The organism is Sphingomonas dokdonensis, from assembly GCF_002197685.1.
In the GTDB taxonomy this organism is placed as follows: Bacteria; Pseudomonadota; Alphaproteobacteria; order Sphingomonadales; family Sphingomonadaceae; genus Sphingomonas; species Sphingomonas dokdonensis.
The window spans coordinates 342,209-396,686 of sequence record NZ_NBBI01000004.1 but is presented as its reverse complement, the minus strand read 5'-3'; the positions used below and the strand labels follow the sequence as shown (position 1 = coordinate 396,686).

At 66.9% G+C, this 54,478-nt stretch carries 50 protein-coding genes and 3 tRNA genes (1 of these 53 only partly in view); 27 read left to right on the top strand and 26 right to left on the bottom strand.

Features of this window, described 5'->3' with window-relative positions:
- Positions 1-288: 288 nt before the first annotated feature.
- The 6 genes from SPDO_RS12680 to moaA all read right to left on the bottom strand — a co-directional run bounded on the left by SPDO_RS12680 (position 289) and on the right by moaA (position 4,370).
- Positions 289-1,038, bottom strand: a complete 750-nt coding sequence (locus tag SPDO_RS12680) for a hypothetical protein (RefSeq protein ID WP_143559654.1) — start codon at positions 1,036-1,038, stop codon at positions 289-291.
- Positions 1,004-1,495 carry a site-specific integrase gene (locus tag SPDO_RS17190; protein ID WP_245829465.1) on the bottom strand — a complete coding sequence of 164 codons (492 nt, stop codon included), beginning with the start codon at positions 1,493-1,495 and terminating at the stop codon, positions 1,004-1,006. Before SPDO_RS17190 ends, SPDO_RS12680 begins: the two co-directional genes overlap by 35 nt.
- 18 nt (positions 1,496-1,513) lie before the next feature.
- Positions 1,514-2,404 (bottom strand): tyrosine-type recombinase/integrase, encoded by an 891-nt coding sequence (locus SPDO_RS17185; RefSeq protein ID WP_245829464.1) that lies wholly within the window; start codon positions 2,402-2,404, stop codon positions 1,514-1,516.
- 40 nt (positions 2,405-2,444) lie between these two features.
- A tRNA-Asn gene (locus tag SPDO_RS12670) sits at positions 2,445-2,519 on the bottom strand.
- 67 nt (positions 2,520-2,586) lie between these two features.
- The gene (locus SPDO_RS12665) at positions 2,587-3,366 is read right to left on the bottom strand and encodes an NAD kinase (RefSeq protein ID WP_088367829.1); all 780 of its coding nucleotides are present in this window, start codon (positions 3,364-3,366) and stop codon (positions 2,587-2,589) included.
- Complete coding sequence (gene moaA, locus SPDO_RS12660) at positions 3,363-4,370, bottom strand: GTP 3',8-cyclase MoaA (protein WP_088367828.1); 1,008 nt, start codon at positions 4,368-4,370, stop codon at positions 3,363-3,365. Before moaA ends, SPDO_RS12665 begins: the two co-directional genes overlap by 4 nt.
- An 86-nt stretch (positions 4,371-4,456) precedes the next feature.
- Between moaA and SPDO_RS12655 the strand changes: the two genes are divergently transcribed.
- The 4 genes from SPDO_RS12655 to SPDO_RS12640 are packed head-to-tail and all read left to right on the top strand — an operon-like array spanning position 4,457 to position 7,298.
- Positions 4,457-6,040, top strand: coding sequence for a bifunctional diguanylate cyclase/phosphodiesterase (locus SPDO_RS12655; protein ID WP_088367827.1), 1,584 nt, complete (start codon positions 4,457-4,459; stop codon positions 6,038-6,040).
- Positions 6,037-6,462 (top strand): YybH family protein, encoded by a 426-nt coding sequence (locus tag SPDO_RS12650; protein ID WP_245829462.1) that lies wholly within the window; start codon positions 6,037-6,039, stop codon positions 6,460-6,462. The genes SPDO_RS12655 and SPDO_RS12650 overlap by 4 nt, the downstream gene beginning before the upstream one ends.
- A gap of 11 nt (positions 6,463-6,473) precedes the next feature.
- Positions 6,474-6,905 carry a DUF488 domain-containing protein gene (locus tag SPDO_RS12645; RefSeq protein ID WP_088367826.1) on the top strand — a complete coding sequence of 144 codons (432 nt, stop codon included), beginning with the start codon at positions 6,474-6,476 and terminating at the stop codon, positions 6,903-6,905.
- 45 nt (positions 6,906-6,950) lie between these two features.
- The gene (locus SPDO_RS12640; RefSeq protein WP_088367884.1) at positions 6,951-7,298 is read left to right on the top strand and encodes a hypothetical protein; all 348 of its coding nucleotides are present in this window, start codon (positions 6,951-6,953) and stop codon (positions 7,296-7,298) included.
- A gap of 42 nt (positions 7,299-7,340) precedes the next feature.
- Here the strand turns inward: SPDO_RS12640 and SPDO_RS12635 are convergent, their stop codons facing one another.
- The 4 genes from SPDO_RS12635 to SPDO_RS12620 all read right to left on the bottom strand — a co-directional run bounded on the left by SPDO_RS12635 (position 7,341) and on the right by SPDO_RS12620 (position 11,770).
- Positions 7,341-7,691 (bottom strand): DUF952 domain-containing protein, encoded by a 351-nt coding sequence (locus SPDO_RS12635; protein WP_088367825.1) that lies wholly within the window; start codon positions 7,689-7,691, stop codon positions 7,341-7,343.
- Positions 7,688-10,474, bottom strand: coding sequence for a DNA gyrase subunit A (gene gyrA / locus SPDO_RS12630; RefSeq protein ID WP_088367824.1), 2,787 nt, complete (start codon positions 10,472-10,474; stop codon positions 7,688-7,690). Before gyrA ends, SPDO_RS12635 begins: the two co-directional genes overlap by 4 nt.
- Positions 10,475-10,565: 91 nt before the next feature.
- The gene (locus tag SPDO_RS12625; protein WP_088367823.1) at positions 10,566-11,111 is read right to left on the bottom strand and encodes a GNAT family N-acetyltransferase; all 546 of its coding nucleotides are present in this window, start codon (positions 11,109-11,111) and stop codon (positions 10,566-10,568) included.
- Between the two features lie 2 nt (positions 11,112-11,113).
- Positions 11,114-11,770 carry an SDR family oxidoreductase gene (locus tag SPDO_RS12620; RefSeq protein ID WP_088367822.1) on the bottom strand — a complete coding sequence of 219 codons (657 nt, stop codon included), beginning with the start codon at positions 11,768-11,770 and terminating at the stop codon, positions 11,114-11,116.
- 125 nt (positions 11,771-11,895) lie between these two features.
- Between SPDO_RS12620 and SPDO_RS12615 the strand changes: the two genes are divergently transcribed.
- Complete coding sequence (locus SPDO_RS12615) at positions 11,896-13,179, top strand: hypothetical protein (RefSeq protein WP_088367821.1); 1,284 nt, start codon at positions 11,896-11,898, stop codon at positions 13,177-13,179.
- Positions 13,180-13,243: 64 nt separating this feature from the next.
- Here the strand turns inward: SPDO_RS12615 and SPDO_RS12610 are convergent, their stop codons facing one another.
- A complete protein-coding gene (locus SPDO_RS12610) occupies positions 13,244-13,726 on the bottom strand; it encodes an Lrp/AsnC family transcriptional regulator (RefSeq protein ID WP_088367820.1) in 483 nt (160 codons plus the stop codon).
- Between the two features lie 172 nt (positions 13,727-13,898).
- Here SPDO_RS12610 and SPDO_RS12605 point away from each other — a divergent pair, with 172 nt between their 5' ends.
- The 6 genes from SPDO_RS12605 (at position 13,899) to SPDO_RS12580 (ending at position 24,118) form a co-directional block, all read left to right on the top strand.
- On the top strand, positions 13,899-15,596 hold the full coding sequence (locus SPDO_RS12605) for a sensor histidine kinase (RefSeq protein WP_245829460.1): 1,698 nt from the start codon (positions 13,899-13,901) through the stop codon (positions 15,594-15,596).
- 32 nt (positions 15,597-15,628) lie between these two features.
- Positions 15,629-16,636 carry a polysaccharide deacetylase family protein gene (locus tag SPDO_RS12600; protein ID WP_088367818.1) on the top strand — a complete coding sequence of 336 codons (1,008 nt, stop codon included), beginning with the start codon at positions 15,629-15,631 and terminating at the stop codon, positions 16,634-16,636.
- A gap of 269 nt (positions 16,637-16,905) precedes the next feature.
- A complete protein-coding gene (locus SPDO_RS12595) occupies positions 16,906-17,391 on the top strand; it encodes a DUF11 domain-containing protein (RefSeq protein WP_088367817.1) in 486 nt (161 codons plus the stop codon).
- Between the two features lie 53 nt (positions 17,392-17,444).
- Positions 17,445-18,566, top strand: a complete 1,122-nt coding sequence (locus SPDO_RS12590; protein WP_245829458.1) for a hypothetical protein — start codon at positions 17,445-17,447, stop codon at positions 18,564-18,566.
- 66 nt (positions 18,567-18,632) lie between these two features.
- Positions 18,633-23,609, top strand: coding sequence for a DUF11 domain-containing protein (locus SPDO_RS12585; RefSeq protein ID WP_245829456.1), 4,977 nt, complete (start codon positions 18,633-18,635; stop codon positions 23,607-23,609).
- Positions 23,606-24,118, top strand: a complete 513-nt coding sequence (locus SPDO_RS12580) for a hypothetical protein (protein ID WP_088367816.1) — start codon at positions 23,606-23,608, stop codon at positions 24,116-24,118. Before SPDO_RS12585 ends, SPDO_RS12580 begins: the two co-directional genes overlap by 4 nt.
- Here the strand turns inward: SPDO_RS12580 and SPDO_RS12575 are convergent.
- Complete coding sequence (locus SPDO_RS12575; protein WP_143559653.1) at positions 24,087-24,740, bottom strand: hypothetical protein; 654 nt, start codon at positions 24,738-24,740, stop codon at positions 24,087-24,089. The genes SPDO_RS12580 and SPDO_RS12575 overlap by 32 nt on opposite strands.
- 78 nt (positions 24,741-24,818) lie before the next feature.
- Between SPDO_RS12575 and SPDO_RS12570 the strand changes: the two genes are divergently transcribed.
- Genes SPDO_RS12570 through SPDO_RS12560 form a run of 3 tightly spaced genes read left to right on the top strand, consistent with a single transcriptional unit; the run spans position 24,819 to position 28,344 of the window.
- A complete protein-coding gene (locus SPDO_RS12570; RefSeq protein WP_088367814.1) occupies positions 24,819-25,478 on the top strand; it encodes a response regulator in 660 nt (219 codons plus the stop codon).
- On the top strand, positions 25,475-27,958 hold the full coding sequence (locus SPDO_RS12565) for an ATP-binding protein (protein ID WP_088367813.1): 2,484 nt from the start codon (positions 25,475-25,477) through the stop codon (positions 27,956-27,958). Before SPDO_RS12570 ends, SPDO_RS12565 begins: the two co-directional genes overlap by 4 nt.
- The gene (locus SPDO_RS12560) at positions 27,955-28,344 is read left to right on the top strand and encodes a response regulator (protein ID WP_245829454.1); all 390 of its coding nucleotides are present in this window, start codon (positions 27,955-27,957) and stop codon (positions 28,342-28,344) included. The genes SPDO_RS12565 and SPDO_RS12560 overlap by 4 nt, the downstream gene beginning before the upstream one ends.
- Before the next feature lie 56 nt (positions 28,345-28,400).
- Here the strand turns inward: SPDO_RS12560 and SPDO_RS12555 are convergent.
- The 4 genes from SPDO_RS12555 to SPDO_RS12540 all read right to left on the bottom strand — a co-directional run bounded on the left by SPDO_RS12555 (position 28,401) and on the right by SPDO_RS12540 (position 30,558).
- A tRNA-Pro gene (locus SPDO_RS12555) sits at positions 28,401-28,477 on the bottom strand.
- Between the two features lie 50 nt (positions 28,478-28,527).
- Positions 28,528-28,600: transfer RNA gene (locus SPDO_RS12550), tRNA-Ile, on the bottom strand.
- A 159-nt stretch (positions 28,601-28,759) separates the two neighbouring features.
- A complete protein-coding gene (locus SPDO_RS12545) occupies positions 28,760-29,026 on the bottom strand; it encodes a hypothetical protein (RefSeq protein WP_088367812.1) in 267 nt (88 codons plus the stop codon).
- A gap of 131 nt (positions 29,027-29,157) precedes the next feature.
- Positions 29,158-30,558, bottom strand: coding sequence for a M20/M25/M40 family metallo-hydrolase (locus SPDO_RS12540; RefSeq protein ID WP_088367811.1), 1,401 nt, complete (start codon positions 30,556-30,558; stop codon positions 29,158-29,160).
- 107 nt (positions 30,559-30,665) lie between these two features.
- On the opposite strand from SPDO_RS12540, the gene ettA reads away from it, so the two are divergent.
- Entirely contained in the window at positions 30,666-32,345 is a 1,680-nt protein-coding gene (gene ettA / locus SPDO_RS12535) for an energy-dependent translational throttle protein EttA (protein WP_088367810.1), read from the top strand.
- An 86-nt stretch (positions 32,346-32,431) separates the two neighbouring features.
- On the opposite strand, the gene SPDO_RS12530 is transcribed toward ettA, so the two are convergent.
- Genes SPDO_RS12530 through SPDO_RS12510 form a run of 5 tightly spaced genes read right to left on the bottom strand, consistent with a single transcriptional unit; the run spans position 32,432 to position 37,754 of the window.
- A complete protein-coding gene (locus SPDO_RS12530; RefSeq protein WP_088367809.1) occupies positions 32,432-34,057 on the bottom strand; it encodes a M28 family metallopeptidase in 1,626 nt (541 codons plus the stop codon).
- Positions 34,057-34,875 (bottom strand): NYN domain-containing protein, encoded by an 819-nt coding sequence (locus SPDO_RS12525; RefSeq protein ID WP_088367880.1) that lies wholly within the window; start codon positions 34,873-34,875, stop codon positions 34,057-34,059. Before SPDO_RS12525 ends, SPDO_RS12530 begins: the two co-directional genes overlap by 1 nt.
- Before the next feature lie 36 nt (positions 34,876-34,911).
- Positions 34,912-35,154 carry a hypothetical protein gene (locus tag SPDO_RS12520; RefSeq protein WP_088367808.1) on the bottom strand — a complete coding sequence of 81 codons (243 nt, stop codon included), beginning with the start codon at positions 35,152-35,154 and terminating at the stop codon, positions 34,912-34,914.
- Between the two features lie 49 nt (positions 35,155-35,203).
- A complete protein-coding gene (greB, locus tag SPDO_RS12515) occupies positions 35,204-35,686 on the bottom strand; it encodes a transcription elongation factor GreB (RefSeq protein WP_088367807.1) in 483 nt (160 codons plus the stop codon).
- Between the two features lie 49 nt (positions 35,687-35,735).
- A complete protein-coding gene (locus tag SPDO_RS12510; RefSeq protein ID WP_088367806.1) occupies positions 35,736-37,754 on the bottom strand; it encodes a lytic transglycosylase domain-containing protein in 2,019 nt (672 codons plus the stop codon).
- Between the two features lie 76 nt (positions 37,755-37,830).
- Here SPDO_RS12510 and dapA point away from each other — a divergent pair, with 76 nt between their 5' ends.
- From dapA to SPDO_RS12460, 10 genes are all read left to right on the top strand, one after another.
- Positions 37,831-38,706 (top strand): 4-hydroxy-tetrahydrodipicolinate synthase, encoded by an 876-nt coding sequence (gene dapA, locus SPDO_RS12505; RefSeq protein WP_088367805.1) that lies wholly within the window; start codon positions 37,831-37,833, stop codon positions 38,704-38,706.
- A gap of 170 nt (positions 38,707-38,876) precedes the next feature.
- Complete coding sequence (locus SPDO_RS12500) at positions 38,877-39,110, top strand: hypothetical protein (protein ID WP_143559652.1); 234 nt, start codon at positions 38,877-38,879, stop codon at positions 39,108-39,110.
- Between the two features lie 48 nt (positions 39,111-39,158).
- Positions 39,159-39,641, top strand: a complete 483-nt coding sequence (gene smpB / locus SPDO_RS12495; RefSeq protein WP_088367803.1) for an SsrA-binding protein SmpB — start codon at positions 39,159-39,161, stop codon at positions 39,639-39,641.
- Entirely contained in the window at positions 39,641-40,225 is a 585-nt protein-coding gene (locus SPDO_RS12490; RefSeq protein WP_088367802.1) for a DUF2062 domain-containing protein, read from the top strand. Before smpB ends, SPDO_RS12490 begins: the two co-directional genes overlap by 1 nt.
- 43 nt (positions 40,226-40,268) lie before the next feature.
- Entirely contained in the window at positions 40,269-42,347 is a 2,079-nt protein-coding gene (locus SPDO_RS12485) for a M13 family metallopeptidase (protein WP_088367801.1), read from the top strand.
- Between the two features lie 57 nt (positions 42,348-42,404).
- Positions 42,405-44,798, top strand: coding sequence for a response regulator (locus tag SPDO_RS12480; protein ID WP_088367879.1), 2,394 nt, complete (start codon positions 42,405-42,407; stop codon positions 44,796-44,798).
- 63 nt (positions 44,799-44,861) lie between these two features.
- Complete coding sequence (locus SPDO_RS12475) at positions 44,862-45,209, top strand: response regulator (protein WP_088367800.1); 348 nt, start codon at positions 44,862-44,864, stop codon at positions 45,207-45,209.
- Between the two features lie 5 nt (positions 45,210-45,214).
- Positions 45,215-45,694 (top strand): hypothetical protein, encoded by a 480-nt coding sequence (locus tag SPDO_RS12470; RefSeq protein WP_245829452.1) that lies wholly within the window; start codon positions 45,215-45,217, stop codon positions 45,692-45,694.
- Complete coding sequence (locus tag SPDO_RS12465; protein WP_088367799.1) at positions 45,691-47,064, top strand: NAD(P)H-hydrate dehydratase; 1,374 nt, start codon at positions 45,691-45,693, stop codon at positions 47,062-47,064. The genes SPDO_RS12470 and SPDO_RS12465 overlap by 4 nt, the downstream gene beginning before the upstream one ends.
- Positions 47,061-48,245, top strand: a complete 1,185-nt coding sequence (locus tag SPDO_RS12460; protein WP_088367798.1) for a class I SAM-dependent RNA methyltransferase — start codon at positions 47,061-47,063, stop codon at positions 48,243-48,245. Before SPDO_RS12465 ends, SPDO_RS12460 begins: the two co-directional genes overlap by 4 nt.
- Before the next feature lie 9 nt (positions 48,246-48,254).
- Here SPDO_RS12460 and aguB read toward each other — a convergent pair whose 3' ends face one another.
- The 3 genes from aguB to SPDO_RS12445 form a co-directional block, all read right to left on the bottom strand.
- Positions 48,255-49,115: an N-carbamoylputrescine amidase gene (gene aguB / locus SPDO_RS12455; RefSeq protein ID WP_088367797.1), complete on the bottom strand. Its 861-nt coding sequence runs from the start codon at positions 49,113-49,115 to the stop codon at positions 48,255-48,257.
- A gap of 146 nt (positions 49,116-49,261) precedes the next feature.
- Positions 49,262-50,044: an SDR family NAD(P)-dependent oxidoreductase gene (locus SPDO_RS12450; protein ID WP_088367796.1), complete on the bottom strand. Its 783-nt coding sequence runs from the start codon at positions 50,042-50,044 to the stop codon at positions 49,262-49,264.
- A 146-nt stretch (positions 50,045-50,190) separates the two neighbouring features.
- The gene (locus SPDO_RS12445; protein ID WP_088367877.1) at positions 50,191-51,597 is read right to left on the bottom strand and encodes an amino acid permease; all 1,407 of its coding nucleotides are present in this window, start codon (positions 51,595-51,597) and stop codon (positions 50,191-50,193) included.
- 245 nt (positions 51,598-51,842) lie between these two features.
- Between SPDO_RS12445 and SPDO_RS12440 the strand changes: the two genes are divergently transcribed.
- A complete protein-coding gene (locus tag SPDO_RS12440) occupies positions 51,843-52,655 on the top strand; it encodes an acyl-CoA thioesterase (protein ID WP_088367795.1) in 813 nt (270 codons plus the stop codon).
- A gap of 51 nt (positions 52,656-52,706) precedes the next feature.
- Here SPDO_RS12440 and SPDO_RS12435 read toward each other — a convergent pair whose 3' ends face one another.
- Positions 52,707-52,889 (bottom strand): hypothetical protein, encoded by a 183-nt coding sequence (locus SPDO_RS12435; RefSeq protein WP_088367794.1) that lies wholly within the window; start codon positions 52,887-52,889, stop codon positions 52,707-52,709.
- Between the two features lie 162 nt (positions 52,890-53,051).
- Between SPDO_RS12435 and SPDO_RS12430 the strand changes: the two genes are divergently transcribed.
- The gene (locus SPDO_RS12430) at positions 53,052-54,035 is read left to right on the top strand and encodes a bile acid:sodium symporter family protein (protein WP_088367793.1); all 984 of its coding nucleotides are present in this window, start codon (positions 53,052-53,054) and stop codon (positions 54,033-54,035) included.
- A gap of 24 nt (positions 54,036-54,059) precedes the next feature.
- Here SPDO_RS12430 and SPDO_RS12425 read toward each other — a convergent pair whose 3' ends face one another.
- A protein-coding gene (locus SPDO_RS12425; protein WP_088367792.1) for a hypothetical protein crosses the window boundary here: on the bottom strand, positions 54,060-54,478 show its 3' portion. 394 nt of this gene lie beyond the right edge of the window; the window shows 419 of its 813 coding nt (coding positions 395-813); its start codon lies off the right edge, out of view; its stop codon occupies positions 54,060-54,062.

Sequence of the window (54,478 nt, the reverse complement as noted above, 5' to 3'; positions counted from 1 at the left end):
GGGCTTAGATAGGGGGGCGGGGGTCGAGAGTCAGGACCGATGGGGGCCGGACACCGCCTAGTGGGTCCGTGCGCAATGCGACGAATTTTAGAGCAAAAAGATCACCGCGAACGCGGCGCTTGCGAGGGCGCGGCACGGTTCGTGCTCCTCCCCCTCGCATACCCCGGGGCGGCGCAAGCCGCCACGCTCCGACAGCCGGGTCTTGGCTATCGGATGGGTAGGGTGGGCCAGATCGGCCTTGGGGGAGCAACCTACTGGAGCATTGCCTCGCCAATGCGAGGCAATTCCTTATCCCTTGATCTCTGAGCGGGGATACTGGCCGCTTAGTGGACTCGCGCCCTGTTCCTTTGCGGCGATGCCAGCCTCGATAGATCCGAGGATAGCGGCAAGCTCAGGAGACGGGCCGGTTGTCTCGGGTGTGTTAGGTGGGAGGGTGCCCTCACGGCGGACCCGCTTTCTATTCCACAGGTCGCGGAAGCGCTGGCGGACACGCGCCGGGAGACCGCTGAGATCGAACCAGTAGGCGTTGGTGACCTGCTCGCGCTGAGGCCCGGGTTGGCCGGCGTTCTGCGTGCGCTGGGTGCGCCGGACCCATTGCAGGATCTTGAGCGCGTTCAGGCGGGCGAGGGCGCGCACCACCGTGGTCCGGCACAGGCCTGCTACCCGGGCGATCGTGTCGATCGCAGGCTCCAGTCTGCCGGTGCGGAAATCTACCTGGATCACGCCGCGGCGGCCGAGCAACGTCTCAAGGACGCGAATGCCGTGGAGGCCGATCGGCCTCACCCCGCCTTTCCTGCGTTCGAGGTCATCCCATTCAGTGACGGTCTTCAGCAGGCAGTCGATCCAGCCGAGCGCGCCCGCGGTGGTGCCGTCGCCGATCGGGCGGAATACCTGCGCCTGGCGGCTGTCGACGTCATAGCTGTTGCGGCGGACCTTGCGGTCGGGACCGCGTTCCGTTCGGCCGGTCAGGTGTGCGGACGCGCCCTTGAGAAGGCGGCGGATGTCACGGGCGTTTGGGGCGCCGCTCACGAGGTGCACCCCCGAACGATCGCCGCGCAGGCTCGCGCACCAGGTCGTCCACCGGCGCCGCGCCCTCCATCAGCATCTCGCTCCACTCGAGAGCCAGCTCGCGCCGGCGCGGGAGATAGGCGTAGCGATTGTAGACCGATTCGACGTCGCCAGGCAGGTGGGCGAGCATCAGATCGATAATGTCGCGATCGCCGACACGGTTCTCGATCGCGGCGATCTCGTTCATGATGGTCGAGAACGTCGAGCGCCAGCCGTGCGGCACATGAACACCGGTGAACCCGGCCGTTCTGTACAGCTTGCTGATCGTGCTGTCGCTGAACGGCGTCTTGGGCGTCCGCATGCCGGGGAACAACACGCCATTTCCCGAGATCCGCGTTGCCGTTCGCACCACTGCCACGGCTGCCGGGCTCAGCGGCACAACGAACTCGAACGTGACGTCCCGCTTGCGTTCGGACGTCAGCTTCATCTTCGCGGCCGGTATGCGTCAGATCGGGCTGGCGCCATCCAGATCCTCGAATTCCTTCTCCTCGGCGAGCCGCACAACGCCCGGCCGCGCTGCCGTGAGCGCGAGGAGGCGCGAGGCGAGGAGCGTCGACCAGTGCGCCTCTTGCTGTTCGATAGTCTGCAGCACGTGCCGCGCCTCTGCGATCGACCGGGCTGCCGGGCGCCGGTTGTGCGTGAAGCGTTGCAGCGCGCGCTTCACGCCCGTTGCCGGGTCCGTCTGCGCCACACCCGCCGCGATTGCCGACAGGAAGATGTCCGACATATGTTGGCGCAGGCGATGCGCACCCTCGATCGCGCCGCGCGCTTCCACCCGCTGCAGCAGCTCCAGCACCATCGGCACCGTCACATCGGCAATCGGCACCTGGCCGATGGAGGGGTAGGCGTCTCGCTCGAGGCGACCGAGCACCTGGTCCGCGTATCGCGGCGTCCAGTGCTTCTTGGCGCTCGCATGCCAGCGGCCGGCCCACTCCTCGAATGTGTTGCTGGTCCGGGTGGCGCGCTCCGCCTTGCGCTGCTTCTTCTCGATTGACGGATCGCGCCCGTCGCGAAGCATCGCCTGCGCTTCGTCGCGAAGCCGTCGTGCCTCGGTAAGGGGTATTTGGGGGTATTTGCCGAAGGTAAGCAGCTTCTCCTTGCCGCCGTATCGATATTTCATGCGCCAGGACTTGAGCCCCGCCGGCGTCACGTAGAGGAAGAGCCCGTGTGAATCGGCGATCTTGGCCGGTTTCTCGGCCGCTTTCGCCTTGCGACAGGCAACATCCGTCAGCAGCGGAACGTACCCCCTGCAATACCCCCACGTACCAGGGCCTTGGATGAAATGCGGTGGAGCGCCATGAACAGGTGAAATGCCCGAAATATGGGGGTAAATCAACGTCTGCTGGGGCGTGGTGAACGGGCCTGAATAGGCCCGCTGGCTCCCTGAGTAGGATTCGAACCTACGGCCGCTCGATTAACAGTCGAGAGCTCTACCGCTGAGCTATCAGGGAACGCCTGCGGGAGGCGCGTCTTTAGCTGGAATTTCAGCGCTTGCAACCCCCTTGCGGGCGTAAAAACTCACGCGACGAACTGTTCCATCGTTATCCGGTCGTCGAGGGCGTGCTCGGGATCGAACAACAAGGTGAGCTCGCGTGCGCGGTCGATCGCGATGTCGACCTGCGCGACCTCGCGGATCTCGCGCTGGTCGGCCACGGCGGACACGGGGCGCTTGCCGGGATCGAGCGCGCGCAGGCTGATGCGTGCCTTGTCGGGAAGGATCGCGCCGCGCCAACGCCGCGGGCGGAACGCGCTGATCGGCGTCAGCGCCACCATTGCGGAGCCGAGCGGCAGGATCGGCCCGTGCGCCGACAGGTTGTACGCGGTCGAGCCGGCCGGCGTGGCGACGAGGATGCCGTCGCAGGCCAGTTCCTCCATCACGACGCGATCGTTCACCCGCACCTCCAGCTTGGCGGTCTGGCGCGTCTCGCGTAGCAGCGACACCTCGTTGATCGCGGGCATGGTGTGGATGCGTCCGTCGACGCCCGTCGCGGTCATCGCCAGCGGCGTCACCTTGAAGGCACGGGCGTTGGTGAGGCGCTCGTCAAGATCGTGCTGGCGCCATTCGTTCATCAGGAACCCGACGGTGCCGAGGTTCATGCCGAATACGGGCACGCTGGCGCGGCGCATGTCGAGCAGGGTGTGCAGCGTCTGGAGCATGAAGCCGTCGCCGCCCAATGCGATTACCACATCGGCTTGCTCGATCGGGCACCAGTCCCATGCATCCGCAAGGCTGGCGCGTGCGGCCTGCGCCTGGGCGGTTGGCGAGGCGACCAATGCCCGCCGCACATAGGTGGTCATCCGCCGGTCACGCTCATGTGGCGCGCCACCGCCGGGGCTGAGCCGCGTTCGATGCGGAAATCGTGGCGCGCCGGCTTGCCGGCGATGCCGAGGCGGATCGCGTCGTCGAGCGCCGGTACGCCGCCGTCGCGCAGCGCAGCCTTCAGATCGACCTGGTCGTCATGGCCAAGGCAGGAATAGAGCCGGCCTTCGGTGGTGAGGCGTACGCGATTGCAGCCGTCGCAGAAATTAGCGGTCAGCGGCGAGATAAGCCCGAGCCGTGTCGCGCTGCCCTTCACGCGCCAATAGCGCGCCGGGCCGCCGGTGCCGGCAAGGTCGCGCTCCAGCTCAAACTGCTGCGACAGGCGGTCGAACACCGCCGTGAGCGGCACGAAGCGGTCGGTGCGATCCTCGTCGATCGCGCCCATCGGCATGGTTTCGATCAGCGTCAGATCGTGACCCTCGCCCACGCACCAATCGAGCATGGGGGCGATCTCATCCTCGTTCAGCCCTTTCAGCGCGACCATGTTGATCTTGACTGCAAGCCCGGCGCGCTTGGCCGCCGCGATGCCGCCGAGCACCTGATCGACGTCGCCATGGCGGGTGATGTGGCGGAAGACGGCGGGGTCGCGGCTGTCCATGCTGACGTTGAGGCGGCGGATGCCCGCATCGGCGAGTGCCTGGGCGTGATCCGCCAGGCGCGTGGCATTGGTGGTCATGGTGAGCTCGTCAAGGCCATGGCCGACATGGCTGCCGAGCCGCTGGACGAGCTCCACCACGTCGCGGCGGACGAGCGGTTCGCCGCCCGACAGGCGGATCTTGCGTACGCCAAAGTCGATGAAGCGCTCGGCGATGATGGCGATCTCTTCGAGCGCAAGCAGCTTGCTGCGCGGAAGAAAGGTCATCTTTTCCGCCATGCAATAGCGACAGCGCAGATCGCATCGATCGGTGACCGATATACGCAGATAGCGAATGGTGCGGCCGAAACCGTCGACGAGGCCGGAGGCGGCGGGCGTTGCTCCCATAACGGAACAGCTAGGCGCTCGCAGGGTCGGTAACAAGGGCAGCAATCCAGTTGCTGCGAGACTCGCCGCCCCATACGGTCGCGCCGGTGAGCAAGATCGCAGGCGACATCGTGGACGTGATATTGGCACCGGGCGCCGAAAGCCTGGCGGCTCTGGTTGATCTGGCGGGTGGACGCGCCGGGACGGACTGGGCCGACGTGCTGCTGGTCGACGCGCGCGGCGGTGCGTCGCTGCTGGCGGACGCCGAAGCGGCGGCGGTGCATGCGCGGCAGGCCGTGCTGGCGATCGTAGCCGATCATGCGGGCGCGGCGGCGGCCTATGACGCCGGCGCGACGCATGTCGCGGTGGGGGAGCCGACCAGCGAATCGCTGGCGCTCGCGCTGCGTTATGCCGGCCGGTATGCGCGGCGTCTGCGCGGAAACGGGCGGATGCGGCGGGCGGGCGAGCTGGCCGAAGGTGCGGTGGCGCGTTTCATCGCCGCGGGCGATCCGGTTGAGCCGGCGACGGTGGCGGTAGTGGCGATCACGCATTTCGATACGGTGAATGCCGCCTTCGGCCGCGAGGTCGGCGATCAGTTGCTGCGTGAGGCGGCGGGGCGGCTGACCGCGGTGCTGCCGCCCTATGCCGTGATCGAGCGCGATCAGGGCGCGCAGTTCATCATTGCCGTGCGCGAGGATGTGGAGGCGGCGCGCAGGCGCATCGCCGCGATCGAGGGCGCGCTGGCGCGGTGCTTCATGCTGGGGCGCGAGGAAGCGTGGCTGGGCGCGCGGATCGGTGTGGCGCATCGCGACGACGGCGAGGCTGCAGGCTCGCTGGTGGCGCGGGCGCGCGAGGCGCTGACGGCAGCGGCAGCGGGCGATGCGCCGCAGGTACGGGTTGCGCCGCAAGGTCATATCGCGGCGGGGCTGGATCTTGCCGCCGATTTGCACCGCGCGATCGACCGGCGCGAGATCGACATCCTGTTCCAGCCGCAGGTGGCGCTGGCGACCGATCGCATCACGGGCGTGGAGGCGCTGGCGCGGTGGGAGCACCCGAAACACGGCGTGCTGGGCGCGGGCACGTTGTTTGCCGCGGCCGAGCGCGCTGGGCTGGGGCTGGCATTGTCCGAGCATATCCAGCTGCTGGCACTGACGCGTGCGGCGGCGTGGGAGGGCGCGCTGGCCAACCTGCGTGTGGCGGTGAACGTGACAGCGGCGGATCTCGCGCGGTGGGATTTCGCGCCGCACTTCATGGCGCTGGTGGAGCGCGCGGGAATCGATCCGGCGCGGGTGACGGCGGAAGTGACCGAAAGCGGGTTAGTGACGGACCTGCCGCTGGCCTCGACGCGGCTGGAGGCGCTGCGGGCGCGTGGGCTCAGAGTCGCGATCGACGATTTCGGCACCGGCTATTCGAGCCTTGCCTATCTGAAGGCGCTGCCGCTCGATTACCTGAAGATCGATCGCAGTTTGACGCAGGACATTACGGGCGCACCGCGCGCGCGCGTCGTGGTGCGCGGCATCCTGGCGATCGCCGAAGGGCTGGGCCTGCAAACGATTGCCGAAGGGGTCGAGAATGTGGCGGAGCGCGATCTGCTCGCCGATGAGGGCTGCACCTATTATCAGGGGTTCCTGTGCGCCGGGCCGCTCGACGAGCGGGCGCTGGCGCGATTGATGGAGGATGATCGCCCATGATCCACGCCCTGCTTGCGCCCGTGATGATCGCGGCGGCGGTGCAAGCCGCCCCGGCCGAGACGCCGGCCGCCGCGATCGAGACGGAAATGGCAGCGAGCGCGGCCGGCTGGAATAGCGGATCGCTGGAGCGGTTCATGGCGGTTTATGCCGATGACGCCGTCTATGCGTCGGGCAAGGAACTGGCGCGCGGCAAGGCGGCGATCGCGGCGCGTTATGAGAAGAGTTTCGCCGATGGCGCGAACAGCCGGGGGCGGCTGTCGTTTCAGCCCGTTGCCTGGCGCACGATCAGCAACGTCCACATGCTGCTGGTTGCGCGCTGGACGCTGACGCCGGCCACCAGCGAGCCGCAGACGGGGCTTACCACCCTTTTGTTCGAGCGGCGCAAGGCGGGATGGCGGATCATTTCCGACCATAGCTCCTGAGCCGCCGGCCGATGAAGGTCTACACCATCGGATATGAGGCGACGACCATGGCCGATTTCCTCGCTGCGCTGGCGCGCGCGGGTGTGAAGCGCGTGATCGACGTGCGGGCGCTCCCGCTGTCGCGGCGGCCGGGCTTATCCAAATCGATGCTGGCGGCGACGCTGCGCGAGGCGGGAATTGATTACGTTCACCTGAAGGCGCTGGGCACGCCCAAGCGCGGGCGCGATGCGGCGAAGAAGGGCGATGTGGCGACGTTGCGCGCGGTGTACGACGATCAACTGGCGCTGCCGGAGGCGCAGGCGGCCGCGGCGCAGATGCGCGAACTGGCGGCGGAGATGCCGGCCGCGCTGCTGTGTTACGAGCGCGACCCCTGCCATTGCCACCGCACCTTGTTGCTACAGGCGGAGGGTGAGGGTGCCGAGGTGGTTGACCTGTTCACGTGACAGATCGGGTGGGCCACGCCGGTCTGACCCGTGTAGGGGCGGATGATGGCCAAAGCTGATCGACTGAACCGCCTCGATGCCCGTCGAATGGAGCTGGAGGCCGAATACACCGACGCGCTGATTGCCGCGCTACGCACGACGGCTTCAGGTAAGTGGGGGCTGTTCGACCATCAGGGCGATCGCCGGACGCGCGAGAAGATCGCGCCGGTGATCGATCATCTCGCGGAACTCGGGCAAGACATCGACAAGATGCGCGAGCAGTTGCTGCTGCCCCCGTTCGCGCTTCAGCAGGAATTTCTGCAATCACGCGGGCGCGTCAACGCGGATGCGGTCGGCGAGCCTAAGCAGGCGCAAGCGTGGCTGGATCGGCTGGCGCAATCTGCCGTCGAGTAGCCGAACGGGGCAGGCGCTGCCCCGGGCCAGCCGTTTTTGTCGTCAGCCGGTAACGGGCAGGCGGACGGTGCCATCGTCGAGCCGCTCCAGCGCGCTGTAGGCGACCACCGTGTCGAGCGTCAGCGGGCCGTAGATGTGAGGAAACAGCTGCCCGCCGCGGCTTTCCTCCCACCGGATCTTGTCGCCCAGCGCCTCCAGGTCGACCGCGGCGACGTGCAGGTTTTCCTGCCCGGCGAAGTGCTTGTCGACCGTTTCGGTGAGCTGCGCGGCGGTGGACAGGTGGATGTAGCCGTCCTGCAGATCGACCGGCGCGCCGGCAAAGGTGCCGTCGTGTTCGAGCGCCATCATCTGCTCGTTCGTCAGCACCTTGTACGCGGTCGTCGGCTTGCTCATTGTCCATCCTCCGGGCCGGCGGCGGCGTCATCGCCGATCGTCGCGCCGGTGTCGGGAGCGGTTTCGGGGCCGGAGAGTTCCGCCGCGATCGCCTCTTCCGCGGCGTTCTCGGGCTCGGGCTCCTCGTCGATCCGCGCGCAGCCGACGACATGCTCGCCGTCACCGACGTTGAACAGGCGAACGCCGGCCGAGTTGCGGCCGATGACACGCAGGGACGCCAGCGGCATGCGGATCAGCTTGGCCTGATCGGTGACGAGCATCAGCTGATCGTTCTTGCTCGCCGGGAAGCTGGCGACGACCGGGCCGTTGCGATCGATATTGTCGATGTTGACGATGCCCTGACCGCCGCGACCGATGCGCCGATATTCGAAGGCTGAGGACAGCTTGCCGTAGCCGTTGGCGCAAACGGTGAGGATGAATTGTTCGTGCGCGCGCAGATGCTCGAACCGATCCATTGGGATCTGTGGCTCGCCTTCGCGCTCGGTCGCCTTCCAGGGGGCGAAGCGGAGATATTCCTCGCGCTCTTCCTGCGTCGCGCCGGTGCGGTGCAGGATCGAGAGCGAGATCACCTCGTCGCCGGGCGCAAGGCGCATGCCGCGCACGCCGGTGGAGTTGCGGCTCTGGAACTCGCGCACGTCGTCGCCCGGGAAGCGGATCGCCTTGCCCTGGCGGGTGGCGAGGAGGACGTCGTCATTCTCCTCCAGCAGCGCGACGCCGATCAGGCGATCGTCGGCATCGTCGCCTTCGAACTTCATCGCGATCTTGCCGTTCGAGGGCACGTTGGTGAACGCGTCCATCGCGTTGCGGCGCACGCTGCCGCGCGCGGTGCCGAACATGACGTGGAGCTTGCCCCATTCCGCCTCGTCCTCCGGCAGCGGCAGGACGGTGGAGATCGTCTCGCCTGGCTGGAGCGGCAGGAGATTGATCATCGGCCTGCCACGCGTGTTCGCGCTGCCCTCGGGCAGGCGCCAGACCTTCATGCGATAGACCTTGCCGAGCGTGGAGAAGAACAGCACCGGCGTGTGCGTCGAGGTGACGAAAAGGCTGGTGACGGCATCCTCGTCCTTGGTCGCCATGCCGCTGCGGCCCTTGCCGCCGCGCGCCTGGGCGCGGAACGCCTCCAAGGGGGTGCGTTTGATATAGCCCTGCATGGTCACGGTGACGACCATGTCCTCGCGCTCGATCAGATCCTCGTCGTCGATGCCATCGGCGGCAGCGGCGATCTCGGTCCGGCGCGGGGTGGCGAAGAGGGTGCGGACTTCGGTGAATTCCTCGCGCATCACCGCGTAGAGCTTCACGCGGTCGGCGAGGATCGCGAGCAGCTCGGCGATCGAGTCCGCCAGCGTCTTGAGCTCGTCGCCGATCTCGTCGCGGCCGAGCGCGGTGAGGCGATGGAGGCGCAGGTCGAGGATCGCGCGGACCTGGATTTCGGAAAGGCGATAGGTGTCGCCGGTGATCTCGGTCTCCACCGCCTCGACCAGCTTGATATAGCCGGCGATCTCCGCGATCGGCCATTCGCGCACCATGAGGGCGGCGCGGGCCTCGGCAGGCGAAGCGGAGCCGCGGATGATGCGGACGACCTCGTCCAAGTTCGTCACCGCGATGACAAGGCCGAGCAAGATGTGCGCGCGGTCGCGCGCCTTGGCGAGTTCGAACTTCGAGCGGCGGGTGATGACCTGCTCGCGGAACTGCACGAACGCCGCGATGATGTCGCGCAGCGGCAGCATCTCGGGCCGACCGCCGCGGATCGCGAGCATGTTGGCGGGAAAGCTGCCCTGCGCGGGCGTGTGGCGCCACAATTGGTTCAGGACGACGTCGGGGGTCGCATCGCGCTTCAGCTCGATGACGACGCGCACGCCTTCGCGGTTGGATTCGTCGCGAACGTCGCCGATGCCTTCGATCCGCTTGTCCTTGGCGGCTTCGGCAATCTTCTCGACCAGCGCGTTCTTGCCCTGCTGGTACGGAATTTCGGTGAGGACGATCGAGCGACGGTCGCCGCGCCCTTCCTCGATCTTGTAGCGCGAGCGGACGATGATCGAGCCGCGACCGGTCTCATAGGCGCTGCGCGCGCCTGCGCGGCCGAGGATCACGGCGCCGGTCGGGAAATCCGGGCCCGGCACGATCTCCATCAGTTCTTCGGTCGTGAGCGGCTCGCCGCCCTCCACCGCGCGATCGAGATAGGCGAGGCAGGCGTCGATCACTTCGCCAAGGTTATGCGGCGGGATGTTGGTCGCCATGCCGACCGCGATGCCGCCGGCGCCATTGACGAGCAGGTTGGGGAAGCGGGCGGGGAGAACCGACGGCTCGCTTTCCGAGCCGTCGTAGTTCGGCTGGAAGTCGACGGTGTCTTTGTCGAGATCGTCCAGCAGGTAATCGGCCGCGCGGGCAAGGCGCGCCTCGGTGTAACGCATGGCGGCGGGCGGATCGGGATCCATCGAGCCGAAGTTGCCCTGGCCGTCGATCAGCGGCTGGCGCATCGACCAGTCCTGCGTCATGCGCGCCAAGGCGTCGTAGATGGCAGTGTCGCCGTGCGGGTGGTATTTACCGATCACGTCACCGACGATGCGGGCCGACTTGCGATACGGCCGATTGTAGGTGAAGCCGCTTTCGTTGGCCGAGAAGAGGATGCGCCGGTGCACCGGCTTCAGACCGTCGCGAACGTCGGGGAGCGCGCGCGCCACGATCACGCTCATGGCGTAATCGAGGTAGCTGGTCTTCATTTCCTCGACGATGGAGATCGGTGCAATGTCCGATGGGTCGGCGAGGACGGTCTCGTCGGTCAAAACGCTACTTTCGGGTTGGGAGTCGTGTGTCGTGCCTGTCTAGGAGCCTGCAACCGAAATGTCACGCGTGCGGGCGCGAATGCTGGCGGTATCACCCCACGATTTCGGGTGTGATCGGCCGCGTCATCCAGCGCGCGGCAGGGCCATAGGCGGCCACCTTGTCGGCCAGCGCAGGCGAGACGGTTTCCTCAGCGAAGCCCAGCCGCTGCCAGTATGGCGCGGCGCCGTCCACCGCGATGAGTTCGGCGCGCGCCAGGCCCTGCCGCGCCGCGGCACCAGTGGCGACATCGACCAGGCGCCTTCCGACAGCGGTGCCGCGACCGACCGGCGCAACCGCCAGATCGTGGATGAACAATATCGCGCACCCATCCGGTTCGGACAGGATCGTGCCGATCGCCGGGGGAGACCGGCTCGGCCAGCCATGCGCCAGCAGATAGGCGATCAGCGTTTCGCCGCATGTATCGGCCCGAGTGGCAGCCAGGCAACAGGATTGGCGCAGCGTCAGTCGGCTGGCGAAAGCGGCGGCATCTTCACGCAGGAATGCGGGATAGGCGAGCGACTGGATCGCCATTGCCTGTGGCAGGTCTGCGGTGGTCAGAGGCCGGATCGCGATCGGCGAGGCGGGCGGACCGATCATCGTCAGGGCGCGATTTCGGCGCCGTCCCAGGCGAACAGCTTGCCGCTGTCTTGCGGCTTCAGACCGTCGATTACATCCAGCAGCTGGACCGCGGCGCGGCCCGGCGCGAACAGGTCGCGCCCCGATTGCTGGAACGGCTTCGATAGCTTCGTGTCCACTGTGCCCGGGTGCAGCGCCACCACGACGCCGCGTTCGTTGCGCCGCTTGTCCTCGATCGCCAGCGTGCGCACGAGCTGGTTGAGCGCCGCCTTGCTGGCGCGATAGCCGTACCAGCCGCCCAGGCGATTGTCGGAGATACTGCCCACCCGGGCTGACAGGATCGCGAGGACCGACCGGCCAGTGCGCGGCATGATTGGCAAAAAGTGCTTGGCAACCAGAGCGGGGCCAATGGCGTTTACCGCATATTGTCTGGCCAGCCACTCCGCATCGAGATCCCGCAGCGCCTTTTCCGGGCCGCGTGTGCCGTCGTGCAGCAGGCCGGTGGCGATCACCACCAGCTCTGGCGTGCCGGCGCGCGCCGCTGCCTGCGCGACCGAGGCTTCGTCCGTGATGTCGAGTTCGGGGCGGGAGAAGCATTGCACCGCCGCGCCTTCTTCTCTCAGGGCCTCTACCAGCGCGCTGCCGATGCCACCCGAGGCGCCGATGATGACTGTCTTCATGGGCTCCGGCTAGGCGCGCAAAGCATTACGTTCAATGTCCATTCAGCGCACTTCCTTGATGAGGGGCCATGAGGACAGTAAGCGCAACAACAAGCATTCACGCTCGAATGAGGAGAGCAGTTTCGATGAAGAGCATTTCCCGCGTTGCCTTCGCGGCCGCGCTGATGGCTGGCGCGGCAGGCATCGCCGTCTCGCCGCCGGCACTTGCCCAGAAGAAGGCGGAGCAGGGCGCCCCCAAGCTGAAGCTCAGCAAGGAGGTGCAGAATGCCGCCGCCGCCGCGCAGAAGGCGATTGCGGCAAAGGATTACGCCACCGCCGGCACGCAGCTGACCGCGGCGCAGGCCGCCGCCAAGACCGAGGATGACCGCTACATCGTCGCCGCGCTGCAATTGCAGGCCGAGGCGAGCAAGATGCAGGATGCGCGCGCCGCGAACCAGCAGGTGAGCGACCAGGGGCTGAAGGCGCCGCTCGAGGCGCTGATCGCCAACCCGAAGACCCCGGCGGTCGACGTGGCGAAGTATAACTATCAGCTCGGCGTCATGGCAGCCAATGCCAAGGACAATGCGGGCGCGGCCACCTATTTCCAGCGTGCGCAGCAGCTCGGCTACAACGACCCCAATCTGCCGCTGCAGCTGGTAAAGCTGAAGATGGACGCAGGCGATGTCGCCGGCGGCACGGCGGAGCTGGAAAAGGCGCTCGACGCGCAGGTCGCCGCGGGCCAGAAGCCGAGCGAAGAGCTGTACAAATACGCCATCGCGCAGACCAACAAGAAGCGCATGGGTCCGCAGACGGCCAATTGGATCAAGAAGTGGCTGGTCGCTTACCCGACCCGGCAGAACTGGCGCGACGGCATCGTCACTTATGGCCTGACGCAGCAGAGTGCCGTGACGCTGGACAAGGGGCAGAAGGTCGACCTGTATCGCCTGATGCGCGCCAGCAAGTCGCTGGCCGACCAGTATGATTACGAGATCTACGCTCAGTGGGCGTACGACCTGGGCCTGCCGTACGAGGCGAAGGCCGTGATCGACGAGGGCAAGGCCGCCGGCAAGCTGCCGGCCGGTGCCGCCGCCGATCTGCTGCGCGTGACCAATCAGGCGATCGCCAGCGAAGGCTCGCTCGCACCGGTGGAGGCAAAGGCGAAGGCTGGCGCCAACGGCCGTATCGCGCTGAATACGGGCGACGCCTATCTGGGCATGGGCAATTATGCCAAGGCCGTGGAGCTGTACAAGGTCGCGTTGCAGAAGGGCGGCGTCGATGCGGATACGGTCAACACCCACTTGGGCATCGCGCTGGCGCAGTCGGGTGACAAGGCCGCGGCAAAGGCCGCTTTCGGCGAGGTGAAGACCGCGCCGCGGAGCGACATCGCTTCGTTCTGGACGCTGTATCTCGACAATCCGCCGTCGGCCTGATCGGCGCGGAAATCATGAACGGAAAAGGGGTGGCTTCGGCCGCCCCTTTTTTGTTGTGATAATTTTACTCTGCGGGCACCACGATCGGCACGCCCGGTGACGCCTTGGCCGTCCGGATCGTCAGCGACGACTTGACGCTCGCGACATTGGGCGCGGCGGTGAGGTGTGTCGTCAGGATGCGCTGAAACGATTCGAGGTCGGACGCGACGATCTTCAGGATGAAGTCGATCTCACCGTTCAGCATGTGGCATTCGCGGACCTCCGGAATACCAGCGACGTGCTTTTCGAACGCGGCAAGATCGTGTTCCGCCTGGCTGCGCAGGCTGACCATCGCGAACACAGTGATGGGAAAGCCGAGCATCGCCGGCTCGCAATCGGCATGATAGCCGCGGATCACCCCGGCCTGCTCCAGCGAGCGGACGCGGCGCAGACAGGGTGGCGCGGTAAGCCCCACACGCTCTGCCAGATCCACATTGGTCATGCGGCCGTCTTCCTGCAGCAGAGCCAGTATCTGCCGGTCGATCCGATCAAGCACGAAAACCGCCATTTGCACGCAGCATATCGATCACGAACATGCCGCCACCTATAGGATAGTTGCGCGGCAACGCAATTGTCGATCAACGGCTTTGGTCACGATTCATTTGTTTTCCCGCGTGTATGGGTTCGCTACGAGCGACGCCGGTTGGCGGCACCGTCGCCGGCGGAGAATGGGTCAGTGCGTGCGGTTCGACGATAGCCTCAAAACGGTGCTTGCGGCCGATGCGTCCACCGCCTTTGGCGCGCAGGCGATGTTTCGGCAGCTTGCCGACCTGATCGCACGTGGACGCGTGGCGGCGGACGCGGAGACGCTCGCGCGTTTGCGGCAGTTGCGCGACCAGGTGCCGGCGAGCGTGCGCGCCTCCGTGGCACGTAGCTTTGCCCTGGCGCAGCCGCCCAAGGATCTTGTCGCGGTGTTTGCGGAAGATGAGGCGAGCGTTGCGTCTGCCGTGCTGCGCGGGGTGCGCCTGCCGGCGGGCGATTGGATCACGCTGATCCCGGCGCTCCGGCCGAGCGGACGGGCGGCGCTGCGGCGGCGCGAGGATCTCGATCATGATGTGGTGCGCGCGCTGGAAAGCTTCGGCTCCACCGACTTTGCGCTGGCCTATGTGCCCGGCGGGGACGAGGACGAGGCGGCTGGGGAAATCGCCACGTCGCCCGAGGCGGACAGTGCCGATACGTCGCACCCCGCACCAGAGCCAGAGCCGGCGATCGCGGCCCGGCCCGGGCCTGTGGCGACTGGCTTCGACATCGCCGATCTGGTCGATCGGATCGCCAGCTATCAGGAGCAGCGGGCAGCCGCGCCCATGGCATCGCCGCTGCCGGAGGTGGACCGCTTCCGCTTCCAGACCGATGTGTCGGGCACGGTGCGCTGGACCGATGCGGCGCCGCGCGGTGCGCTGATCGGTGCCGATCTGATCGGGGCGGGCCTGCTGGCCGGCGGCACGACAGGTCCGCTGAAGCACGCAATGGACGTGCGCGATGCCGTTGCGCAACGGGTAAGCTTCAACGATGCGTGGCTGACGCTGGACGGTGCCGGGCCGCTTGGCGGCACGTGGCAGGTGTCGGCCGTCCCGCTGTTCGATCCGGCAACCGGATCGTTCATCGGTTATCAGGGCGCAGCGCGGCGCTCGCGGCTCGATCGTATCGCGGCCGAGGTGGCGGAGAAGGGCAATGCGGAGGGGCTGCGGCGGCTGGTGCATGAATTGCGCACGCCGACCAATGCGATCGCCGGCTTTTCCGAGCTGATCGAAACGCAGTTGCTGGGCCCGGTCGCGCCGCCGTACCGCGAGCGGGCGGGCGCCATACGGCTGCTTGCCGCGGACCTGGTGGCGACGATCGAAGACCTCGATATGGCGGCGCGGATCGAAGGGCGTGCGTTGTCGCTTCGGCCTGAAAAGGTGCCGCTGCGGCCGCTGCTCGAGCGGGTTACGGCCGATTCCCGGCCACTCGCGGCCACGCGTGGATGCACGCTTGAGTTAACACCCGGCGGCGGCGGCGTGGCGCTGCGATGCGACGAGCGGGCGGCGGAGCGGTTGCTGGTGCGGCTGGTCGCGACGCTTGTTTCATCGGCACAGCAGGAGGAAGCGATCTGCCTCTCGACCAGCGGGGCGGAAGGCGAGGCGATCGTCTCCGTGACGCGCCCGCGCGCGTTGGCCGATATGCCGGAAGAGGAGTTGCTGCGCGTCGAGGCGTCGAGCGACGATCAGGTGCCGGGCGCGCCGCTGCTGGGCACCGGCTTCGCGCTGCGCCTTGCGCGCAATCTGGCGACTCAGCTGGGCGGCAGGCTGACGATCGCGGCCGACCGGATCACGGTGGCGCTGCCGGTCGACGATGACGCGGCGCGCGCGGGTGAGGCAGGGCAGGCCGTATCGACCTGATGGCGGCACCGGGCGGCTCCCAGCGTTGGCGGATGCCGCCGCCCGCGCCGCAGCAGCGGATCGCTTGGCCGGCGGCATTCGGCCGGCGGTTCGTTGTGTTCGTCGATACGGAAGAAGAGTTCGACTGGGCGGCGCCCTTTTCGCGCGCGGCGCGGTCCGTCTCGGCGATTGCCGCGCTGCCGGAGATGCATCGCCGCTTTGTCGATCGCGGCGTGCACCCTTGCTATCTGTGCGACTATCCTGTGGTGGCCGACCCCCGCGCCGCGGCGACGCTGCGGGGGCTGGTGGCGGATGGACGCTCCACGATCGGTGCGCAGCTGCACCCGTGGGTCAATCCGCCACATGCCGAGGAGCCGTCGGCGCACCTGTCCTTTGGCGGCAATCTGCCACCCGTGCTGGAGGCGCAGAAGCTAGACCGGCTGACGACGGCGATCGCCGACGTGTTCGGCCGTGCGCCGCTGGCGTTTCGCGCCGGTCGCTATGGCCTTGGCCCACGCACGCTGGGGCTGCTCGCCGAGCGCGGGTACCGGCTCGACACGTCCGTCCGGTCGTTCCACGATTACAGCGCGCAGGGTGGCCCGGATTATCGCGCGATCGGCCCCGATGCCTTTCGCGTGTCGCAGGCGCCGGGGCTGATCGAGCTGCCGCTGACGACCATTTTCACCGGGCTGTTGCGTCGCGCAGGCGCGCCCGTCCACCGCGCGGCGACAAGGCTGCCGCGTGGCGCGGGGCTGCTGGCGCGTTCGCGATTGCTGTCGCGGGTGCCGCTGACTCCTGAGGGCGTTTCCATCGCGGAAGCATCGGCCGCGGTGCGGCTGGCGGCGCAGGACGGGACGCGGCTGCTGACCCTGTCGTTTCACTCGCCCAGCCTGGTGCCCGGCCATACGCCTTACGTGCGTGACGAGCAGGATGCCGCGCGCTTTCATCAATGGTGGGTTGCCATGCTCGACCTGTTGGACGCGCAAGGGTTTGCGCCGGCCACTCTGGACGACGTGCTGCAAGCAGCGACGCAGGATCGGGACACCTCGGCACGCCCCTGAAGGCGCGACGAGAAAGTCTTCCAGGATTAGCTACGGAACCTTTTCGCTGCCTGACCATTTTGATGCGCGTCGAACCGCAGAATGACTGTGGCGCGCGCCGCAAGAGCAGGCTGTCTGGTGCATGAAGACGGCAAGGTTTCGCGGCCCCTGATGCGGCGAACTCTCATACTTTAGTCTGAAGCGGCGCCGCGTCCCAGGCGCCGGTAAGATTTCGTTAGCGACGTGAACCCCTGGTGCGTGGTGTTGTTTCCACCGCACGGGCTATCCCCATGGTTCTACCCTCTTTCATCACACGCACGATCGCCGTCGCTGCCGTTGCATTTGCCGTGCCGGCCATTGCAGGCGCAGGGCCGCTTCAGGTCACGTCCAAGGTCTTTATCGAAACGCCGACCCGTGCCGCCGACGGCAGCGCGAAGATGACGCTGATGCCGGCGAAGAAGGCGGTGCCGGGCGACCGGGTCGTCTTCGTCCTGGCCTATCGCAACACGGGCGCGCAGCCGCTCGACAAGCTGGTGTTCGACAATCCGCTGCCCGCCGGCATCGCCTATCGTGCGCCGGCGCAGGGCTCGGCCGCGCCCGAGCTGTCCGTGGACGGCAGGACGTATGGCCCGCTTTCCACGCTGCGCGTCGCTGCTGCCGGTACGCCGGCCCGGCCGGCCCGCGCCGACGATGTCACCCATGTGCGCTGGCGGCTGAACGGCCCGCTGGCAGCGAACGGCCAAGGGCAGTTCGCATTTCAGGCCGTTCTCAAGTGACCTGCGCGGTTCCGACCGCGTCTTCCTCCACCTCCAACAAGTGAACAACCAACATGACCGCACGTAACATGAAGATGCTGCTGTTGTCGGGCGCCGCGACGCTCGCCGGGGTGGCAGGCAATGCTCAAGCGCAGACGGCAACGCCGGCCGGCACCACCGTCAGCAATACCGCCTCGGTCAGCTACACCGTCAACGGTGCGCAGCAGACCACCAGCTCCACCACCGCAAGCTTCGTGGTCGACCGCAAGGTGAACTTCACCGTCGTGCTCGATCAGCCGGGCAATACGTCGGTAAACCTCGGTCAGCAGGACGCGGTGCTGCGGTTCAAGGTGACGAACACCACCAACGGGGTGCAGGATTTCTGGCTCGATCCCGATCAGACTACCCTGTCGGTCGGCATCATCACCGGCACCGACAATTTCGACGTCACCGGCCTGAAGGCCTATGTCGATTCGAACGGCAACGGTACCTATGAGCCGGGCGTCGATACGCGTGAGTATATCGACGAACTGGCGCCCGACGCCTCGGCCACGGTGTTCATCGTCGGCAACATTCCCTCGACCGCCGGCATCATCATGGCGCAGGCATCGCTCCACGTGCTGGTCGCCGCGGGCGGTGCGTCGGGCTCGAAGGGTGATCTGCTGATCCCGACCGACCTGAACCTGGGCAATGCCGACAACGTCGTCGACGTGGTGTTCGCCGATAACGATAGCGACGGCGCGCTGAACCTCGGCGATATTGCGCGCAACGGCCAGGGCCGTGCCTATGGCGCGTACGAGATCGGCGCACAGAACGTGGCGTTGACCGTGACCAAGTCCGCGCTCGTCCTGTCGGACCCCGTCAACACGCTCAACCCGAAGGCCATTCCGGGCGCGGAGGTGCAATATTGCCTGCTCGTCCAGAACGGCACTGCGCTGACCGGCGCAAGCGGCGTGGTGCTGACCGACGTCGTGCCGACCAACACCACCTATGTGCCCGGATCGATCTCCATCGGTGCGCCGGGCGGCACGTGCGTGTTGCTGGGTACAACCGAGGATGACGACGATTCGGATGCCGGCGAGCTCGACGGCTTCACCGCGTCGTTCAACGCTGCCAGCAAGACGGTGACGGCGAATGTCGGCACCGTGGCGGGCCTCGGCGCGGTCGCCGTCGCGTTCAAGGTGACCATCAACTAACCTGCCCGTCCACACGACTGAAACCCCACCGGCGCGCGCGTTAGGCGCGCGCCGGAAGGCTCCCACATGTCCAAAATTCGCGCGCTCCTGAACCTCGCCGCCCTGTCGCTGGGCATGGCCGCCGCACAGCCGGGTGCGGCGCAGGACGCTGCGCGCATCACCAATACCGCCATGCTGCGGTACGACGGCCCGACCGGGCCGATCACCATCCCTTCCAACACCGTCACCATCGATGTCGCGCGCGCCAAGCGGCCGACCCGGTTGAGCATCAACCTGCTCCCGATCGGTTTCGAGCTGCGCGGCATGAAGTGCGAGACGGTGCCCACGCTCTCCTACACGCCCGCTCCGATCGACGCGGCCGATTTCGCCCGCGCGCCGGTGGCGAAGACCGTTGAACCGCGCGAGGCGGTGATCATCGCGCTGGATAACGAGGGCGGCAATCGCGATCCGCTGGTACGGGAAATCTCGTGGGTTCGCGTGGAAAGCCAATTCCAAAAACTGCAGCTGCCGCTGCTGGAAACCGGCCCGAACACCGGCATCTTCGCCGGCGGCATTCCCGAGCCGCAGCCCGTGCCCTCGGCGTGCGAGCTGCGCCTCGATCGCGGCGCGCAATTGTCGCTGCACTTCGACGAGGACGAATATAGCTTCGCGTCGACCTACACGCAGCTGATCGACCCGACCGGCTATCTGTTCGATTCGCAGACCGGCGCGCTGGTCGACGGGGCGGTGGTGACGCTGGTCGACGAAAGCGGGCGGCCCGCCACCGTCTATGGCGACGATGGCGTCAGCGCGTATCCGTCGACGGTGGTGAGCGGCGGTAGCGTGACCGACGCCAGCGGCCGCGTGTACGATTTTCCGCAAGGGAATTACCGGTTTCCGCTGACCGCACCGGGCACCTATCGGCTGAAGGTGGAGCCGCCGGCCGATTATCGCGCGCCCACTGCTCGGCCGCGCGCCGAGCTGGACGCGCTGCGCGACCCGCAGGGCAAGCCGTTCCTGTTGAACCCGGCATCCCTTGGCGAGCCGTTCACGCTGAGCGATCCCAGCCCCTTCATTGCCGATATTCCGCTCGATCGCGCCGGCGAAACGCGCCTGCTGCTGACAAAGACGGCATCCGTTCGCGAGGCGAGCCCGGGCGACGTGGTGCATTATGTGGTGCGGGTCGAGAACCGCTCGGGTGCGCCGGCGAGCGGCGTCGAGCTGAACGACATCCTGCCCAAGGGGCTGAGCTATCGACGTGGATCGACGCGCGGCGCTGACGAGCCGACGGTGTCGTCGGATGGGCGAACGCTGGCGTTTCGCGTGCCGGCGATCGCTGCGGCGCGCCAGGCCGAGATCCGCTATGCCGTGTCGATCAATCCTGGCGCGCCGACCGGCGAAGCGGTGAACCGCGTGCTGGCGTCGGGCAGCGGCGGGGTGACCGGCAACGAGGCGGCGGCATCGGTGCGGATCAAGGCGCTGCTGTTCACCGACGGCTTCACGCTGATCGGCCGCGTGACCGAGGGCGGCTGCCGCGACCCCGAGGCGGGGCGGCGCGGTATCCCCGGCATTCGCCTGATGCTGGAGGACGGCACGTTCGTCGCGACCGACAAGGACGGGCTGTACCATATCGAGGGCGTGCGGCCGGGCCGCCATGTCGTCCAGATCGATACCGCCAGCATTCCGGCGACGCATGAGGCGGTGACCTGCGATGCCGACACCCGCCAGGCGGGTAGCGCCACCTCGCGCTTCGTCGAGAGCGCGGGTGGCCTGTTGCAGCGCGTCGATTTCCAGTTGCGCCCGACCGGCGTGGCGCCGGCGAAGGCGACCGACGCTCTGCCGGTTGCGACGCCGGCCGCCGAGGCGGCGGGCGATCGCGACTGGCTGGCCGATGCCATGCCGGGCGTCGCGTTCCTGTTCCCGACGGTCGATCACAACCCGCGGGCGCCGGTGGTGCGCGTGGTGATCAAACATGGTGCGCAGCAGCGCGTGGCTTTGCGGATCAACGGCGCGGCGGTGGACCCGCTGGCCTTTGACGCGACCGACACGCGCGGCGAAGTCGCAATCTCGCGCTGGACCGGCATCGGCCTGGTGCCGGGCGACAATCTCCTCGAGGCGCGGGTGCTGGATGGCGAGGGGCGCGTCGCGCAGGTGCTTACCCGCACGGTGCATGTCGCCGGTGCGCCGGCCAGTGCGACGCTTGTGCCTGAGGCGAGCCGACTGGTTGCGGATGGGCTGAGCCGCCCGCTGCTCGCCATCCGCCTGGCCGATCGCGACGGCCGGCCAGTGCGGGACGGCACCATCGTGCCGGTGGCGATCGCAGCGCCCTATCGCGTCGCCATCGAGCCTGATCAGGATGCCACGCGCGGCCTGCTGGCGCGGCCCACGCCCGCCGCCGTCGCGCGCGTCATCGGCGACGAGGGGCTTGCCTATGTGGTGCTGGAGCCGACGACGCAGGCGGGCGCGCTGCGTGCCACCGTGATGCTGAGCGACGGCAAGGTTTCGCGCGCGGTCGATACGCGGGCGTGGCTGACCGGTGCGACGAAGGACTGGATGCTGGTGGGCTTTGCCGCCGGCACGCTGGGACACGATACGCTGAAGACGCGCAGCACCGATCTGCCCCGCCACGCGCGCGGCAAGGTGGTGCGTGACGGGCAGCTCGCTTTCTATGCCAAGGGGCGGATCAAGGGGTCGTGGCTACTGACGATCGCCTATGACAGCGACCGCGCGTATGACCGCAGCCGCGGGCTGCTGGGCGTGATCGACCCGGATCGCTACTATACCGTCTATGGCGATCGCAGCCGCCAGGGGCAGGACGCGGCCACCTCGCGCAAGCTGTACCTGCGGCTGGAGCGGCGCGAATTCTATGCCCTGTTCGGCGATTTCGAGACCGGCATGACAGTGACGCAGCTGACCCGCTACAGCCGTACGCTGAACGGCGTGAAGGCGGAATATAGCGGCAAGCGCGTGAGCGTGGCCGGCTTTGCGGCGCACAGCGACGAGGTTTATGCCCGCGACGAGATCCGCGGGGCGGGGCTGACCGGGCCGTATCGCCTGTCGGGCCGTGACATCGTGCCGAACAGCGACAAGCTGCGGCTGGAGGTGCGCGACCGGCTGCGCCCCGAGCGGGTGCTCTCGGCCACGCCGATGACGCGGCATATCGATTATGACATCGACCCGACGATCGGCACCATCCGCTTCCGCGATCCGGTGCTGGGCAAGGATCTGGCCAACAATCCGGTGTTCATCGTCGTCGATTACGAGACCTATGGTCGCGGCAAGAAGTTGAGCGCTGGCGGGCGCGCGGCAGCGAAACTGGCTCGCGACGCGGTGGAGCTGGGCATCTCGGCGATCCGTGACGAGGCGCAGGGCGCCACCGTCGCCGGCATGGACCTGCGCGCGAAGCTGAACGACACCACCGAGCTGCGCGCCGAGGCGGCGACGGGCGGCGCGCAGGGCATCGGCACAGGGCAGGCGTGGCTCGCCGAAGTCGAGCATCGCGGCGCCCGGCTCGATATGCTGGCCTATGCCCGCCAGCAGGACACCGCCTTTGGCGTGCGCCAACAGAGCGTGGTGGAGGCGGGCACCCGCAAGTTCGGCTTCGACGGGCGCTGGAGCGCGACCGACCGGGTGTCGCTGACTGGGGCGGCCTGGCGCGAAGTGCAGATCGACGGGCCGGGCCGGCGCATGGCGGGCGAGGCGCGGGTTGAGCTGCGGCGGGCGGCCGGCACGATCTTCGCCGGTACGCAGTTCGCGTTCGACACCGGGCTGGACGGGCAGGATCGCAATTCGAAGCTGCTGACGCTGGGCGGCACGCAGGCGCTGCTGGGCGGCAAGCTGTCGGTAACGGCGCAGACGCAATTCGCCCCCGACGGCGCGAAGGACAGCGTGGATTTCCCGGCGCGCCACCAGCTGATGGCGGCCTATCGCCTTACCCCCGCGATCCGCCTGATCGGTGGATATGAGATCGCCGAAGGCAAGGACGCGACCGTGAACAACGCGCAGGTCGGCCTGGACGCGACATTGTGGCCGGGGGGCAAAGTGACGGGGACACTCAATCAGCAGGCGTTCGGCGACATTGCGGGTGGGCCAGGCGCGGCGCGGCTCTACGGACAATATGGCGTGATCCAGTCGGTGACGCTGGCCAAGGCGCTGACGCTGGATGCGACGCTGGACGCAAGCACTACCGTGCGCGGCGCCATTCCTGCCGGCGCGGCGATCCGCCCTTTCCAGGCAGGGAGCGGCGGGAGCATCGGCATGATCGACGCGGCGAACAATGATGGCGATTATGTCGCGATGACGCTGGGCCTCACCTATCGCCACGATCAGTGGAACTGGCGCGGGCGATTGGAGCGTCGGCGCTCGGACCAGAACGATCGCTTTGGCGTGACGGCCGATGTTGTCCGCACGCTGGGCGAGGGGAAGACCATTGCCGCTGGCCTGCGCTATTTCACGGTGACGCAGCAGGACGGTGCGAAGGCTCGCAGCCTGTATGCGGATGTGGCGGTGGCGTGGCGGCCGCTCGACAGCCGCTGGTCGGTGCTCGACCGGGCCGAGCTGCGCAGCGAGCGTGCGGATGGCGCGATCGTCGGCCGCAATGTGCTGGCCGTGCCGGGCGGCAACGGCACCGGGCAGGACACACTGCGCGCGATCCATAATATCGCGGTGAACTATCGCACCGGATCGGAAGGCGACGCCCACGGCCTGTCGGGCACGCTTTATCACGGCGCGAAATGGGTGCGCGGCAGCTATGGCGATGACGATTACACCGGCTTCATCCAGGTTCTTGGTTTCGATCTGCGGCAGGATCTCGGCCAGCATGTCGACATCGGCGTGCAAGGTTCGGTGCAGCATGCGGTCAGCCCCGGCCGCGTGGCGTTCAGCGCCGGCCCGTCCATCGGCGTGTCGCCCGCCAAGGACATGTGGATCAGCGCCGGCTACAACATCGCCGGTTATCGCGACCGCGATTTCGAGGATGACCGCTACACACGGTCGGGCGCTTATGTAACGATGCGGATGAAGTTCGATCGCGATACGCTTGGCCGGATGGTGGGGCGCAAATGAGGCGGCTCCTGCTCCTGATCGCGGGCGTGGCGGCCGCTCCGGCGCTGGCCGATCCGATCAGCGTCACCAAGAGCGCGCAGGTCGTTTCCGCACCGGTGCAAACGACGGTGCCGCTGTCGATTCCGGGCGCCGAGGTGGATTACACGATTGCGCTGTCCAATCCGCTTGCCAATCTCGGCAAAACCGTCCGAGTCACCGCGTTCGAGGATCCGCTGCCGGCCGGGACCATGCTGCGCGTGCGCGATCTTGGTGCTGCAGGTAGCGGGCCGGTCGCGTTTGTCGACGGTGCGCTTCTCGGGCTTGGCGATAGCGGGCTGACCTACAGTTTCGGCGGGCTTGCCAGCACGACCGATGGCCTGGAATTTTCGAATGGCACCAGTTGGGGCTACACGCCGGTACCCGATGCCGACGGCTACGACCCCGCGGTGCGGGCAATCCGCGTGAAGCCGACAGGCACGTTCAGAACGAGTGGATCCTTCACCCTGCGCTTTCGAGTGAAGATCCGCTAGCCAAAGTCGGTTGACCGGCGGATTCGAGCCAATGTGTGATGGCGACGATTGCAGTGCGGCTGGTTCGCCGCGCGTCGTCGATGCCGCACGCCTTGTCCGCGTCGCGCCATGCTTCGCTGGCTGCCGCGAAGCCCAACGTGCCGGCGAGGCCCGAGAGTTTGTGGCCGTCCGGCAGGTCGCCTCGCGACAAAGCGGCCAACGCACCGCGCAGCTCCTCCCGCAAGCTGACGGTCAACTGCTCGACGGCAGGGCGGCCGAAAGCGTCCGCAAGGCGCTCCAGTGCGGCAAGGTCCGGCGGCAACCAGCGGGTGAAGAAGGCGGTCAACTCGGCCCTGTCTTCTTCGCCGGTAATCCATGCATCATGGCCGGCCGCCGAGTGATAGGACGGCACACCCAGAGCGATGCTCAGCTTCGCGTCGGTGGGAAGTGGTGCTTGGTCGTCAGAGCTGGGTGATGAAACGATCATGGTTGCATCGTCTGACGTCGCAGTATCGCCTGAAAGTATAGACCAGCCGGCGCCACGCAATGCTTCAAACAGGAATGAACTTTCTTTCAATCCGGTTTGAAGAAGCACGGTATGATGGAATTTACGTATTAATCCCTCCAGCTTTTTGTTTGCCAATTGGTAGCAAAGTGTCTGTCGCCGCGCTATCTGTTAGCGACAGCACGTTCGATCATCGGGCAGCGAAGCAAGGGAAAGATGCCGCAATCCAATCTGAGCAGCCGTATTCTGATTGCCGACGACCATCCGCTTACGCGCGAGGGGCTCGCGTTGGCAGCCCGCGCCGCCTCGCAGGGCGTGTCGGTCGACACGGCTGGATCTGTAAACGAAGCCTTGTCCATGGTGAGCGAGCGTTCATCCTATCGGCTGATTCTGCTCGACCTCGTCTTGCCCGATGCGCACGGTTTTTCCGGTCTGATGCAATTGCAGCATGCGGCTAAAGCGACGCCGGTCGCGATGATTTCCGCCAAGGAAGAGGCGCCCTTGGTAGAGGCGGCGCGGGCGCTTGGCGCGGCTGGCTTTCTTTACAAGACACGCCCGCTCGATGTGCTTGTCGGCGAAATACGTGAAATCCTGGCCGGCAATTGCGTATTTGCGCATGTGCCGGGGAGCGGCAGTGCGGCGGGGCTGAGCAGGCGGATTGCCAGCCTGTCGAGTGCGCAACTCAAGGTACTCGTCGCGCTGGCCGATGGGCGCCTCAACAAACAGATCGCGGGTGATCTCGCCCTGTCGGAGGCGACGGTGAAGTCGCATCTTTCCGCGATTTTCCGCAAGCTGGGCGTCGTCAATCGCGCGCAAGCCTTGCTGGCCGTGCAGCCGCTGCTCGGCGGTCAGGTGGCGGGCGGCGTGAGCGCGTGACACTCGCGCCGCCGCGCAAGCCGTCGGCGTGGCCCTTCGTCGCCGTTGCATTGCTGATCCCCATTGTACTCGCGGCCACGTTGTTCTGGATCCAAGGGGAATATAGCCGTTGGGAAACGCTGCGCCTCGGGGCGCAGCAATCCTATAGCCGGCGTAGCCATTTGGTCGACCTGCTCTCCACGATGCGCGCGGCAGAGACGAGCGAGCGCGGCTATGCGCTGGGCGGGGAGGATCAGTTGCGCACCCGCTATGTCGCGGCGGAAGGGGCGGTACGACGCCTGCTGCGCGATCTCTTCCGCGCGTATCGGCAGGAGCGGTCGCCGCCGCAGATCGGCGAGTTGAGCCGCATCGCCGACGCGAAGTTCGCCGAGATGGACGAGGTGATCCACCTGTACGACCGGCTTGGCGCCGCCGCGGCGCGTCGCCGGATCAACGAGGGCGATGGCCAACGGCTGATGGCGCAGTTCGAGCAATTGGTCGGGAACGTCTTTCGTCGCGAGATCCAGGTCGGCGATCAGCGCGTGCAGGCGTTCCGTGCTCGTGCGGCGTGGATCGAGTGGATGATGTGGGTCATCGCCGCGATCGCCAGCGTGGCGCTGACGGTGATCCTGACGCAATTGTGGCGACAGCGCCGCGCCAAATACGAGGCCGCGCTCGCCGCCTATGAGGCGGCCGAGCGCAACCAGACGATCCTGAACGCCACCGCCGACCCGATCGTGATCATCAACGCGAGCGGCACGATCGAGACGATCAACGCTGCGGTCACGCGCGTGCTGGGCTATACGCCGGAGGACGCGGAGCGCCGCGATGTCGCGATGCTGTCCGACATCGCGCCTGGCGTCGGAAATTTCATTGAGCGGATCGGCTTTGCGGACGGCAGCCTGCGCACCAGCTTTCTGCAGGAACAGCCGATCCGAACGCGGTTCGGCGAAACGATCCTGTTCGACGTTGCGCTGGGCGTCATGCGGCTGCCCGACGGCGACCATATCGTCGCTTCGCTGCGCGATACGACCGAACGCCAGCGGCTCGACCGGCTGAAAGACGAGCTGATCTCAACCATCAGCCACGAATTGCGCACGCCGCTGACCTCGGTCATCGGTGCGCTGTCGTTGCTGCGGGCCGATGCGGCCGGCGCCTTGCCGGAGGAGGCGCAGGAACTCGTCCAGATCGCCGAAAGCAACGGGCAGCGGCTGATCCGGCTCATCAACGACATGCTGGACATTGACCGGATCGAGGCCGGTAATTTCCGCCTCGCGACCGCGCCGCTCGACCTGCGCGACGTGGTGCGGCGGGCGTGCAATGACCATGCGGTGCTCGCCACCAGTCACGCGGTAACGCTGGATTGTCAGCTGCCGAACGAACTCCTGATGGTCGAAGGTGACGAAGCCCGCCTGCTTCAGGTGCTCGCCAATCTCCTGTCCAATGCGGTCAAGTTTTCGCCGGAGGGCGGCAAGGTGACGGTCTGCGCCCGCCATGACGCGCGCGCGTTGCAGGTGGAGGTGGCGGATGAAGGCCACGGCATTGCCGAGGAGTTTCGTAGCCGCATCTTTGGCCGCTTCGAGCGTGCACCACGATCGGAGGGCTGGTCGGGAACGGGGCTGGGGCTCGCGATCGCGCGCGACATCGTCACGCGGCACGGCGGCGACATCTGGTTCGAGGACCGGCCGACCGGCGGCACGCGCTTCGTCTTCTCGCTACCGGCGATCGACGCCGCTGATTCGGCAGGCGCCGACGCGGATCGCCGGCAGGTCCTGATCTGCGAGGCCGATGCCCGGCTGGGGCAGGAGTTGCAGACGCTCGTCGAGGCGGAGGGGCTGACGGGTAGGGTGGTCACCTCGGCAGCGGCGGCGCGCGACGCACTGGCGGATGGTGGCTACGATCTGCTGATACTCGACATGGCGCTGGACGATCCGGATGCCTTGACGTTCGCCCGCGACGTGCGGCGGGCGGTGGCGCCCGGTGCGCTGTCGATCATCCTTGTGTCGCCCGATGGCAATGCCGACGCGGCGGCGCGGTTCTCGCTCGACCTGGTCGACTGGATGGACAAGCCGGTCCATCCGGCACGGCTCAAGGCTGCGCTGGCGGCGGCGATGCCCGCCAACAAGGCCGACATGCCGATCGTCCTCCATCTCGATGACGATCAGGACACGCTGGACGTGACCGCACGGACGCTGTCGGGCACCGCGCGTATCCTGAAGGCGCGATCGCTGGCCGAGGCGCGCGCAATCTTGCGCGACCAGACCCCTGACCTCGCGATCCTCGACTATCACCTGGCGAGCGGCACGGGGCTTGATCTGCTGCCGGACCTCACCACCACGTGCGGCCTAGCGATCCCTGCCATCGTCTATTCGGCGCATGATGTCCTGCTCGATCCCGAGGCGCTGGTCGACGCCGTGGTGGTGAAATCGCGGCACTCGGCGGTCGACTTGAAGGCAACGATCCGGCGTGTGTTGTCCGTTCGACACGAGAGAGCAGGATGATGACGACCGGCGACCTGCCCATCCTGTACGTCGACGACGACAAGGACATCCGCCACATCGTGCGACTAGCCTTGAGGCGTGACCCGCGGATCGACTTGCGGCTGGCGAGCGGCGGCGCGGAAGCACTGGCGCTGGTGGCGGACCCGGTTTGGCGACCGGCGGTGGTATTGCTTGACGTGATGATGCCCGATCTGAGCGGGCCCGAAGTGATGGCGGCGATGCGCAGCATTCATGGGCTCGGCGACGTGCCGTTCATCTTCGTCACCGCCATGGGTCGGCAGGCGCAGATCGCCAACTATCGCGCGCTGGGCGCGGCGGGCGTGATCGTCAAGCCATTCGACCCGCTGACACTGCGCGAGACGATCGGCGAACTGGCTGGTCTTTGACGACGGGGAGCCAAGCGGAAGCGGCGAGGAGCCGGGCTGTGCGGCGATAGCGACAATGGTCGGGGAGACAGGATTCGAACCTGCGACATCCTGCTCCCAAAGCAGGCGCGCTACCAGACTGCGCCACTCCCCGACGCTTGTGCTCGCTAGGCGTTGTTCTCGCCCGGCGCAAGTGACACGCGGTGGGCCCGGCAGGACTCGAACCCGCAACCTAGCCGTTATGAGCGGCCAGCTCTAACCGTTGAGCTACAGGCCCTTCCGCGTGGTATCTGCCTAAGCTCAGTCGCGCGCCGCGGCAATGGCCATCCGGCGGTGCGGCAGAGATAGGCGGCCCACATAAAAGGAAAGGCGCCCCTGCGTGAACAGGAACGCCTTTTCTTCAAGCAAAAGCTGTGGGCCGAAGCCCAGGCAGCTATTACTGCATGTTGTCGACGCGCTCGTCAGCCGCATCACGGACGTTGTCCGCTGCGTCTTCCATGTTGTCAGCCGCGTTCTCGAGACCTTCAGCCGCCATCGCGTTGGACGAGTTGTCGGCCATGTCCTCGAGGTTGTCCGCCATCATTTCCATGTTGTCGGCCATCATGTCGGCGTTGTTCTCGACCGCGGCGGCCTCCGGCGACTTCGAGCAAGCAGCCACGGACATCAGGCCGGCGGCGGCAGCGATCAGAACGATCTTCTTCATTCGAATGCTCCCAAGCATTTAATTCGTTTCGCGGCCGACCCAGATGCCGACGCGATTTCCGGCAAATACCTGACCAATCCGGTGGGTCAATGAGGAAATTCATCTGGGAGCAAGGTTCGCGACGAACCGATTCAGCGCGCGGGGCGCTCAACCGGCCCGATTTCTTCCGGCGCGTCGGCCACAATCGCCAGCATCGTCGTCCACGCGGCGACGTTCTGGCGCAGCTTTTCGGGGTTCACACGGTCAAGCGTATCGTCGGGCGTGTGGTGCACATCGAAATAGTCCAGCCCGGACTGATTCAGGTCCACCCCGGCGACGCCCTGCGCCACGATCGGGCCGATGTCAGCACCATCACCGGCGGTGCCGCTGCCGCGCACGATGCCCAGCGGAGCAAGTGCGCTGGCCAGCCGGTCGCCGATCGCCTTGGCGGAAGCGGGGAAGGCGGTTTCGAAGCGCCAGACGTTGTCGGCGCCGAAATCGCTTTCTGCGGCAACGACGTGCCGCTCTCGCCCATGCCGTTCGGCATAGGCGCGCCCGCCGAAGCCACCGACCTCCTCCGCGCCGAACCAGACCACGCGGATCGTGCGGCGGGGGCGCTTCCCGCTATCAAGGATGCGCTTGGCCGCGGCGGCGGTGATCGCCACGCCGCTGGCATCGTCGATCGCGCCGGTGGCGAGATCCCAGCTGTCGAGATGGCCGCCGATCAGGACGATGCCGGCGGCAGGATCGCTGCCGGGCACCTCTGCGATGACGTTGCCCGATTCCTGCTCGCCGACCTGGCGCGGGGTGAGCAGCAGCTTCATGCGGATCGGCTTGCCGCGGCGCGCCATGGCCTCGACCAGCTTGGCATCGGGCACCGACAGCGCGGCGGCGGGGATCGGGGTCACGCCGGCGGGCCAGTTGGTGGTGCCGGTATGGGGCAGGCGATGATCGTCGGTGCCGATCGAGCGGATTACGATTGCCGCTGCGCCCTTTTGCGCGGCAAGCGCCGGGCCGGCGAAGCGCGCGACGCCGGCCTGGCCGTAGCTGGAGCCATCCTGCGTCTTCTTCATGGAATTGCCGACATAAGCGATCTTGCCGGACAGGCTGCCGTCCGGCGCGGCAGCCAGATCGCCATAGGTCGGAAAGATCACCACCTCCGCCTCCAGCCCGGTCGCGGGTGTGGCGCCGGAGTTGCCGAGCGCGGCGAGCTGCAGCTTCTGCGGAAAGGGCGCCACGATCTCCGCGCGCTCCTCGCCGCGCACCCACACCGGCATGCGGTACGTCTCGATCCGGACGTTCTTGAACCCGAGCGCCTTTAGCTTGGCGGCGCTCCAGGTGCGGGCGCGTGCCTCCGCCTCGGTGCCGGCGAGCCGCTGGCCGACCTCCGTCGTCATCCCCTCCACGATGTCATAGGCGACGTCGTCCTTCAGCGCGGCATCGCGCAGCCTGGCGACCTGCGGATCGACGGGTGCTGGAAAGGCGCGCTGCGCGATGGCAACGGGCACGGTGCCGGCGAGAAGCAGGGCGGCGAGGGAGAGGCGCATCAACATGCCAATGGCCTAAGTCGGCCGGGCCGGTTTGCCAACGGGTGCACGCAGCATTACATGCGCACCAAGACTTTTCCCGTCATTCCAGTTTACGGAGCAACAGGCGACCCATGGCCGTCCAGTATACCTACGTCATGAAGGGTCTGACCAAGACCTTCCCGGGCGCCAACAAGCCGGTGCTCAACAACATCAGCCTGCAATTCATCCCCGGCGCGAAGATCGCGATCATCGGGCCGAACGGATCGGGCAAGTCGACGCTCATGAAGATCATGGGCGGGATCGATACCGAGTTCACCGGCGAGGCATGGGCTGCCGAGGGGATCAAGGTCGGCTATCTGCCGCAGGAGCCGCAGCTCGACCCCGACAAGACGGTGATCGAGAACGTGCGCCTGGGCGCAGGCCCGATCGCGGCGATGGTCGATCGGTTCAACGCGATCTCGGCCGAGATGGGCGACCCGAAGGACGATACCGACTTCGACGCGCTGATGGAGGAGATGGGCGAGCTTCAGGCTAAGATCGACGCCGCCGACGGCTGGAGCCTCGACTCGCAACTGGAGCAGGCGATGGAGGCGATGCGTTGCCCGCCGTCGGACAGCCCAGTGACCAACTTGTCGGGTGGTGAGAAGCGCCGCGTGGCGCTGGTCCGACTGCTGCTGGAGAAGCCCGACATCCTCCTGCTCGACGAGCCGACCAACCACCTCGATGCCGAGAGCGTCAGCTGGCTGGAGAACTTCCTGAAGGAATATACCGGCAACGTCATCCTCGTCACCCACGACCGCTACTTCCTCGACAATGTCGTCAACTGGGTGCTCGAGCTCGATCGTGGGCGCTACTACACCTACGAGTCGAACTATTCGGGCTATCTGGAGAAGAAGGCCAAGCGGCTGGAGCAGGAGGAACGCGAGGAGGCGGGCAAGCAGAAGGCGATCGCCGACGAGCTCGCCTGGATGCGTCAGACACCCAAGGCGCGCCAGACCAAGTCCAAGGCGCGTATCCGCGCGTTTGACGAGCTGATGGAGAAGCAGGAGAGCCGCGTCGCCAGCAAGGCCGCGATCCTGATTCAGCTGCCCGAGCGGCTTGGTGGCAAGGTGATCGAGGCCAAGGGACTGACGAAGTCCTATGGCGACAAGCTCCTTTTCGAGAACCTCGACTTCAACCTGCCGCCGGGCGGGATCGTGGGCGTGATCGGGCCAAACGGCGCGGGCAAGTCGACGCTGTTCAAGCTGATCACCGGCCAGGATCAGCCCGACGCGGGAACGATCGAAGTCGGCTCGACGGTGAAGCTCGGCTATGTCGACCAGAGTCGCGACGATCTCGATCCGAACAAGAACGTTTGGCAGGAAATCTCCGACGAGCTGGAGGTCTTCCGCTTCGGCAAGCAGGAGATGGGGACGCGCGCCTATGTGGGTGCGTTCAACTTCCGCGGGCCGGACCAGCAGAAGAAGGTCGGCCAGCTATCGGGCGGTGAGCGCAACCGCGTGCACATGGCCAAGATGCTGAAGGAGGGCGGCAACGTCCTGCTGCTCGACGAACCGACCAACGACTTGGACGTGGAGACGCTTCGCGCGCTGGAAGAGGCGCTGGAGACGTTTGCGGGCTGCGCCGTGGTGATCAGCCACGATCGCTTCTTCCTCGATCGCCTCTGCACCCACATTCTGGCGTTCGAAGGCGACAGTCACGTTGAATGGTTCGAGGGTAACTTCGAGGCGTATGAGGAGGACAAGCGGCGTCGCCTGGGCGATGCGGCCGATCGGCCGACGCGACTGGCCTACAAGAAGCTGACGCGCTGACCGGATTGGCGCCTCGGCGTGTGTGCCGGGGTGGTCGTTGAAAGGAAAAGGCCCGCCCGGCTGATGCCGTGGCGGGCCTTTTCTCTTTACTGGCGCTGATCGGCGCTATTGTCGCGGATCGCGCGGAATTCGGAGGCGGGCCGCCATTCGGGCCAGACACCCGCCTTCGAGAGCCGCTTGCCCATGGCGTAGAACAGATCGACGTCCTGCGCCGCCCCGGTGAAGTTCCAGTCGGGCGCCCAGGCGTCACAGGTCTTGTGGTAGCAGGCCATATAGGCGTCGAGCCACTTCTGCCCCGCCGCGCGGCCGCCTTCGCGCATGTCGCTCGCGCCGCCGAGCGCCATCAGCTGTAGCGCGGGCACGCCGCGGCGGACAACCGAGAAATGATCGGCGCGATAGAAGAGGCCGCGTTCGCTGGCTTCCTCCGGGGTGACGACGCGGTTCTGTGCGCGCGCCGCCTCGGTCAGTAGATCCTGTAGCGAGGACTGGCCGGCACCGACGAGGATCACGTCCTTCGCCTCGCCGGCGGTCTGGAGGATGTCGAGCGTCAGATTGGCGACGGTTTTCTCCAGCGGCGCGGTGGGGCGGGTGGCGTACCATTCGGAGCCGAGCAGGCCGCGCTCCTCGGCAGTCCACAGCGCGAAGACGAGCGTGCGGTCTGGCGCGGGGCCGGCCTTGAACAGGCGGGCGAGCTCCATAACGCCGGCGACGCCGAGCGCATCGTCATTCGCGCCGGGGCGGATGGTTCGGCCCTGCGCATCGGGCGGACCTTCACCATAAGCGTCCCAGTGCGCGGCGAACTGGACGGTTTCGTCCGGTTTTACCTTGCCCGGGATCTTGGCGAGGACGTTGGCGCTCTCGATCCGCTCGACGGTGACTGGCAGCTTCGCGGTGAAGCGCGCCTTCATGGTGATCGGGCGGAAGGTTGCGGAGCGGGCCTGCTGGCGCAATGCTGTGAGATCGAGCCCCTCGGCGGCGAAGACGCGGTTCGCTGCCTCGCCCGACAGCCAGCCCTGGAGCGCGATGCGCTGGTCCTCGGGACCGCGCACGATGTCATAGTTCTCGCCGTTAGAGGCATTGGCGGTGGACCAGGGATAGCCGGCACCGGCCGTGTCGTGGACGATCAGCGCGCCGACCGCACCGCGGCGTGCCGCTTCCTCATATTTGTAGGTCCAGCGACCGTAATAGGTCATCCGCTTGCCGCCGAAGCGGCCCTTCGCATCGACGCCCTCGGGTGCCTCGAAATCGGGATCGTTGACCAGGAAGACCGCGACCTTGCCCTTCAGGTCGGCTCCCTTGAAATCGTTCCACTTTGCTTCGGGTGCGTTGACACCATAACCGACGAAGACGAGTGGCGCATTCTCGATCGAAACCGCTGGATCGGCGCGCACCGTGGTGAGCGCGACGTCGGTGCCCTGCTTCAGCTGGGTCGCGCCGAAGCTGACCGGACCATCGCCGAGGCGCGTATGGATCAGCGGCACCTTCTGCGTCCAGGCGCCGTTCGGACCGGCGGGCTCAAGCCCCAGCGCCTTGAAACGCGCGATCGCCCAATCGATCGTCTTGGTTTCACCGTCTGTGCCCGGTGCGCGGCCGCCATAGGCGTCCGACGCAAGCTCCCTAGTCATTGCCGACAGCTTTGCCGGATCGGTCTTGGGCGGGTTGGCTGCCGCGATCGCGACGAGCGGCAGGAGATAGGCAATCTTGTTTTTCATCAACGCACCCTACGCACAAATACGCGGCCGTCCTCACGCCGCTCGGTATGGAAATTGGGCACCGCGGCGATCAGGTCCGACAAGCGCTTGTATCCATAGTTGCGGACGTCGAAGCTCGATCGGTTGGCGGCGAGCTGGCCCATGGCGGATAGGCTGACGAAACCCTTTTCATCGCGTTTCACCGCGGAATAAGCGTCGATCAAAAGCTTGACCAGTTCGTCGTCGATCCGTGCGGGGCCGTCGCTCGGCGCCGGCTCGGTCGTGGCAGGGGGTGTCGGCGCCGCGGCCGGTTCCTTGCCGTTGGCGGGCGCGGCCTGTGCTTCCTTCGACGGATTAGGCGGGGAGGTTGGCTTCGCGCTTTCCTCTTCGGCGTCCATCAGTTTGTCGACGTCGATGAAGCGGGTGCAGGCGCGCTTAAAGCCCTCGGGCGTCTTGGCCTGACCGAAGCCATAGACGGGCAGGCCATCCTGCCGCAGCCGGGTGGCGAGCGGCATGAAGTCGCTGTCCGACGACATGATGCCGAACCCTTCGACGCGCCCGCGGAACAGCAGGTCCATCGCGTCGATCGTCATCTTCATGTCCGTGGCATTCTTGCCCTTGGTGATGTCGAACTGCTGCTGTGGCTCGATGCCGTGTTTGATCGTCATGTCGCGCCAGCCGCTCAGCGCTGGCTTCGACCAATTACCGTAAACCCGCCGGATGTTGACCGTTCCCAGCTCGGCGAGAACGGTCAGCACCGGGTCGATCGCATGCCAACTCGCGTTGTCCGCGTCGATCAAGAGGGCGATGTTGCGGGTGGGGGTGTCGTCAGTCGCCATGGCGACGGCCATCGACGCTGCGCTCCCCCACGTCAATCAGCCGTTGCTGCCGCGACGGTCGCTCGGCACCGCGACATCGGCGTTGATGTCGTCCTGCTTGGTGGCGCGGGTGGTGCCGTCGGGATCCTCGAGGCGCTCCATGTCGGCCTGCGAGCCGACGTCGCGCGCCAGTGCGCCGCCGCTGGTGCCGGTCTGCGCCGTGCCCTTGGGGATCATGCCCTCGATCAGATCCTTGTCGTCGTTGTCGCGAGCGGTTTCGGTGCGGTTGTTCTCGGCCATTTTCTTCTCCTTACGAATAGGAGAACGGGCCGGGCGGGTCGGGGTTTCGTCAGGCCGCCGGATAGCTGATAGCGAGCACCTCATATTCCTTTTCGCCGGCGGGCAAGGTGACGCGACGGAGGTCACCGATGGCGGCAGTGCGCAGCGCGCGGGCGAGGGGCGCATTCCACCCAACGCGCCCTTGTGCGGCGTCCGCTTCGTCGTCACCCACCAAAGTCAAGGTGCGGTGCTGGTCGTCCTCGTCGGCGATGGTAACGGTGGCGCCGAAGAAGATGCGGGTACGATCGGGCGCCTGTGCGGGATCGACCACCTTGGCCGCCTTCATCCGACGCGAGAGGAAACCGAGCCGCCGGTCGATCTCACGCAAGCGCTTGCGGCCGTAAATGTAATCGCCGTTTTCGGAGCGGTCGCCGTTACCGGCGGCCCAGGCGATCGTCTCGACCAGCGCCGGGCGCTCCTTGGCGAACAGCTGATCATATTCGGCGCGCAGCGCGGCATAGCCGGTAGGGGTGATGTAATTGGGGCGATCCATCGCGGCAGCTCTACACAGGCCGCTGCCGCGATGCACCCGCGGCAGTGTATCAGCCGGTGCGGTTGCGGCCCATGTACCAGCTAAGGTTGGCCGGGCCTCGGCTCTTGGCGCGTGGCGGGTTCATCAGGTCGTACACCACGGCATTTTCCAGCACGCGCTGCACGTAGTTGCGCGTCTCCATATAGGGGATTGCCTCGATCCAATCGACCATGTCGATCGCACTGGTGCGCGGATCGCCGTTGGCGCGCAGCCATTTGTTCACGTTGCCCGGCCCGGCATTATAGGCCGCGATCGCCAGCGGGTAGCTGCCGTAGATGCCGAAGATGCGCTGGAAATAGCCCGAGCCGAGCTGCGTGTTATAGTTAGTGTCGGTGGTCAGCCGGCCGGGTTCGTAGGACAAGCCCATCTTTCCCGCCTGTTCGCGCGCGGTGCCCGGCATCAGCTGCATCAGCCCGCGCGCGCCGGCGTGCGAAACGGCGGCACGGTCAAACTGGCTTTCCTGCCGCGCAATTGCGTGGATCATCGTCCATTGATTGTCGTAGCCGGACGGGATCGACACGGTGGGGAAGGCGATCGCACTATATTCGGTCTGGTCGTTCTGCATCGCCTTGCGGCCGACGATCACTGCCAGATCGGGGCGGCGGAGCGAGCGGGATAGCTCTTCCGCGAGGAAATGATCGGCATCGCTTTCCACGTCGGCCGCGATGGTCCGCACAAAGGCGGTCTGGTCCTGATATTGGCCGATCGATCCAAGGAACTGCGCGGCGCGCACCGTTTCACGATTCAGGAACGCCTGGCGCGTCGCGGGATCGATTGCCGGGGCAGCCACGTCCTGCGGCGCGGCCAGCGGCCGGCGGAGATGCTCCAGCGACAGCTGACCATAGAATTGGTCGCGGTAGCCGGCGGCCCGGTTGAAGAAGGCTGTCGCATCGGCGCTGCGCCCTGCCGCTTCGGCGGCGCGACCGGCCCAGTAGAAGCCCTTCGCCCGCGTCTGCGGCGACTGGCTGCCACGGCCGTAGCGATCGAACATCGTCATCGCATCGGCCGGGCGGCCCAGCTGCTTCATCGCCGTCTGGCCGGCGAGCCAGACAAGACTGGTATAGTCGTCGCGCTCGCCATACGGTTTTTTCGATACGTCGGTGCCGGCCGAATATGCGTCATCGACCTGCCGCGCGATGTCATAGGCCAGCTGATGCTGGTTGTCCGCCGATGCGGCGCGCGCGTTGGTCAGCAACACCTCGTAGAATTCTTCCACATCGCCGGGCAGCGCCATGCCGGGCTGCCGGGTGCGCGCCAGCCACGATCGCGCGCTGGCGCTTGCCCCGCTGTTGCGCAGCCAGGTCGCCTTGTCGGCGACATAGCCGGCGTCGGTTGCGCCAGCGGCATCGTTCGCTGCCGCCAGCGCAGAGGCGGATTCGGCCTTGGTACGAAAGGCGAGCCGCGCGTCGAAAAGTGGGCGGCGAGCAGGGGAGGTGAGCGAGATCTGCCGGGCGGCGGCGGTCGTCGATCCCTGCCACAACAACGCGTCCATTCGCGCGTCGTGATCTTCGGGACGCAGCGCGCCGGCGAAATTGGTGAGGAGCGTCGTCTCGTCAGCCGACGACAGCGCGCCGCGACGCCAGGCATTGCGCGCGGCGGCGTAAGCCTCGTTCGTCGCGCCGGTGGCCTGAAGCGCCTTAGCCTGCGCCACGGCACCGGCGGCGGTGAGGGGAGGGTAGCGCCGGAAGAACGCCACCACATTGGCCGGCGCGGCATAACCGTTGCCCGCCTGCCGCTCGGCGGCGCGGCGGTTGGCAGCTTCGTTCGGCCAGTCGGGGTGGGCCATCAGAAAGCCGGCATAGCTGTCGAAGGGCAGCGAATCGGTTTGCTGCAACGCGCGCCATTGCGCCAACGCCGCCGCCAGATCCGCGTTGCTCGCGGCCGACACCGTGGCGGCGCCAGCCGGCTGCCCCTGCGCCATCATGTTGGCGGCGCGCGTTCGCGCAGCCTCATCCTGCGCGACGAGCAGCGCCGCGCCCAAACCCAATGCTAATGCGATCAATGCCCCTGCCCTCAATCCAGTCACCATTGTGGACAGAATAGCCAGGCAACCCGTATCTGTCCTGAACGACCCAACGCACCACATCCCGTTTCAGGAGCAACACATGTTTTCCGGATCGATCCCGGCGCTCGTCACGCCGTTCGACAGTGACGGCCGGTTCGTCGAGCGCGCCTATCGAGAGCTGATCGAGTGGCAGATCAGCGAAGGCTCCTCGGCATTGGTGCCGTGCGGCACCACGGGGGAGGCCGCGACGCTGGCGAAGGACGAGCATTTCGCCATTGTGCGGGTCTGCGTCGACCAGGCGCGCGGGCGCGTGCCGGTGATCGCGGGCGCAGGCTCGAACGATACGCGCGTTGCGGCGGCAAATATTTCTGCAGCGAAGGAGGCCGGAGCGGACGCGGCGCTGATGGTGCCGCCCTATTACAATCGCCCCTCGCAGGAAGGAATTTACCAGCACTTCGCTGCGCTGGCGCCAACCTCGCCGCTGCCGATCGTGCTCTACAATGTGCCGGCGCGCACGGTGACGGACATCCAGCCGGAAACGCTGATCCGGATCGTGAAGGCATTTCCGAAGGTATTTGTCGGCGTGAAGGACGCGTCGGGCGTGTTGCAGCGCGTATCGCAGCACCGTGCGGCGTTGGGCGACGATTTCTGCCAATTGTCTGGCAATGACGATCTCGCGCTGGCCTTCAATGCGATGGGCGGAGTGGGCTGCATTTCCGTGACGGCCAACGTCGCGCCGCGACTTTGCGCCGAGGCGCAGGCGGCGGGCACCGGAGCGAAGGCGCTTGGGCTGCACGACCGCTTGTTCGCGCTGCACACCGCCTTGTTCACCGATGCCTCTCCCGGCCCGGTGAAATATGCCATGAGCAAGGTCCGGCCGGAGTTCCCGCAAGGGCTGCGTCTGCCGATGACATGGCCGGGCGAGGCAAGCCGGGCGGCGGTGGACGCCGGATTGCAGCGGGCGGGGCTGCTGTAGGATTTCCTCCTGACGCCATAATGCGCTTCTAAATCTGGCCGCAATTCTCCGACACGATCCCAGCCGATTCACGGGAGAGCGGCGTGCCGGCATGGATGATGCTCGCGATGCAGGCGGTTGCAGGGCCACCCGCTCCGACCAAGCCGGTAAAGGTGGAGCGCCCGTGCCCGGTGGCGCAGCCGGGTGAGGAAATCATCGTTTGCGCGCGGCCAAACGGCGGTTTGCGACTAAAGCCTCTTGCCGATCGTTACACGCCTGAACGCACACCCCCGAAAGCGGAAACTGCCATCAACGGCGTTGGAACCGTTGCGATGGAGGCCGAGCAGGCGGCGGACGCGCAAGGCGCGCCGGTCAACCGTGCGATGATCCGCCTGCGCATCCCGATTGGCGGCAAGAAGCGCTGAAAACGCCGCCTTCCCACACGCGCCCTGACACCCTACATCGCCCCGTCCATGTCACGCCCCAAACCCGCCACCTTCGACAAGAAGAAGATCGTCGCCGAGAACCGCCGCGCGCGTTTCGATTATTCGATCGACACGACGTATGAGGCCGGCATCGTCCTGACCGGTACCGAGGTAAAGAGCCTCCGCTTTGGCGAGGGATCGATCGCGGAAAGCTACGCCGAGGTCGGTGAGGGCGGCGTTTGGCTGATCAATTCAAACGTGCCCGAATTCAGCCACGGCAACCGTTTCAACCACGAGCCGAAGCGCCCGCGTAAACTGCTGCTTCATGAGCGCGAGGTTCGAAAGCTGCACGGCGCCGTGGCGCGCGAGGGCATGACGCTTGTGCCGCTGATGGTGTATTTCAACTCGCAGGGCCGGGCGAAGGTGGAACTCGCACTCGCAAAGGGCCGCAAGGCGCACGATAAGCGCGATGCCATCAAGGAGCGCGACTGGAAGCGCGAGGCCGGTCGCCTGATGCGTGAGCGCGGCTGATGACTACGCGAGCGCTGACCTTTTGGCAGCGCTGTGCCGCATGGTGCCATCGAAACCTGCCGACGCGCGAGTCGTTGGAAAGCAGCCGCTTGCTGCGCCCGTTCGCGCATCGGGTGCTGGCGCCGGAATTGTGGCGCTTCACCCGCCGCTCGGTGCCGCGCGGTGTCGCGCTGGGGATGGTGACGGGCATCCTGTTCCCGGTTGCGCAGATCCCCTTTTCCGCGATGCTGGCGCTACCCACGCGCGCAAATATCCCAGCGGCGGCGCTTACCACGTTTATCACCAATCCGGTGACCACCCCGCCGCTGTGGGTGCTGGCCTATTGGATCGGCAAATGGGCGCTGCACCTCGACGAGGCACTGCCTGGTGATCCGGTGAGCAAGGCGGCGCAGGATGCCGCGCAGTCAAGCTGGATGCAGTGGCTGATGTCGGACGCGGCGCCCGCGACGGCGCTGGGGCTGCTGATCGTGACGGTGGTTCTGTCCGTCGCCGGATACGCGCTGTCGGCGGTCGGCTGGCGGCTTTGGATCGCGCGCAAGTGGCGGCATCGTCACAAACGCGACCACATTGACGAGGCGTCTTAACTGGATAGAACACGTGCCTTCACTTACTCGAAGGCCATTGTTCATGCGTCCGTCGTTCATCCTAGCTGCCATCCTTTCCACCACGGCTGCGGCCGCGATCGCGCAGACCGCTACGCCGCCCGCGCAAAAGCCGGCCGCTACCAAGTCTGCGGCGATCCACCCGGCCGCGGCCAAGGGCGATGCGCCTGAAATTGGCACTTTCGGCTTCGACATGGCCGGCCGCGATACCAGCGTGCCGCCCGGCGACGACTTCTTCGATTATGTGAGCGGCACCTGGGTCAAGAACACGCAGATTCCGGCGGACCGCTCCTCTTACGGCATGTTCCACAAGCTGCAGGATCTGTCGCGCGAGCAGACCCGCACGATCCTCGACGAGCAGATGCGCCAGGCAGGCAGCAAGTCCGGCGATTTCTACGCCAGCTTCCTTGATGAGGCGGCGGTGAATGCCAAGGGGGTCGCGCCGGTGAAGCCGTGGATCGCGGCGATCAAGGCGGCGCCGACCAAGGAGGCGCTCGCTGCCGAGGCGGGTCGCATGGAGCGGCGCGGAGTCGAATCGTTCTTCGGCACCTACGTCAACCAGGACGACAAGGACCCCGAGACCTATGCCGTGGTATTTGGCCAGGCAGGGCTGGGGCTGCCCGACCGCGATTATTACCTGAAGGACGATGCCAAGCTGGCAGCGAACCGCACGGCCTATCAGGCATATCTCGCCAAAATGCTGACGCTTGCCGGCGAAGCGGATGCCGAGGCGCGCGCCGCTGCGGTGATGAAGCTGGAGCACGACATCGCCGAGGCGCACTGGTCGCGTGTCGACAGCCGCGATGCCGACAAGGTCTACAACAAGATGACCTTTGACGAGTTGGCCGCCAAGGCGCCAGGCTATGACTGGGCCGGCTATTTCAAGGCGGCCGGCATCCCGACCGACGCACCGCTGATCGTGGCGCAGCCCAGCGCGTTCACCGGTGAGGCGAAGGTCTGGGCCGACGCGCCGCTGCCGGTGCTGAAGGATCACCTGCTGCTGCGCATGCTGTCGAGCTATGCGCGCTATCTGCCAAAGGCGTTCGACGACACCCGCTTCGCCTTCTACGGCACCGAACTGGCGGGCACGCCCGAGCAGCAGGCGCGCTGGAAGCGCGGCGTCGACCTGGTCAGCAGCCAGATCGGTGAGGATCTCGGCCGGGTCTATGTGGCGCGCTACTTCCCGCCCGAATCAAAGGCGGCAGCGGATGCGCTGGTGCGCAACATCATCGCGGCGATGGGCGAGCGGCTGAAGAAGCTGGAGTGGATGGCGCCCGAGACCAAGCAGAAGGCGCTGGCGAAGCTGGCGGCCTTTACGCCCAAGATTGGTTATCCCGACAAGTGGCGCGACTATTCTGCGCTGGAGATCCGGCGTGACGATCTGGTGGGCAATGTCGCGCGCGCCAACGAATTCGAATTTCAGCGCAATCTGAACAAGATCGGTCAGCCGATCGATCGCGGCGAATGGTTCATGACGCCGATGACGATCAACGCTTATGCCAATCCGACGATGAACGAGATCGTGTTTCCCGCCGCGATCCTGCAAGCGCCGTTCTTCGACCCCAAGGCCGATCCGGCGGTGAATTACGGGGCGATCGGCGTGGTGATCGGGCACGAAATCAGCCACCATTTCGACGACCAGGGCCGCAAGTACGATGCGACCGGCAAGCTGACCGATTGGTGGACGCCGCAAGATGTCGAGCGTTTCAAGACCTTTACCGACCGTCTCGTGGCGCAATTCGATGCCTATGAGCCGTTGCCGGGTCAGCATGTGCAGGGCGCGCTGACGCTGGGCGAGAATATTGCAGATCTCGCCGGTCTGACGGTCGCCTATGACGCGTATCAGCTGTCGCTCGCCGGCAAGAAGCCGCCGGTGCTCGACGGCACGACGGGGCAGCAGCGCTTCTATCTTGGCTATGGCCAGGTGTGGCGCACCAAGTATCGCGAGCCGGCGCTGCGCCAGCAACTGCTGTCCGATCCGCACGCTCCGGGGATGCAGCGCACTGACACCGTGCGCAACATCGATGCCTGGTATGATGCGTTCGGCGCTCGTCCCGGGCAGAAGCTGTACCTTACCAAGGATCAGCGCGTTCGCATCTGGTGATCGCATCCGTGCCGCATCGCGCTTGACGGCGGTGCGGCGCGGATGGAGGACCGTGACATGGCGACGCTTCCTACCCTTCGCGCGTATCATCTGACCACCGAAGGGGCGCTGGGGATCGCAATGGGCGCCGGGCTGGTCGCCGCGGTGCTCATCTTGTGGCTGATCGGCGATCCGGTGGTCGCGATCGGCTTTCTGGCGGCGGGGATCGTCGTCGGCGGCGCGATCGTGGCGTGGCGCATGCTGGCGCCAGCCGAAGCGTCGCCCGTGCCGGCGGTCGATTGGCAGCTTGTCCGCGCGCTGGCGGAGGGAAGCCCCGATGCGATCGCGATCACCGACCGCGCGGGACAGCTTGTCTGCGCCAATGAGCGGTTCGAGGAGGTTTTCTCCGGGCTGCCGACGCCGCCCAGCCTGCCGATCGGTGAAGCCGGCGTCGGCGCGCTGGCGGCGGCGGGGCGCACGGCGTGGCGTGATGGCCGGGCACGGTTGGAGAATGCCGAGGTCGCCGGGCGGGCGATCACCATCGACGTGACGCGAACCGGCGCACACCAGGATCTGCTGGTCTGGCGGGCCGCGTCAGCGATCGAGGCTGATGGCAGCCGCGCGCTGGCAGAGGCATTGTCCGGCACGCTAGGCAAGCGGCTGGCAGGATCGGGCATCATGGCGGCGCTGCTGACCACCGATGGCCGCGTACTTGCCGCCGATCCGGTGCTGCGTAGCCGTGCGATGGGCCATGCCGATGCCCCGTTGGAGGGCGCGGATTTCGCCCGTTTTCTGGCGACGGACAGTCGCGGGCTGATCCGTTTTGAACGCGAAGGCATGGACGGCAATCCCCTGCGCCTCGTCCAGGTGCCGTTCGCCGACGTGGAGGGCGCGCCCATCCTCGTGGCGCTTCTTGACGAGGACGAGACGCCAGTCAGCTTCGGCGGCAGCGCGGCGGCGCATATCCGGACATTGGTGCAGCTGATGCCGCTCGGCATCGCACTGGTCGACCGCGACGGGCGCTTTGTGGAGATGAACGACGCGTTCCTGCGTGCGGCGTCGGTGAATCGCGGTGCGCCGCCCCTTTACCCCGGTGACCTCGTGGTGCGCGAAGACAAGGCCGCGGTAGCCGACGCAGTGCGCCGATTCGCGGGCGGCAACAGCGCGCATGTGATGGACATGGCGGTGAGGCTGCGCGACCATCCTGACGAGCCGGTGGTGCTGTCGATCGCCGGTGCGCGTGGTCTGGGCGACGCGGCTGTTGTGCTCAGCCTGAAGGACAATGGCGAGGAAACGCGCCTGAAGCGCGAAGTCGCGCAGGCGACCAAGATGCAGGCGGTCGGGCAGCTTGCCGGCGGCGTCGCGCATGATTTCAACAACATCCTGACCGCCATCATCGGCCATTGCGATCTAATGTTGATGCGCCATTCGCCCGGTGACAGCGATTATGACGACATCCAGCAGATCCGGAACAACTCGAACCGTGCAGCCGGGCTGACGCGGCAGCTGCTCGCCTTTTCGCGGCAGCAGACGCTACGCCCGCAGATCCTGCAATTGCCCGATGTTGTTTCCGAGGTGTCGAACCTGTTGAAGCGGCTTCTAGGCGAGACGGTGACGCTGGAGGTGCGCCACGGCCGTGATCTGGGGCCTGTGCGCGCCGATCCCGGGCAGCTCGAGCAGGTGGTCGTCAACCTTGCCGTCAATGCGCGCGATGCGATGGTGCCCAAGCACCCGCATGGCGGCGGCAAACTGACCATCCAGACCCGTTCTGCGACGCCAGCCGAAATTCGGCGCCGCGGCCCCGACATCATGCCCGTCGGCGAATATACCGCGCTGGAGATCGCCGATACCGGATCGGGCATTCCGCCCGAGGTGCTGCCCAAGATTTTCGAGCCGTTTTTTACCACCAAGGAAGTCGGCAAGGGAACGGGGCTTGGCCTTTCCACCGTATACGGCATCGTCAAACAGTCTGGCGGCTACATCTTTGCCGATTCCAAGCCGGGGATCGGCGCGACCTTCACCATCTACCTGCCCGTGCATGCCACGGGCGAGGTCGCCGCGCCGCGCAGTCCTGTCGCAAAGAAGCGGCCGGCCGATATCTGGGGCACCGGCACCGTGCTGCTGGTGGAGGACGAGGACATGGTGCGTGCAGTGGCCGAGCGCGCGCTGTCGCGGCAGGGCTATACCGTGCTTACCGCGGAAAACGGCGAGGTGGCGCTGGAGCTGATCGAGCAGCATCCCAAGCCCGACTTGCTGGTAAGCGACGTGGTAATGCCGGCGATGGATGGCCCCACCATGGCTCGCCGGATCAGGCTGCGCTATCCGGATCTGCCGATCCTGTTCATGTCCGGCTACGCCGAGGAACAGCTGCGGCGATCCATCGATCTGGAAAACGTGGCCTTTATCCCAAAGCCGTTCTCGGTCCAGCAGCTCGCGGAGGCAGCACGCGACGCACTTGGCCAGCCGGATTGAGCGCTCAACACGGCGCGGCGGTGAAGCGTTGCGGTATCGTTCTGTTCCCTCTATGCGCGCGGCATGACCAATCGCGTCCTGCTCGTCGAGGATGAGCCGCTTATCGCCATGATGCTCGAGGACTTTCTCGATGTGCTCGACCGGCAATGTGCCGGAACCGCCGACTGTGTGGAGGCGGCCATTCCGCTTGTCGAAGCCGGCGGGTTCGACTGTGCCATTCTCGATGTGAACCTGCGGGGCGGCGAGAAGAGCTGGCCCATCGCAGCTGCGCTGGCCGAGCGGCACGTGCCGTTCGTGTTTGCCACGGGCGGGGCGGACGACATGATCGCGGACGAATTTCGTGGTCGTCCGATCCTGCAAAAGCCGTTCACGCTGGACGGCGTGGAAAAGGCGCTCGACGCGCTCGGGTGATCGGCATGGAGCTGAACGCGGGATCGCTTGGCCATCATCGCGCCTCGGCTGGTAGCGCGACGTTTGGCAAGACGCCGCGATCTCCGCTCCTGATCGCGCCCATGCTCCTGCTCGGCGTATCGGCGTGCGGTGAGAAGTCGGCGTCCGACCAGCCCGTCGCGCGATCTGAGGCGACCGCATCGGCAGAGCCGGCTGCCGACGTCCCTGACAACGACCGCATTGCCTGTGCCACCGGGGGAGAATCGGCGTTATCGATGAACTGCCGGATCGAGCGGACGCAGACAGTCGAGGGGCTCGTCATCACCGTTCGCCACCCTGACGGCGGATTTCGCAGGGTGCTGGTCGTGAAGGATGGCCGCGGCGTCGTGCCTGCCGATGGGGCGGAGCCGGCACAGGTGGTTCTGACCGGCCAGGATCAGATCGACGTGACAATCGGCCGTGACAGATATCGTCTGCCGGCGGTGGCCAAAGCGGCGACGCCATGATCAGGATCGACGGACAGCCGATCCTTGACGCGGCGCAGATGCGCGCTGCCGAGGCGCAGACGATTGCCGCGGGCACGGGCGCCGAGGCGCTGATGGCGCGAGCGGGTGAGCAGGTAGCGGAGCAGGTACGGCGACTTACGGCCGGCGCCGAGGTGCTGGTGCTATGCGGCCCGGGCAATAATGGCGGCGACGGATATGTCGCGGCGGCTGCGCTGCGCCGGGCCGGCCATGCGGCGCGGATTGCCGCCTGTGCATCGCCGACGACGGCCGCGGCGTCTGCGGCACGCGCTGCCTGGATGGGGCCGGTGGAAGAACTGGGTAACGCTGCGCCGGCGCCGATCGTCGTCGACGCGCTGTTCGGGATCGGACTTAATCGACCACTCGGTGCTGAGATCTGCGAGCCTCTTCGCCACCTCATCGGGAACGCGCGGCTGTCGATCGCGGTGGATGTGCCGAGCGGAGTTTCGACCGATGATGGGAGCAGCTTTGCCGAGGTGCCGGCGGTCGATCTGACGCTGGCGCTGGCTGCGGTGAAGCCCGCGCATGTGCTGCAACCGTCGGCAGCACGCTGTGGCGACATACGGCTGCTGGACATCGGGGTAGAGGTGAGTGGACCCGTGCGCGTTGCAAGTGCGCCACAGCTTCGTCCGCCAAGTGCCCGTGATCACAAATATTCGCGCGGCCTGGTGGCTGTGGTGGCGGGCCGGATGCCTGGTGCCGCAGCGCTCGCCGCAACCGGGGCGGGGCGTGGCGGCGCCGGGTATGTGCGCCTGCTGGGTAGCGCGACCGACCGGCTGCCGCACGCGATCGTTCGCCAGCGCTTCAGCGCCGAGGCGCTCGCGGATGAGCGGGTGGGCGCGGTGGTGATCGGGCCGGGGCTGGGCCGTGACGACAAGGCGCGCGAACGGCTGGACCTCGCGCGTGCCAGTGAGCGCCCGATGGTGATCGATGGCGATGCGCTCCACCTGTTGGGCGAGGCGCCAGCGCGCGTTCCTACCATCCTTACGCCGCATGCCGGTGAGTTTGCGCGGCTGTTCGGTGATCTGAACGGCAGCAAGATCGAACGCGCGATCGCGGCGGCGCGGCGGGCGAATGCGGTGGTGGTGTTCAAGGGCGCCGATACGGTGATCGCTGCGCCTGACGGCCGTGCTATCGTTCATGCGCATGCCCCGGCATGGCTGGCGACCGCCGGAACGGGCGACGTGCTGGCGGGCGTGATTGGCGCGCAACTCGCCGGCGGGGCGGATGTGTTCACGGCGGCTGCCAACGGCGTCTGGTTGCACGCCGAAGCCGCGCGGCGTGCTGGCCCCGCCTTTATCGCCGATGATCTTGCCGCGCATCTGCCGGCGGCACTGGGAGCCTGTTTGTGACCGAAGCGTCCACGATCGTGCGTGTCGCCGCGCGTGGCGAAGGCGTTACCGCTGACGGGCGGCACGTGCCCTTTGCGGCGCCGGGAGATCGCGTAAGCGAGAACGGCGCGATCGAGGCTGGCCCGCACCACCTGGTGCCGCCGTGCCGGCACTTTCCTCAATGTGGCGGGTGTCAGCTGCAGCATCTGGACGATGCGGCATGGCGCCAGTTCATCGTCGATCGCATTGCTGGCGGGCTGGCGGCGCATGGCCTGTCGGCAGAGATCCGGTCGCCAGTCTTGTCGCCGCCGCGCACCCGGCGGCGCGCGACGCTGCACGCCGAAAGCTCGGGACGGATCGGGTTTGCCGTCGAAAAAAGCCATGCGATTGTGGACCTTGCCGAGTGCCATGTTCTGGCGCCCGAGCTATTCGCGCTGGTGGCACCGCTGCGGCGGCTGATCCACAAGCTGCGGCCCAAGCGGCGACTGGATATTCACCTGACGCTGGCCGACCAGGGTGTCGACGTGCTGATCAACGGCGTCATGCCGGAGGGGCTGGCGGCAGCCGAGGCGATCACCGCCTTTGCCGAAGCGAACAGGCTGGCGCGCATGGCCTTTGACGAAGGCTATGGACCTGAGACACGGTGGGAGCCGGATGCCGTAACCATCACGCTGGGCGGCGTTCCGGTGCCGCTGCCGCCGGCATCCTTTCTGCAGGCGACAAGCGAGGGGGAAGCGGCGCTGGTTGAGGCAGTGCGCTCGATCGTTGGGGACACGCCAGTGGTGGCGGATCTGTTTGCGGGGCTTGGCACATTCGCGCTGGCGCTGCCGGGGCGGGTCTATGCCGCGGAGGCCGGGCGCGAAGCGATCATGGCGCTGAAGGCAGCCGCTGGCCGGTCGCAGCGGGCGGTGTTCACCGAGCACCGTGACCTGTACCGCCGGCCGCTGACACCGGCGGAGCTCGATCGCTTCGGCGCTATCGTGATCGATCCGCCGCGCGCCGGTGCGAAGGAGCAGGCGCAGGCACTGGCGGCGTCGCGGGCGCCGCGGCTGGCCTATGTGTCGTGCAACCCGAGCAGCTTCGCACGTGATGTGAAGGTGATGGTGGACGGTGGCTGGAGGATCGACTGGATCCAGCCGGTCGGCCAGTTCCGCTGGTCGACCCATGTGGAACTGGCCGCGAGCCTCAGCCGCGCATCCTGAGACCGCGTCTTAGATGTCGGCGGTAAGGCGACCGTAAAGCTCGGGGCGGCGATCGCGGAAGAAGCCGAACGCGGCGCGGTGGCGCTTCACGCGATCGAGGTCGAGCGTGGCGGTGATCACGCCTTCCTCCTCGCGGCCGAGCTCTGCAACGACGTCGCCGCGCTCGTCGCAGATGAAGCTGGTGCCATAGAAGGTCTGGCCGTGCTCCGTGCCGATCCGATTGGCGGCGACCACGGGCACGACGTTCGATACGGCATGGCCGACCATGGCGCGGCGCCAGAGGCGGGCGGTGTCGAGCGAGGTGTCGTGCGGTTCGCTGCCGATTGCGGTGGGGTAAAAGAGGACCTGCGCGCCCATCAGCATCATGGCGCGGGCGGTTTCGGGATACCATTGATCCCAGCAGATGCCGACGCCGAGCTTCGCGCCCTTGCTTTCGGCTGGGCCGTCCCACACCTTGAAGCCGGTGTTGCCGGGGCGGAAGTAGAATTTCTCTTCATAGCCCGGGCCATCGGGGATGTGGCTCTTGCGATAGACGCCCTGGATCGCGCCGTCGGGGCCGATCATGGCGAGGCTGTTGTAGTGATGCGGGCCGTCAGCCTCGAAGAAACTCGTGGGGATGGAGACCTTTAGCTCGGATGCCAGAGACTGCATGGCAAGAACGGCCGGGTGCTCGGCCGTGGGCTTCGCGTTGGCGAACAGGCCCTCATCCTCGACGCGGCAGAAATATTCGCCCTCAAACAGTTCTGGCGGCAGGATAACCTGCGCGCCCTTGCCCGCTGCCTCTCGCACCAGACGCGAGACGTTGGCGATGTTGGCATCGAGATCGGCGGAGAAGGCGAGCTGCAGCGCGGCGACGGTGATTTCGGTCATGCGCGGCCATGTAGGTGATGCGGCGGGCGCTCGCCACCCTTGGCTGAAGCGCGGCCTGCTGGCGGCGAAGATTGGCCGCGCCCGGCCACCGGGCGGCCTGTTGCCGGCGCAATTTGGCCACGCCGCCCGATGTCGCGGCCAGATGATCAGAAGATCGTGTAGCCACCGTCGATGGTGAAGGTGTCGCCGGTGTGGAAGCGCGATGCGTCGGAGGCGAGGTAGACGGCGAGGCCGCCGAAATCCTCCGGCTCACCCCAGCGGCGCATCGGCACGCGCGAGATGACCTTTTCGTTGAAGCGATCATTCCCCTGCGCGCGCGACGTCATGTCGGTCGCAATCCAGCCGGGGAGGATGGCGTTGGCGCGGATGCCGTAGCGGGCGTACTCGACTGCGAGGCCGCGCATCATCGGGAGCAGCGCGCCCTTGGTGGCGGCATAGGCCTGGTTCCGCGGCGCGCCGTGCACCGCGGAGGTGGAGGAAGTGGCGAGAAGCGAGCCGCCGAGATCGCCGCCCTTTGCGCGGGAGACCATGTGGCGCGCCGCCTCCCGCAGCGTCCAGAACACGCCGTCGAGGTTTACCGCCAGGACGCGGCGCCACAGATCGGTGCTCATCGTATCGAAGCTGTCGGCGCCTTCGCCGACGCCGGCGTTGGCGGCGACGAAATCGAGCCGGCCCATGGTGTCCACCGCGCGGGCGACGCCGTCGCCGACCGCGGCTTCGTCGGACACATCGACGCGCTCGACCAGAATGCGGGTGCCGTGCGCGGCGAGACGCTCCTGCGCGGCGGCGTTCTTGGTGGGATTGTTGCCCCAGATGACCACGTCCGCCCCGGCCTGCGCCAGCGCGTCGGCCATGCCGATGCCGATGCCGCCGTTACCGCCGGTGATCAGCGCGACCCGTCCGCTGAGGTCGAAGGGTTTGTAGGCCATGATCCGCTCTCCTGTTGTTTTATCGGCAGGAGCCTAGCCAAGGAGCGGGGCGGGTGGCCAGTGCGAACCCGCTTAGTGGCACGGGGGGGTAGAGCGGGGGCCGGTAACGGCGCGACGGCTGGTTTCGCCGCCGCGCCGATGTCGCCTTACTGCGCGGCGCCGACCTGGCTGTGGCGGCGGCCGAAGCCGAAGTAGATCGCCAGCCCGACGATCTGCGCGATGACGAAATAGGTCTGCGTCGTGCTGGGCAGGCTGTAGAACAGATAGGCGCAGCCAAGGATGGCGATCGCGCCGACCAGGGCGGCGGCGGGGACGCGGAACTTGCGTTCGGCCTCGGGCGCGCGGCGGCGCATGATCAGCATGCAGCCGGCGACCGAGCCGAATGCCACCAGCGTGCCGGCATTCGCCAGCGCGGCAAGCTCGTTCAGCGGGATGAGGCCGGCGAGCACCGCGACGATCGCGGCGGTGAACAAGGTGACGCGCGTGGGCGAGCCGCGCTGCGACACCTGCGCCAGGCTGCGCGGCAGCAGGCCGTCGCGCGCCATGACGAAGAAGATGCGGCTCTGGCCATAGAAGAAGGCGAGGATCACCGTCGGGAGCGCGATCACCGCCGAGATAGCGAGATAGCGCGCAGCCCAGGGATGCTGCAGCTCGCGCAGGATCAGCGCCAGCGGCTCCGGGCTGTTGGCGAAGGAGGTGTAGGTGAGCGCGCCGATCGCGCAGGCCGCGACCGCCATGTAGATGAGCACGCACAGCACCATCGAGCCGACGATGCCGATCGACAGATCGCGCGCCGGGTTCTTGGTTTCCTCCGCCGCGGTGGCGATCGCGTCGAAGCCGTAGAAGGCGAAGAAGATGATCGCGGCGGCAGCCATAACGCCGCGCTCGACGCCATCGGCGGTCACGGACTTGCCGAAGCCGAAGGGCATGAACGGCTCGAAATTGGCGCTGTCGAACGACGGCAGCGTGACGGCGACGAACACCACCAACGCGGCGAGCTTCACCAGCACCAGCACGGCATTCAACGTGGCGCTTTCGCGGGTGCCGAGGATCAGCAGGCCGGCGACCACGAAGATGATGAGGACGGCGGGGACATTGACGATGCCGCCAAGCTCCGGCCCCTGCATCAATGCCATCGGCACGCCGAAGGCGTCGTGGAGGAGCGGCGCGGCATAGCCCGACCAGCCGACCGCAACCGCGCTGACCACCAGGGAATATTCGAGAATGAGGCTCCAGCCGACCACCCAGGCGAACAGCTCGCCGATCACCACATAGGAATAGGTGTAGGCGCTGCCCGAGGCGGGGATCATGGTCGCCATTTCGGCGTAGGCGAGCGCGGCGCAGGCGCAGATCGCGCCGGCGATGACGAAGGACAGGATGACGCTGGGGCCGGCCTTGTCCGCGCCGACGCCGATCAGCGTCAGGATGCCCGTGCCCACGATCGCGCCGACGCCCAAGGCGATGAGGTGCGGCCACGACAGGCTCTTGGTCAGCCGGTGCTCGGCGCTGACCTCCTCATGCGAGAAGGCCGACTTTCGGGAATTCCAGCTCACTTTATTCTCCCCCAGCGGCCGCGCTGAGCCGTTCGGCGCGGCCTCCTCCCATGTCCGTTTCGCCGCGCTGATCGCGGCTGCGATGGCGTGCGGTGTAGCGCCGCCGCCGCGCACGGCAATGGTGCCTGCGCCGGTGCGCGGTGCAAAGGCCAACTTTGTTCGGGCAAACGCAAGCTTTGGTGGCCGCCGGTGCGCGGGCGTTGGCGCGGGTGGACAGCCCGAGCGGAACCTGTGATCGAAGCGGGATGACCGAGCGTTTTCTAGACATCGAGCCGACTGACGACCCCGCGCGTTTCCGCCTGCACGTGACCGATCAGGTCTGCGTCGGGCCACCGGGCAACGTCTTCATGTTCGGCGGCGTCGGGCTGGGCGCGGCGACGGTGGCGGCGGAGCGCGCGACGGGGCGCGGGGTGATCTGGTCCACCGCGCAGTTCATCTCCTATGCCCGCGTCGGCGATACGCTGGACCTGTCGGTCGAGGTGCTGTCGGGCGGGCGCAACATCAGCCAGGTGCGCGTGACGGGTACCGACAAGGGCAAGCTGGTGATCTCCGTGAACGCCGCGCTGGGCGACCGAGACGGCATGCCGTCTGCGCAATGGGTGACGCCGCCCGACATGCCGCCGCCCGAGGAATGCAAGGCGCGGCCGCTGTGGCCGGCGCAGGACGCCAAGCTGATGGACCGGCTGGACGTGCGGCTGTCGCCTGGCCGCTATGGCGCGGTGCCGCTCGACGGCAATCCGTCCGCCGACGGTCGCATGGTGGTGTGGATCCGCACCAAGGATGGCGCGCCGGTGGATACCAGCGTGCTGGCGGTGTTTGCCGATTTCGTGCCCTCCGGCCTTGCTTCCGCCTTCGGGCGGCGCGGCGGGGGCAACAGCCTGGACAATACGCTGCGCATCGCGCGGATCGTGCCGACCGAATGGGTGCTGTGCGACGTGAAGATCAGCGCCGCGAGCCGCGGATTCGGCCATGGCGCGATCCACATGTTTGCGCAGGACGGCACCATGATGGCGAGCGGGAGCCAGTCGGCGATCCTGCGCTTCATGGACCCGGCCTGACGAACCTGCCGCGCACGGGACGACAATGCGTCGTCCCGGGCAGGCCCCCGCTTAGCTCGGGTGCGCTTCCGACTCGCGCTCGGCGGGGGTGTCGGTGGTCGGCACCGCTGCCGTGTCGGTCTTGCCGTCCGACGTGGCGGCGGCGTTCTGATAGGCGGCGCTCTCGTCGGCGATGCCCGCGTCCTGGCTGCGCTTTGCCGCGTCCTTGAAGTCGCTGGTGGTCTGATCGGTCATGACGATCTCCTTTGCTGGTGACGGGATAACGCGCGAGCGGGCAGCTGGGCTTCATCGCGCGGCAAAGGGCGTCGCGGCGGGCGGGGGCTGCGATGCGCCGCGCGGTTTGGGGTTGGGGCGGTTTGTGATTAGGGGAGCGCCTCCTGGGCGTAGGGTGTGACGATGCTTCGACCGATCCTGGCTGTTTTCGAGCCATTCGTGCTGGCGCTGTTGGGGACGGTGGTGCTGGCGTCGCTGCTGCCCGCGCGCGGCGTGGGCGTGCCGATCTTCGAGGTGCTGACAACGGCGGCGATCGTGCTGCTGTTCTTTCTGCATGGCGCGAAGCTGTCGCGCGAGGCGCTGCTGGGCGGCGCGCGCAACTGGCGGCTGCACCTGGCGGTGCTGACCACCACCTTTGTGCTGTTTCCGATGCTGGGGCTGGGGCTCGTTACCTTGCCGTTCGTGACGGGGACGATGGCCGCGGGACTGCTGTTCCTGACGCTGCTGCCGTCGACGGTGCAATCGTCGATCGCATTTACCGCGATTGCCGGCGGGAATGTGGCGGCGGCGGTGTGCAGCGCGTCCTTCTCCAACCTGCTGGGCATCGTCGTGACGCCGGCGCTGGTGGCAATCCTGATGTCGCTGCCGGGCGCGTCGGCGAGCATCTCCACCGATGCGATCGAGGGGATCGCGCTGCAATTGCTGCTGCCGTTCCTCGCCGGTCATGCGCTGCGGCCTTGGATCGGCGGGTTTGTGACGCGGCACAAGCCGCTGGTATCCACCGTGGATCGCGGGTCGATCCTGCTGGTGGTCTATACCGCGTTCAGCGCGGCGGTGGTGGAGGGGCTGTGGCAACGTGTGTCGGGCGAGAGCCTGGCGGTGCTGCTGGCGACCTGCTGCGCGCTGCTGGCGGTGGTCATGCTGCTGACGCTCGGGCTAGGGCGGCTGCTCGGGTTCAGCCGCGAGGACCGCATCGTGCTGTTGTTCTGCGGGTCGAAGAAGAGCCTGGCGACGGGCGTGCCGATCGCGGGGCTGCTGTTTCCGGCGGCTGAGGTCGGCGCGGTGATCCTGCCGGTCATGGTGTTTCACCAGATCCAGCTGATCGCCTGCGCGGTGATCGCGCGGCTGTATGCCGAGCGCGCGGGGCGGGCGGCGGCGCTTACCTGACGCGCGGGCCGGTGCCGGTAAACTTCACCGCATCTCGACGTCCCAGCGGGTCACCGTCAGCTTGCCGAGGCCGCGTACCGGCTCGACGCCGATGGCGAGGCCGGACATCCATTCGTTGCCGGTGATCTTCCCGTTCTGCTGCAGCCATTCGAGGAACGGCAGCATGTCGAGCGTGCCGGTGCGCAGGTCCTGCGGCTGTTCGGGCGCGATCATCAGGAACTTTTCCGCCATGCGGGCGGACCAGCGGCGGCCCTGTGCGTCGACGAAGGTGCCGATGGGCGTGGCGCGGTCGAAATAGGCACGGGTGCTGGGGGGCAGGTGGAAGAACCAGCCGATCTCGATCACCTTGGCGTTCACGTCGGTGGGGCTGGAACGCAGGTAGAATTCGGTCAGGACGTTGCCGTCGCCCCAGCCGGTGTCGATCGTCCAGGCGAAGCGCTGGC

Coding starts and splice junctions, on each gene's coding strand:
- SPDO_RS17190 (WP_245829465.1), bottom strand. CDS start 1,495: ATGAAGCTGACGTCCGAACGCAAGCGGGACGTCACGTTCGAGTTCGTT.
- SPDO_RS12665 (WP_088367829.1), bottom strand. CDS start 3,366: ATGACCACCTATGTGCGGCGGGCATTGGTCGCCTCGCCAACCGCCCAG.
- moaA (WP_088367828.1), bottom strand. CDS start 4,370: ATGGGAGCAACGCCCGCCGCCTCCGGCCTCGTCGACGGTTTCGGCCGC.
- SPDO_RS12650 (WP_245829462.1), top strand. CDS start 6,037: ATGATCCACGCCCTGCTTGCGCCCGTGATGATCGCGGCGGCGGTGCAA.
- SPDO_RS12645 (WP_088367826.1), top strand. CDS start 6,474: ATGAAGGTCTACACCATCGGATATGAGGCGACGACCATGGCCGATTTC.
- SPDO_RS12640 (WP_088367884.1), top strand. CDS start 6,951: ATGGCCAAAGCTGATCGACTGAACCGCCTCGATGCCCGTCGAATGGAG.
- SPDO_RS12635 (WP_088367825.1), bottom strand. CDS start 7,691: ATGAGCAAGCCGACGACCGCGTACAAGGTGCTGACGAACGAGCAGATG.
- SPDO_RS12625 (WP_088367823.1), bottom strand. CDS start 11,111: ATGATCGGTCCGCCCGCCTCGCCGATCGCGATCCGGCCTCTGACCACC.
- SPDO_RS12620 (WP_088367822.1), bottom strand. CDS start 11,770: ATGAAGACAGTCATCATCGGCGCCTCGGGTGGCATCGGCAGCGCGCTG.
- SPDO_RS12615 (WP_088367821.1), top strand. CDS start 11,896: ATGAAGAGCATTTCCCGCGTTGCCTTCGCGGCCGCGCTGATGGCTGGC.
- SPDO_RS12610 (WP_088367820.1), bottom strand. CDS start 13,726: ATGGCGGTTTTCGTGCTTGATCGGATCGACCGGCAGATACTGGCTCTG.
- SPDO_RS12600 (WP_088367818.1), top strand. CDS start 15,629: ATGCCGCCGCCCGCGCCGCAGCAGCGGATCGCTTGGCCGGCGGCATTC.
- SPDO_RS12595 (WP_088367817.1), top strand. CDS start 16,906: ATGGTTCTACCCTCTTTCATCACACGCACGATCGCCGTCGCTGCCGTT.
- SPDO_RS12590 (WP_245829458.1), top strand. CDS start 17,445: ATGACCGCACGTAACATGAAGATGCTGCTGTTGTCGGGCGCCGCGACG.
- SPDO_RS12585 (WP_245829456.1), top strand. CDS start 18,633: ATGTCCAAAATTCGCGCGCTCCTGAACCTCGCCGCCCTGTCGCTGGGC.
- SPDO_RS12580 (WP_088367816.1), top strand. CDS start 23,606: ATGAGGCGGCTCCTGCTCCTGATCGCGGGCGTGGCGGCCGCTCCGGCG.
- SPDO_RS12570 (WP_088367814.1), top strand. CDS start 24,819: ATGCCGCAATCCAATCTGAGCAGCCGTATTCTGATTGCCGACGACCAT.
- SPDO_RS12560 (WP_245829454.1), top strand. CDS start 27,955: ATGATGACGACCGGCGACCTGCCCATCCTGTACGTCGACGACGACAAG.
- SPDO_RS12545 (WP_088367812.1), bottom strand. CDS start 29,026: ATGAAGAAGATCGTTCTGATCGCTGCCGCCGCCGGCCTGATGTCCGTG.
- SPDO_RS12540 (WP_088367811.1), bottom strand. CDS start 30,558: ATGTTGATGCGCCTCTCCCTCGCCGCCCTGCTTCTCGCCGGCACCGTG.
- ettA (WP_088367810.1), top strand. CDS start 30,666: ATGGCCGTCCAGTATACCTACGTCATGAAGGGTCTGACCAAGACCTTC.
- SPDO_RS12530 (WP_088367809.1), bottom strand. CDS start 34,057: ATGAAAAACAAGATTGCCTATCTCCTGCCGCTCGTCGCGATCGCGGCA.
- SPDO_RS12525 (WP_088367880.1), bottom strand. CDS start 34,875: ATGGCGACTGACGACACCCCCACCCGCAACATCGCCCTCTTGATCGAC.
- SPDO_RS12520 (WP_088367808.1), bottom strand. CDS start 35,154: ATGGCCGAGAACAACCGCACCGAAACCGCTCGCGACAACGACGACAAG.
- greB (WP_088367807.1), bottom strand. CDS start 35,686: ATGGATCGCCCCAATTACATCACCCCTACCGGCTATGCCGCGCTGCGC.
- SPDO_RS12510 (WP_088367806.1), bottom strand. CDS start 37,754: ATGGTGACTGGATTGAGGGCAGGGGCATTGATCGCATTAGCATTGGGT.
- dapA (WP_088367805.1), top strand. CDS start 37,831: ATGTTTTCCGGATCGATCCCGGCGCTCGTCACGCCGTTCGACAGTGAC.
- smpB (WP_088367803.1), top strand. CDS start 39,159: ATGTCACGCCCCAAACCCGCCACCTTCGACAAGAAGAAGATCGTCGCC.
- SPDO_RS12490 (WP_088367802.1), top strand. CDS start 39,641: ATGACTACGCGAGCGCTGACCTTTTGGCAGCGCTGTGCCGCATGGTGC.
- SPDO_RS12485 (WP_088367801.1), top strand. CDS start 40,269: ATGCGTCCGTCGTTCATCCTAGCTGCCATCCTTTCCACCACGGCTGCG.
- SPDO_RS12480 (WP_088367879.1), top strand. CDS start 42,405: ATGGCGACGCTTCCTACCCTTCGCGCGTATCATCTGACCACCGAAGGG.
- SPDO_RS12475 (WP_088367800.1), top strand. CDS start 44,862: ATGACCAATCGCGTCCTGCTCGTCGAGGATGAGCCGCTTATCGCCATG.
- SPDO_RS12470 (WP_245829452.1), top strand. CDS start 45,215: ATGGAGCTGAACGCGGGATCGCTTGGCCATCATCGCGCCTCGGCTGGT.
- SPDO_RS12465 (WP_088367799.1), top strand. CDS start 45,691: ATGATCAGGATCGACGGACAGCCGATCCTTGACGCGGCGCAGATGCGC.
- aguB (WP_088367797.1), bottom strand. CDS start 49,115: ATGACCGAAATCACCGTCGCCGCGCTGCAGCTCGCCTTCTCCGCCGAT.
- SPDO_RS12450 (WP_088367796.1), bottom strand. CDS start 50,044: ATGGCCTACAAACCCTTCGACCTCAGCGGACGGGTCGCGCTGATCACC.
- SPDO_RS12440 (WP_088367795.1), top strand. CDS start 51,843: ATGACCGAGCGTTTTCTAGACATCGAGCCGACTGACGACCCCGCGCGT.
- SPDO_RS12435 (WP_088367794.1), bottom strand. CDS start 52,889: ATGACCGATCAGACCACCAGCGACTTCAAGGACGCGGCAAAGCGCAGC.
- SPDO_RS12430 (WP_088367793.1), top strand. CDS start 53,052: ATGCTTCGACCGATCCTGGCTGTTTTCGAGCCATTCGTGCTGGCGCTG.